This is a genomic window from Lactiplantibacillus fabifermentans DSM 21115 (assembly GCF_000498955.2).
Taxonomy (GTDB): Bacteria; Bacillota; Bacilli; order Lactobacillales; family Lactobacillaceae; genus Lactiplantibacillus; species Lactiplantibacillus fabifermentans.
In genome coordinates, this window is sequence record NZ_AYGX02000077.1 from 1 (window position 1) to 44934 (window position 44934).

Sequence of the window (44934 nt, forward strand, 5' to 3'; positions counted from 1 at the left end):
GAAGCTGATCTTTTTTGTCCGAACAGCGTTCGGATTAATTTTACAATCTACCAAAATCACTTTGTTTAAATGAAAATAAGAGAATCATCGACCACGCCACGATGGGAATATTGCGCATTAATGAAGCGCCCAACCGGACGATGACGCGAAAAATCGGTGCGGGGGCGGTGGGCTTCGCACCTAAAATCGCAAAGAGCAGCCCGAATAAGCTGGCACAAATCGTCGACGAAATCGCGACGAGCAAAGTGCGCCACAATTGAAATAAAATTGGTCCTAAATACGAGATTGACTGACTAGTCGGAATGAAATTTTTGAATAACCAAATCAAACCGGCTGGCACTTGAATGAGCGACGTCCAAGTTTGAAAATTGACGAACGCCATGGATAGCCAATAAATCGCCAGTAAAATAATTAAGACTAGCGTTAGTCGCCGTCGTCGTTTGAAAAAGAACTGTTGTGGTGTTTGAGGTTTAGTTGGCATTATCTGTCACCGCCGTTTCTGGCTGCCGATAAATGTTTTGGAGCGTGGCGGCATCAATATCTTGATTGGGTCCTTCAAAGACGATGGCGCCACTGTTAATGCCAACGATGTGGTCGGCGTATTCCCGGGCGACATCGATTTGATGCAGGTTGATTAAAATAATCAGTTGTTTTTCTTTAGCGAGCCGGCGTAAGATGTCCATTACGATGCGAGTGGATTTCGGGTCGAGGGAGGCAATTGGTTCGTCGCATAAAATCATTTTGGGATGTTGCATCAGTGCGCGGGCAATTCCGACGCGTTGTTGCTGACCACCACTGAGCTGGTCGCAACGTTGGTAGGCATAATCTTGCAGGCCCACTTCTTGGAGTAGCGTGAGGGCTTCACTTTTTTCATCCGTACTATATAGCCCCAACATTCCAGCCAACGTTGATTTGGCTCCCAAGCGGCCGTGCAAAACATTTTCAATCGCGGTGAGCGGACTAATTAAGTTGTAGTTTTGAAAGATCATCCCAATATGATGGCGAATTTGGCGCAACTGTTTTTTATTAGCTTGGCGAATGTCGACGTCATCTAGTAAAATTTGGCCCCCATCGTCACGAATCAGTTGATTGACACTCCGTAAGATGGTAGTTTTCCCGGCGCCAGATGGTCCGATAATTGCGGTGACCTCGCCAGGTTGCGCCGTGAAATTAACATCTTTGAGTGAATGTTTGTGATGACCGTAAGTTTTATCTAGTCCAGTTACTTTGAGCATAGGCGTCTCCTTTCTTGCTAATAACCAACGAGCTTGTGAGTCGGTTTGTACCAAGCATCAGTGACTTTAACCAACTTCGTTTTGTCAGAAGCTTTCTGGAATAGCTTGGCCACTTTGGCTTTCGGTGCCGAGAAGATATCGCTGTTATTCGCAAATGATTGTGAGGTGAATTCGGTGGCAATCTTCTTTTCGTCACTGGCACTCAAAGTCTTTGAGTTATAGACCCACGGGCCTTGTTGAACAGCCATCTTGGCAATATCGACCACTTGTTCACCTTTCAAACTCGTGAAGGGCGCGGCCGCGTTGTTCTTAACAGTAAAGGTTGAGCCAATCTTGGACCAGGAACCACTCGTCACTTGTAGATACGGCGTGAGGTCGACATCGTCAAAGGCTGCCACATCGACGTCACCTTTGAGTAAGTTCACGGCCGAACCTTGATGCGAACCGCCGTAGAGGACTTTGCTGAAGAATTGCCCGTTTTGTGTAAGTTCATCGTCATTTTTGACTTTGAATTCACGAGTGATTTCGGCTAACGGCACTAAGTAACCTGATGTGGAACTGTTGGAAACGTACGAAATCCGTTGGCCTTTAATATTTTTAATACTGTAATGGCCGTCATTTTCATATTTAGCGGCATTTTTCTTTTGGACCATCAAGTAGGAGTTGTAAGTGGCATCTTTCAGTTGGCCTTGCGGGTCAGAGAGGGTCGCAAATGGTTTGACGTTCTTACTAATGTGATTGGCCTGAATGTACCCGTTAGCGCCCATATAGGCTAGTTGGGCCTTGCCAGAGGCAATCGCTTGAATGGCGACATTGTAGTCGGTCGTTGTTTGCAAATTGACGGTTTTCCCCGTGACCTTTTCAATCGCTTTTTTCAATGCAGTCCGTGAACCAGCAAAACTTTTGGCCGATTCATTCGGATAGAAGACAACCGTAATCGTTTTTTTACTGCTAGTACTACCGACACTACTGTTACTACTGCTGCTACAACCGGCTAAGCCGATTCCTAGTACTCCGATGGCAGCGACGCCAACGAGTGACTTATTAAGTTTCCCCATAATCGTTATTACCTCCGTTAATATTTTGATACATACGTAGCATATCAGCGGATTGTAAATGGCAATGTCGTCGTAAGTAAAATATCTGTATAGCTTGTGTAAATTTATTGGAAATGGTCGAGTTGGCTAACTAGTTGCGGTATCAACAGATAGTGGGGATTAACGTTGATTGGTTTAGTAAGTGAATTGGCTTTACATTAGACTGACATGACAAAAAGACGCGCCATTCACGGTGATGTCGTGAATGGCGCGTCTTACTGAAATAGGGGGTTATTTAACGATTGAGTTGTTGATAGTCACCGATAATCGCGAGTAGGCGTTTAATATCAGCGGTATCGACATCGCCAATCGTCCCAATTCGGAAACTTGGAATCGCTGAAACTTTACCAGGGTAAATTACGAAGCCGCGTTCCTTAATGAATTGATAGAAATCATCGAAGTCAAAGTGTTGTGAAGGGTATTTGAATGATGTAATGATGGGGCCTTGATCAGCCGGATCAATTACCAAGTCAAATCCGAGTGCCTGCATGCCATCACTAAGTAAGATTTGATTAGCATGGTAGCGTTGATAGCGTGGCGTTACGCCACCTTCAGCGGTCAGTTCAATTAAGGCTTGTGCAAAGGCATGGACCACATGGGTTGGTGACGTAAAGCGCCACTTACCAGGTTGCTTGGTCATCGCTTGCCACTGCGCGTACAAGTCTAAGCATAGTGATCGGGCGTTGTCGGCGGTTTCCACTAACACGGCTTGCTTAGCGATAATAAAAGCAAAGCCGGGGACCCCTTGCACACATTTGTTGGCGCTGCTAACTAAGTAGTCGCAAGCTAACGTATCCATATCAAGTGGGACACCACCTAAACTCGACATGGCATCAATAATGGTAATAATGCCGCGTTCTTTTAGCATCGGAACAATCGCTTCAATCGGATTCAAGATACCGGTTGTCGTTTCACTGTGAATCATGGCAAAGTGGGTGATTTCCGGATGCGTCGCTAACGCTTCGGAAATCCGTGCGGGTGCGACCGCTTCATCTTCATTGAAGACGATGTCCACGTGGGGAATGCGATAGTATTCCGCAATTTCACTAATTCGTTGGCCGTAAGCCCCGTTAATGGCAATCAGTAACGTTGCGCCGTCGCGCGGAATTGCCGTACCAATGGTGGCTTCAACGCCGTAACTACCACTACCTTGTAATAAAACGGTCGTGTAAGTCGCGGGGTTCGCGTTAGCGAGTGCCAAGATTTGTTCGCGAATCGTTTCCGTAACGGTTCGATAATCACTATCCCAAGTACAGTAATCGATTTGCATGGCATCTTTGACCGAAGGCGTGGTACTTAGTGGCCCGGGGGTCAATAACAAATAAGGTTGTTTCATGTTGGACTCCTTTGTCACTATTGATTGTCAGAAACGGGTTGGTTAATTTGTTCAATCAAGGCGGGAAGCTCAGTCATTGATTGTAAAATGTAATCAGCCCCAACGGCAGTATATTCAGCGGTAACTTGTTCCCGTAAATGCGCCTGTTCAGCCGGGGTTAAAGCGTCAAATTCAGCTTCTGACAAGCCCATCAAGTTACTACCGTCAACAATTCCAATACTAATGGCATCCGCATTTTGACCTTCTAAAATGTCATTGACCGAATCGCCAATTTTAATGACTGTTGATGGATCATTAATTTCAAGTTGATCACAAGCCAGTTCTAACATCGCCGCGGCTGGGCGACCAATGCCGCCAGTTTGTGCTGAAGTGATGTTAACCGTTGGTCGGTAACCTTGGTTAGCAGCAATCGGTAACATAATACTTAACATTTCGGCATCGTAACCAGTCGTGGTGCCATAAGCGATGTGGTGTTCGTTTAAATAAGCAATGACGGCATCCATCCCAGGCTTTAATTGGGCAAAGTCGGTGAGAGAAGCGAGCAAAATTGCTTTAAAATCTTGAAAAATCCGGTCGCAATCATCATTGGTTGGTAAAACTTGGAACCGGGCTTGCCAGTCGTTTTGAACGGCTGGCAAACTGATGATTTTGTGGATGTGGGTGTATTTGTCTAAGCCCATATCTTGCCGAATCTCGGCTTCGGAAATCCGAATGCCGACGTTAGCGAAGGCTTGTTGAAAAGCGACAATGGGTGCGCGGCTACCGTAGTCAACCGTAGTACCGGCCCAGTCAAAAATTACTGCTTTGATCGTCATTTTAATACTCCTTTTGCATGTTAATGCTTAGTTTTTCTGCAAATAATGGCCACGTAAGCGCATGGAAACAAGTTCCAAGATAACCGCTACACCTAATAACAAGTAAACAATTAGGCCGACTTCATGGAAGTTTGAGTAGAAGCTTCCGGACATGAAGAGGTAGTAGCCAATATCATCCGCCCCAGCTGCTGCCCCGACGGCAACCGCATTGGCAAAGTTGATTTCAAAACGAATGAAAGTCCAACTTAACAAGGCCGGAATAATCGAAGGTAAAATGGCTTGGAAAACAATAGGCCAGAAACCGACGCCACTCGCTTTAAGCGCTTCGATTGTGTCTGAAGAGGTCTCTTCAATACTTTCGGAATAGGCTTTGACGAGGTAGGCGATACTGTGGAAAGTTAGCCCAACCACGGCAGCATTGGCCCCTAAGCCCATCGTAACGGAGTAAATCAAGACCCATAAAATGGTTGGAATGGAACGAATGAACGCCATGACGGCTTTAATCGTATTTGCCAACCAAGTTGGTGATAAGTTGCGCGCCGCCCCGACCGCAATGAAGAAGGCGAATAATGCACCTAATAAAGTAGTCAGCATCGCTAATGAAACACTGCGCGTTAAGGCGGTTAATAATAGATTCCATGAATCTTGGCCAACACTCGGTTGTAAAAACATTGAGTGCAAATTGGTCCCTAAACTCTTAAAAGCTTCCGATAGTTTTAAGTTGGCGGTGTTTAACGTCAGTAATGAATAGAGCGTTACGAGCGTTAAGCCCCCTAAAACCGTTCGTAAGATTAAGCGTGGCCGCGTCATCATTGAAATTCGTTTCGTCTTAGGATTAGGTTGTGGCAACGTTTTAGGCGTTGTTGAACTGTTTTCAATCATGCAATCGCCCTCCGAATCTGAGTTGAGCTTAATTCTAGTAAGATGACTAAGATGGCAATCAATAATACGATTAAGCCCGCCGCGTCATAACGGAAACTCTTAAAATAGTGATCGAACAAGAACCCAACGCCGGTCCCAGTCAAAATACCAACTAAGGTCGCATCACGTAAATTGTTTTCAATCATATATAAGACCCAACTCGTTAAAGTGCTCGCGACTTCTGGTAGCACCCCACAGAAAACACATTGGAAGTAGTTGGCGCCAACCGCTTGGAGTGCTTGCAGTTTTTCACCATCTAAATCTTCAATGGTTTCAGTGAATGCCCGGGTTAAATAGCCTAAAGTCATAAAGAACAAGGCGAGAAAACCGGTGAAGTCACTTTGCTTGAAAGAAAAGAGTAAAATCATTGACCAAGCCACGACCGGGATGTTCCGCAATAAGGAAGCTCCAAAGCGAATCACCACGCGTAATATTGGCGACGGTGTCGTGGTCTTGGCACCTAAAATCGCAAAGATTAAGCCGAAGAAGCTGGCACAAATCGTTGAAGAAACTGCTACTAGCAAGGTTCGCCATAATTGATAAAGAATCGGTCCTAAATATGAGATTGATCGTTGCGTCGGTACAAAGTTTTTAAACAGCCAAACTAAGCCGGCCGGCACCTTAACGATTGAAGGAATCGTTTGAAAACTAACGATGGCCATTGAAAGCCAGTAGATCGCAATCAAGATGATTAAAACGACCCAGAGTCGCAATTGGCGTTGCCGGAAAAATTGTTGTGGTGAGCGATAGTTAGTTTTCATTAGCCGTCACCGTTGCTGTTGAATCAGCTTGACGATAGATTTTCTGTAACACCGTATCGTCGACTGATTGACTAGGACCTTCAAAGACGATGGCGCCACTGTTAATGCCGACAATGTGGTCAGCATATTCGCGGGCGACGTCGATTTGATGCAGGTTGATCAAAATAATAAGTTGTTTTTCCTTAGCTAATCGACGCAGAATGTCCATGACCGTTCGCGTTGATTTAGGATCTAAGGACGCAATCGGTTCATCACATAAAATCATCTTCGGGTGTTGCATTAACGCCCGCGCAATCCCGACCCGTTGTTGTTGACCACCACTGAGTTGGTCACAACGTTGATACGCGTAGTCTTTCAGGCCAACTTCAGCTAAAAGTTCCAGCGCTTCGGCTTTTTCGGCGTTGCTGTATAATCCCAGCATGCCAGCCATGGTTGATTTGGCGCCAAGACGACCATGTAACACATTTTCTAGGGCCGTGAGGGGACTAATCAAGTTATAGTTCTGGAAAATCATGCCGATATGGTGCCGAATTTTGCGCAATTCTTTTTTATTCGCTTGGCGGATATCTTCATCATCAAGCAGAATTTGGCCGCCATTATCGCGAATCAATTGATTAACACTGCGCAAAATCGTTGTTTTACCAGCCCCAGAGGGTCCGATAATGGCCGTGACTTCGCCAGGTTGGGCGGTGAAGTTTACGGATTTTAACGAATGCTTGTCTTGACCGTAAGTTTTATCGAGTTCAATTACCTTGAGCATAGCAGTTCCTTTCATTAATACAGGATGGTGGCGCTTTTTAGTAGCCGACTAACTTATGAGTAGGTTCGTACCATTTGTCAGTAACTTTAATTAATTGTTGTTTGTCAGTCTTACGTTGGAAGAGTTTAGCCGCTTTTGAACCTGGTTGTGAGAAGATCTCTTTATTGCTAGCAAATTCTTTGGAAGTGAATTCTTTAGCGATCTTTTCTTGGTCATCTTTGCTGAGAGACTTCGTGTTGTAGACCCATGGCCCTTGTTGAACTGGCATCATGGCGATATTAACAACTTTTTTACCCTTCAAGTCAGTAAATGGTGCTTCGGCGTCATCTTTAACTTCGAAAGTTGAACCTAATTTGTCCCATGAACCTTCAGATGGCTTCAAGTATGGCATCAAATCACCATCATCAAAGGCAGCGACATCTGCGTCACCCTTCAACAAGTTAACTGCGGAACCTTGGTGTGAGCCACCGTAAAGGACTTTGCTAAAGAATTGACCGTTTTGCGTTAATTTATCTTCATCTTTAACGTTGAATTCACGTTTGATTTCAGCGGTTGGCACTAAGAAACCGGAAGTTGAGCTGTTTGAAACGTAAGACATCTTCTTGCCTTTAATGTTTTTGATGCTGTATTTATCCCCATCTTTGTATTTATCAGCATCTTTTTGTTGTACCATGATATATGAGTTGTAAGTAGCTTTCTTCAAGCTTCCTTCAGCATCTGATTGCGCAGCGAATGGTTGGACATCTTTGCTAATATGGTTAGCTTGGATATAACCGTTAGCCCCCATATAAGCAACTTGAGCTTTACCAGAAGCAATGGCTTGAATGGCCACGTTGTAGTCGGTTGTCGTTTGTAACTTAACCGTCTTGCCCGTTGCTTTTTCAATGGACTTCTTCAAGGCGTCCCGAGAGCCTGAGAAGCTTTTAGCAGATTCATTCGGATAGAAGACAACCGTGATAGCTTTGTCTTTATCCTTGCTAGCGCTACTGTCGCTTTTAGTGCCGGTAGCAGTCCCACTGGCACAACCAGCCAAACCTAAACCTAAAACAGAAATCAATGAAAGACCGACGAGAGATTTATTGAGCTTTAACATAATTTTTCATTACCTCCAAGTAATTTAGTTACTCACGTAGCATAACAATGGAATGTAAATGTGCTAAAAATAATAGGTGAAGTATCTGTATAGGTTATGTAAAGGTCACTTAACTAAAAAACGATAATTCAGTTTAAGCGGCAAAATCGGTGCGCGAAAATGGTTAGTTTCTCCTTAAAAAGGTTAGGTTTTCATTGGGACGGGCCTGGGATTAGCCGGATAGCTTTCAAAGTGTTTAAATTATGATAAGATATGTGAAGTAATTCAAAATGAGGAGTTTTTTATAATTATGAAGTTGTTGGCCATAGATACATCCAATCGTCCACTGAGTGTGGCGGTTTTAGATGACACCAAAGTTCTTGCCACGACGACCACGAATATGGGCCGAAATCACAGTAGTACCTTATTACCCATTATTGAGCAGTCGCTGGCACAAGCGCAGTTAGTTCCCGAAGCTATTGATCGCATCGTGGTTGCTGCCGGTCCAGGCTCGTATACCGGGTTGCGGATTGGAGTAACGACGGCCAAAACTTTTGCATTTTCTTTACATAAAGAATTAGTTGGTTTGTCAAGCTTGGCGGTTTTAGCGGGTAATATCGTCACGGCGGGGCAACTCGTCGTACCATTATTTGATGCGCGCCGCGACAACATCTTTACGGGGCTATATCGGATTGATGCGACTGGTCAACCCCAAAATGTGTTACCAGATCAACATGTGAGTGTCGCAACTTGGTGTGAGCAGTTAGCGGCTTACGATGAACCGATTGTCTTTGTTGGTAGTGATGTCGCTGCGTATGCTGAGGCCTTGCAAACGAATTTAGGGGCCCGTTTCGTGCGGGCGGCGGCCCAGCTTGATTTACCACAAGCGACGGTCCTCGGCTTATTAGGTCGGACGGCCACGCCAGTTGAAAACATCCATGCCTTTGTGCCGAATTACTTACGGCTGACGCAAGCTGAACGTGATTGGCAAGCCCAACACCCGAAAGAGGATCATGCGCCTTATGTTGAAAAAATTTAAGCAATATTTGCAGAAAATGACGACTAATCGTAGTCAACGCCGCCAAAAAGTGATGGAAATTGAACACCACATTGTGCAAGTTGGCGCGACTGGTTACTACTTATCACGGGCCTTAATTACGGATGTGCCCGAAATGTTGGCCATTGAACGCGCCGTTTATGCGGGGAAAACACCGTGGGATGAAAATGCCTTTAAAACGGAGTTACGCCGGCAAAGTGGCCGCTTTTATATCGTGATGCGCCATGAAGATCGACTGGTAGCCTTTTGTGGGTGTGCTTTTGATGACCGCCGCCAAGATGCCCACATTACTAATATTGCGGTGCATCCAGATTTTCAAAATCAAGGTTTGGGCCATTTTATGATGCAAACGATGATTGACCGCGCCACGGAATTAAAATATCGGACCGTGACTTTAGAAGTGCGGTACAGTAACGCGAATGCCCAACGGTTATATTTAAGCCTCGGCTTCGATAAAACGGGGATTAAAAAGCGCTATTATTTTGGCGACCATGAAGATGCGATTGATATGACGTATCACTTACCAACCCCGACTGATGACTGAGCGGGTCGGCCAGGTGCTGACAAGCACGCATTGGTCAGCAACGACTGCGGCCAAGCTTTGTTATGATTTAGCAGCGGCCGCGTATCCGCATGGGGCGCCTTGGCGGTTAGCAACTTTTATTGCCGATATGGAAATGCCGCAAGCTGATTATCGTGTTTTGATGGTCAATGACCGGCCCATTGGGTTTGTTAGTCTTACGGTTGTGTTGGATGAAGTCGAAATCACCAATGTGGCAATCCATCCAGATTTTCAACGGCAAGGCTGGGCGTATTACTTGTTACAACAAGTCTTGACGTCCTTACCAAGTGCGAATAAAGTCTTTTTAGAAGTGCGCGCTAGTAATAGCGCCGCGCAGCAGTTGTACCAGCGCTGTGGGTTTCAGACGATTTCGACGCGGTCAGCTTATTATCAAAATCCGCGTGAAGACGCGTTAATTATGCGAAAAATTATTAAATAAAAGGATGGTCACTCGTGGAGAAACAAAATTTAATCTTAGCATTTGAGTCCAGTTGTGATGAAACGAGTGTGGCCGTGATTGCGGATGGTCATACGATTTTATCGAATGTGATTGCGACGCAAATTAATAGTCACAAACGCTTTGGTGGCGTCGTGCCCGAAGTAGCGAGTCGCCATCATATTGAAGAAATTACGATTTGTATTGGAGATGCGCTCAAAGAGGCCCAAGTGACTTATGATGACTTGGATGCCGTGGCGGTAACGTATGGTCCTGGATTGGTCGGCGCCTTATTAGTCGGGGTCAATGCCGCTAAAGTGATTGCTTATACGCATCACTTGCCACTCATTCCCGTTAATCATATGGCCGGCCACATCTATGCGGCGCGTTTTGTGGAACCTTTCCAATTCCCATTGATGGCCTTACTAGTGTCTGGTGGGCATACGGAATTAGTTTATATGCAAGCCGATGGTCAATTTGAAATCATCGGTGAAACGCGCGACGATGCTGCCGGTGAAGCTTACGATAAGATTGGCCGGGTGCTCGGCGTGCCGTATCCAGCCGGGAAAGTTATCGACGAAATGGCACATCAAGGTCATGATACGTTTAAGTTTCCACGGGCGATGATTGATGAAGATAACTACGACTTCAGTTTTAGTGGGTTGAAGAGTGCCTTTATCAATACTGTGCATCATGCCGACCAAATTGGGGAAACGCTCGATAAAAACGACTTAGCGGCTAGCTTTCAAGCTAGTGTTGTGGACGTGTTGGTCAGCAAGACGGAACGAGTCTTACGCGAATATCCGGTTAAGCAGTTAGTCTTAGCGGGTGGGGTCGCAGCTAACCACGGTTTGCGCGAACGGTTAACGGCTGAATTACCAGCGAAGTTTCCAGATATGAAGTTAGTCTTAGCGCCGTTGAAGCTCTGCGGTGATAATGGCGCCATGATTGGGGCCGCCGCTTACGTGCAATATCAACATCAACAATTTGGCGATGCAACTTTGAATGCTGATCCAAGCTTAGAATTTGATTGGATGCCCAATATGGTGCATTAATTAATCATGATTTAAAAGATCCGCCAATAACTAATTACCGTGCTGGTAGTTAGTTATTGGCGGATCTTTATTTTCTGAATCGTTGTCCTTAGTCTAATTCTTCTAAGGCTTCAGCTTGTTCTGTCCAGTCTTCTTCAACGGTGGCCTGTTCAGTGGTGAGCGCGTCAAGTTGCTTTTGCAAATCTTGGAGCTGACCGACATCCGCTGAAACTTCCGGTTGGGCCATTTGTTCTTGAATCGCAGTCGCTTGCTCGTCTAAGGCTGTCATTTTAGCCTCTAAGGCGGCGACGGTGCGCTCAAGTTTACGTTTTTCACGTTGTTGTTGCTTGCTAGCTTGATAGTTTTGCTGCCCTTTAGAACGGGTATCAACGGGTGCCGCGACACTGCTATCTGGAGCGGCACTTGCGGCATTTTCCGCCGCTTCGCTGGCTGCGGCGGCTGCCAATTCAGCTTGTTCTTGTTTTTTATCGATATAATAATCGTAATCACCCAAGAACAGTTCAGTCCCAGTTGGGGAGACTTCCACGACGCTGGTGGCCACTTGGTTAATGAAATAACGGTCATGGGAAACGAAGAGTAGGGTGCCATCAAAATCATTTAAAGCCACTTCTAAGACTTCGCGGCTATCAATGTCCAAATGGTTAGTCGGTTCGTCTAAAATTAAGAAGTTATCGTTTTGCATGGCGAGCTTCGTTAATAACAAGCGGGCACGTTCGCCACCAGATAAAGCGTTGATTGGTTTGTCAACGTCTTCACCGGTGAATAAGAAACTCCCCAGAATCGTCCGAATATCTTTTTCGGGTGTCGTCGGATGTTCGTCCCATAATTCACTTAGGACAGTTTTCTTGTCGTGCAAGTTTTTTTGTTCCTGATCGTAATAACCCGTAACAACGTTTGTGCCGAAGACTGCTTGCCCTTTTATGAATGGAATCTGACCTAAAATACTCTTCAACAAGGTTGATTTACCGATCCCATTAGGACCAACGATGGCAATCGCTTCGTGTTTTTTAACATTTAACGTATCTGGTTCCGATAGCGTTCGCCCGTCGTAACCAACCGCGGCATCTTTGACTGTCAAGACAATGTTGCCACTTTGCTTAGCAGCGTGAAAACCAAAGTGGGCCGTCTTCTCGTCGCCATCGGGACGTTCTAAGCGGTCCATTTTTTCAAGTTGTTTCCGCCGTGATTGGGCCCGCTTGGTGGTCGAAGCCCGCACGATATTGCGATTGACGAAATCTTCTAGCTTACTGATTTCGGCTTGCTGTTTTTCGTAATGTTTCCACTCGGCTTGAATCCGCGCCGCTTTTTGTTGGACGTATTGATCGTAGTTACCAGTATAGTGCACCATTTCATGATGGGATAAATCGTAAACTTCATTAACCACGCGGTCTAAGAAATACCGGTCATGGCTGACGATTAACAGGGCGCCACTGTACGATTGCAAATAACTTTCCAACCACGTCAAGGTTTCTACGTCCAAATGGTTGGTCGGTTCATCCAAGATTAACAAGTCGCGTTTTTCAAGCAATAACTTGGCTAACGCTAATTGGGTCTTTTGGCCCCCAGAAAGCGCGGTGACGGACTTGTCATAGACGTCAGCGTCGAATTGAAAGCCGTGCAAGACCCCACGAATTTCGGCTTGATAGCCATAACCATTTTTTTGTTGAAAGTCCGTTTGAACTTGATCATAAGTTTTTAAAGTTTGTTGATAGGCCGTTTCATCGGCCATAATTTTAGGATCACTAAGTTGAGCTTCTAATTGGTGCATTTGCGCTTCTAACTTATGTAGTTCGGCAAAGACACTGCTCATTTCTTCCCAAATAGTATTATCGCTATTTAGGCCTTGGTCTTGGGCTAAGTAGCCAATGGTTAGCCCTTTGCGCATCGAGATTTGGCCTTCATCAGGGACGGTTTCACCAGCAATCATTTTAAGTAAAGTTGATTTACCGGCACCGTTGCGACCGACTAAGGCGACGCGGCCATGTTCTTGAATGTCCATTTGTACGTTTTCGAACAAGACATCGGCACCAAAACGCCGCATCACTTGCTGTACTTGTAATAAAATCACGTTTTTTAAGCTCCTTTCACATTTGATTCGTCAAACAATTGTAGCATATTGCCACGCTTGGCCCTAGTAATACGGAATAATAAGTAATTATTATTTCACAAAGTGACGCATTATGCTAGAATAGTGTCAGCAAATTCACAAACTTTTGAACAAGGAGGGTTCGTCAAATGGCAGAAACAAAAATTCCGCGCGCTACGGCTAAACGGTTGCCGATTTATTATCGGTATTTAAATATTTTGCTCGATGCGGATAAGAAACGCGTTTCGTCCACTGAATTATCTGAGGCGGTCAAGGTTGATTCAGCAACAATCCGCCGTGATTTTTCTTATTTTGGGGCGTTAGGTAAACGTGGCTATGGCTACGATGTCGAAAAGTTGTTGGCGTTCTTTAAGAAGATTTTAAATCAGGATACGCTGACGAACGTGGCATTAATTGGGGTTGGGAATTTAGGGCACGCGTTGCTCAACTTTAACTTCCACAAAAATAGTAATGTGCGGATTTCGGCGGCATTCGATGTCAACGAAGATATCGCTAACACGGTCCAAAGTGGGGTCCCCGTCTATCCAATGACGGAATTAAAGAAGCAATTGATCGAACAACAAATTGAAATTGCCATTTTAACGATTCCGACGTCGGTCGTGCAACACGTCACCGACGAATTAGTTGATGCGAACGTTAAGGGTATCATGAACTTTACGCCACTACGGATTTCAGTGCCAGAAACGGTGCGGGTCCAAAATGTTGATTTAACCAACGAATTACAAACGTTGATTTACTTCATCGAACACTATGGTGAACAACTGGGCGATAAAAAAGACGATTTTGATGAATAGCAAAAAGACGCAACCAACGAGGCTGCGTCTTTTTTTTACTCATTTAATGGATAATAGACTAAATAAAACGGCGACGATATTCATCAAAATATGCGCAATCATGGAAGTGGCAATGCGGCCCGTTTGCCGGTAGAGCCAGCAGAAGAGTAGGCCAATGAAGGCGTACAAGATGAGATGACCGTCCGCATGGGCTAGCGCGAAAAATAAGCTGGAAATGACCGCGGCCCCCACGGTTCCCGTCACGGGCGTCAAGCTACCGAAAATAACTTTACGGAAGACGATTTCTTCCATAATCGGGGCACCGACTAAAATCGCTAAGAAGAAGACCGGGTATTGGCGGCCGACCGTCATCAATTCGGTGGTATTGGCGGAAGCCGCCGATTGACCGAGTAATTGGGTGATTTGCAAGATGACCACTTGCCCCACGGTAACTAGAACGGCACCTAAGAGGCCCCAGTAAATCGTTTTGGTCCAAGACTGCGGTTCGGCTTCCAAGGTGTTGGGTTCATTGTGATAGTTGGCTAGTCCGACCAAAATAACGGCACCTAACAAATAGTCGATGGTTTCCACGACAAAAATTTGTGAGCCTAATTTGGGGAGGAGCGTTGTTAACAAGGTTGGGATTGTAAAGATAACAAAGTAGACAATTAGAATTGCCAGCGATTGGCGGCGATTAGCCATCAACTCACGTCCTTTAAAAGTAGAATAGTTGAACTTAGTAGTCCCATTATAGTCGATTTGACATTCTTTGACTAATTATTGACAAATCACTTGCAATCTGAAAACAAAATGATATAGTTGAACTTGTGATTAGCACTTGAGGTTCAGGAGTGCTAAAAAAGAATAAATGGAGGGATTCACGTGTTAAAACCATTAGGAGATCGTGTCATCTTACAACAACAAGCTGAAGAAGAACAAACAGTTGGTGGTATCGTTATTGCCAACAACGCTAAGGAAAAGCCCCAAAGCGGTAAAGTTGTTGCTGTATCCGATGGCCGTGTTTTAGATAACGGCACTAAAGTTGCGCCTAGCGTGAAAGTCGGCGATCAAGTATTGTTCGACAAGTACGCCGGTACTGAAGTTAAGTACGAAGGTACGACTTACCTTGTTTTACATGAAAAGGATATTGTCGCAGTCGAAGACTAATCCCTGGAAAACGAATCGAATTTAAACAAATACATTTATGAGGTGAAGATAGATTATGGCTAAAGAATTAAAATTCTCTGAAGACGCACGTTCAGCAATGCTTAAAGGTGTCGACCAATTAGCCGACACAGTTAAATCAACGTTAGGCCCTAAAGGTCGTAACGTCGTTTTGGAACAATCATATGGTTCGCCTACCATTACTAATGATGGGGTTACCATTGCCAAAGCCATCGAATTAGATGACCATTTTGAAAACATGGGTGCTAAGTTAGTTTCTGAAGTTGCTTCAAAAACTAATGATATCGCCGGTGATGGGACGACTACTGCGACGGTCTTAACGCAATCCATCGTTAACGAAGGGATGAAGAACGTTACGGCCGGTGCTAACCCCGTTGGCATTCGTCGTGGGATTGAAGAAGCTACCAAGACGGCGGTTGATTCATTACATGCCATGTCACACGAAGTTAAGTCACAAGACGACATTGCTCAAATCGCGTCAATTTCATCAGCTTCTAAAGAAACTGGTAAGTTAATTGCCGAAGCGATGGAAAAAGTTGGCCATGATGGTGTTATCACGATTGAAGAATCACGTGGGGTTGATACGAGCTTAGACGTTGTTGAAGGGATGCAATTCGACCGCGGCTACTTATCACAATACATGGTTACCGATAACGATAAGATGGAAGCGGACTTAGACAGTCCTTACATCTTAATCACCGACAAAAAGATTTCTAACATTCAAGACATCTTACCATTGTTACAATCAATCGTTGAACAAGGCAAGCCATTGTTGATCATCGCGGATGACATTTCTGGTGAAGCTTTACCAACATTAGTCTTGAACAAGATGCGTGGGACCTTCAACGTTGTGGCCGTTAAAGCACCCGGTTTTGGTGATCGGCGTAAGGAACAACTTCAAGATATTGCCATCTTAACTGGTGGGACGGTCATTACTGATGACTTAGGTCTTGAATTGAAGGACACGACTATTGATCAATTAGGTCAAGCTAACAAAGTTACGGTTACTAAGGATACGACCACTATCGTTGAAGGTGCGGGCGCCAAAGATGCCATCAGCGAACGGGTTGAATTTATCCGTAACCAAATCAGCGAAACCACTTCTGATTTCGATAAAGAAAAATTACAAGAACGTTTGGCTAAATTAGCCGGCGGGGTTGCGGTTGTTCGCGTTGGTGCGGCGACCGAAACTGAATTAAAAGAACGTAAATACCGCATTGAAGATGCTTTGAATGCGACCCGTGCGGCCGTTGAAGAAGGCTTCGTTCCTGGTGGTGGTACGGCTTTAATTGATGTTATCAAAGATGTTGCTGCGTTGAAAGAAACCGGCGACGTTCAAACTGGGATTAACATCGTTAAGCGGGCCTTGGAAGAACCAGTTCGTCAAATCGCCGAAAATGCTGGGCTAGAAGGCTCCGTAATCGTCGAAAAGATGAAGGACGAAAAGCCAGGTATCGGTTTTAATGCTGCTACCGACGAATGGGTTGATATGATCAAGGCTGGGATTGTTGACCCAACCAAGGTTACCCGTTCCGCTTTACAAAATGCGGCATCTGTTTCAGCCTTGTTATTAACGACTGAAGCCGTTGTTGCTGAAAAGCCAGCGCCAGAAGCACCGGCAGCACCAGCAGCGCCAAACCCAGGTATGGGCGGCATGATGTAAGCTTAAATTAAGCGCTAAAAACACCTACTATTTGTGAGTAGGTGTTTTTTTGTGCGGTCGGCATAATAGTAACGCTAAAATGTGAGTAATTGGTACCGGTTTATTTGCTCATATCTGGGACTTTTGATAATTTTTAGGGGTTGCGGCGGTCATAAAAAGTTGACGAGTTCCCGTGATTCATGTAGTATTTCGTAATTTAAAGTAGTAAAATCTATTTTGACTTAGCACTTACTTGGGAATAATTATTTTTGGAAATAAAGGAGTTATGATCATGTGGCGTTATTTAAAACGGTTGCTTATCGGGAAACCGTTAAAAACCATGGATGAAGGTGGGCAAGCGCTCACCAAGTTCAAGGCACTGGCGCTGCTGTCTTCAGATGCGCTATCTTCAGTGGCCTATGGTACTGAACAGATTACGACCGTCTTAATTACACTTTCAGCAGCTGCCTTAATGTATCAATTGTGGGTGGCAGCATTGGTGTTAGTGCTATTATTTGCCATTACGATGTCGTATCGACAAATTATTCGGGCTTACCCATCAGGTGGTGGGGCGTATGTCGTTGCCAGCACAAACTGGGGCCGGCCAGCCGGCCTAGTTGCCGGGGGATCACTGTTAGTTGATTACATGCTAACTGTAGCGGTTTCTGTCACGTCTGGGACTGAAGCGATTACTTCAGCGGTACCGGCGTTAGCAAATTATCAAGTCCTAATTGCTGTTTTGATTGTTTTAGCAATTATGGCGTTGAATTTACGGGGAATGCGGGAGTCCGCTTCGTTTTTAACGTTCCCAGTCTATTTCTTCATTATTATGATTGTTGGGATGATTATTTGGGGCATCATGAACATTGCTAGCGGTAACTTAACTTACCATGCGGCCGCCGCAGTTGGGGCACCGGTTCAAGGAATGACGTTAGTGTTATTCTTCCGGGCGTTCTCATCAGGGTCATCTTCCTTGACTGGGGTTGAAGCCATTAGTAATGCTGTGCCGAACTTCCGGCGGCCTAAGCGAAAAAATGCGGCGAACACTTTGGCAATTATGTCAATCGTCTTAGCCTTCTTCTTCGCTGGTATCACGTATTTGAGTTACTATTTGGGCATTAAACCGCAATCAGATAATACGGTCTTGTCACAAATTGCTACGGCAGTATTCGGCCATGGCTTGTTCTACTATTTATTACAACTTTCGACGGCCTTGATTTTAGCCGTGGCGGCCAACACTGGGTTTTCAGCCTTTCCAATCTTGGCGTACAACTTGGCTAAAGATAAGTTCTTGCCACATGCTTACATGGACCGTGGGGATCGCTTAGGCTATTCTAATGGGATTATCTCATTAGCCGTTGGGGCGATTGCCTTAATCTTTATTTTCCATGGTAAAACGACGCTCTTGATTCCGCTATATGCGGTCGGTGTGTTCGTCCCATTCACGTTGTCACAGTCTGGAATGATTGTGCATTGGTTCCGTGAACGTGGTCAATGGTGGTGGATGAAAGCGGCCGTTAACTTACTCGGCGCGTTAATTTCGCTCGTGTTAGTCGTCTTCTTATTCGGCTTACATTTTGCCAACGTTTGGCCTTACTTAATTGTTATGCCATTGCTGCTATACATGTTCTACCGCATCCATGTCCACTATATTCGGGTTGCCGCCCAATTACGAGTGGTGGCCAAAGAAAAAGCCGAATTGCACGATTACGATGGAGCGACGGTGATTGTGTTAGTTTCCAATGTCACGCGAGTAACGGCCCAAGCGGTCAACTATGCGCGTTCAATCGGGGATTATGTGATTGCAATGCATGTTTCGTTTGATGAAAATCCTGAAAAGGAACACAAGACGGCGGCCGAATTCAAGTCGACCTTCCCGGATGTGCGTTTCGTGGATATTCATTCATCGTATCGGTCAATCGCGACGCCAACCTTACGTTTCTGTGATGTCATTGCTAAACGAGCGGCGGAACGGAACTTCTCGACGACGGTCTTAGTGCCACAATTCGTACCGAAGAAGCCTTGGCAAAATATTTTGCATAACCAGACGAGTTTACGGTTACGAGCCGTCTTGAACTCACGGGAAAATATTATTGTTTCAACTTATAATTATCATTTAAAAGAATAGTTGTCTGATATAAAAATTTGGGCGTGGCACTGCTTAATCGCAGCCACGTCTTTTTTTAGGAATTGTGAACTAAGTGTGTACCTTTCCCTAAGTTTCGTTGAATCGAGTTGTCAACACTCTCAGAGATTTGTATAATTATCAGTAATAAACGAGAGAGGGGTTACGCGCAAATGATTAGATTTGAAATCTTAGTCTGCTTAGTGGCGACGATGATAATCTCCGCGATCTTAACGCCGTTTGTGCGAAAACTTGCGTTTAAAATTGGTGCGGTGGACAAACCAAATGTCCGGCGAGTAAATAAAGTACCAATGCCGACGATGGGTGGATTAGCAATCTTTATTGCTTATACCATTGGAACGACAGTGCTGTACTTAATGCATCAGTTTCCAACCCGAATATTTTTCGCCTTACTGGGTGGTGAGCTAATTATTTTAGCAACCGGGATTATTGATGATATTTACGAGTTAAAACCGCGTCAGAAGATGTTAGGAATAACGTTAGCTGCTTTAGAGGTTTACTTTATCGGTGGCATTCGCATGACGACCTTCACATTTCCATTTTTAGGTCTCGTGCATTTCCATTGGATGAGTTTACCAATTACGTTGCTATGGATTCTAGCGATTACGAATGCAATTAATTTGATTGATGGTTTAGATGGTCTGGCGACCGGAGTGTCAATTATTGCATTAAGTACCACTGGGATTATTGGGTTGTTTTTCTTAAATGCGAATACTTTCGTTTCACTATTAATTTTTACATTAGTAGCGGCGATGCTGGGCTTTTTACCGTACAATTTCTTTCCGGCCCGCATTTATTTAGGCGATACGGGTTCCTTATTCATCGGTTTTATGACGGCAGTTTTCTCACTATTCGGCTTAAAAAACGTTACGTTGATTTCTGTCGGCATTCCAGTGATGATTTTAGGCGTACCGATTACCGATACAGTTTATGCGATGATTCGCCGGATTTTAAATAAAAAACCAATTTCGCAAGCCGACAAACATCATTTGCATCATCGTTTGATGCAGCTCGGGTTAACGCACCGCCAAACGGTCATGGTCATTTATGGGATTGCCTTGATTTTCTCATTTATTTCCTTACTTTACCCAATTTCTTCATTGGGTGGGTCGATCTTATTAACGGTCGGACTGTTATTTGGTTTGGAGCTTTTCGTGGAAGCTATCGGGTTAGCTGGCGATAATCGTCAGCCACTGCTTGATTGGATTAAGCGCACGGTCGCGCGGTTTACTTCCAAGAGTAATCACTAATTGAATAAACTGTTACAGGTCTGCTTATCAGCAATGATGGGCAGACCTGTTTATTTTTTTAGTGGCTTTTATGTTAATTAAAGTTGCCTTTACGAAAACAATACAAGGGATTTACACAAACATCATTTTGAATTTACAATCGGCCAGTAATATTAAGAATGTTCCAACGGCAGTCAATGCATGGTCAGCCAAAAAGTGATCTTGCTCGCTCACGACATAGCACCGCCTACCCAGACTTGCTATTGTGGTTGACCAGTGTTGATTGTTCTAATTTTGATAGTAAATGGAGAAGGGGAGTTTCTATTATGAAGAAAACAGTGACATTAGGGGCGCTGGCCGTTACAATGACCATTTTATTAGCTGGTTGTGGTAGTAGTTCAGCCACTAGTACCAAGAATACTAGCAGCAGTAGTAGCAGTAATAGTTCCAAGACAACGAAGATTGTGGCCACCGGGTCAACCGCGTTACAACCATTAGTTGAACAAGCTGCTTCCGCTTTCCAAAACGATCACTCTAACGTTACCATTAACGTTCAAGGTGGGGGCTCAGGTGCTGGTTTAAGCCAAGTTGCCAAAGGCTCAGTCAATATCGGTAACTCTGATTTGTTTGCAGAAGAACAAAAAGGGTTAGACGCTAAAGGTTTAGTTGATCATAAAGTTGCGGTCGTTGGGATGACACCAGTAGTCAACAAAGACTCTGGGGTAACGAACGTGTCTAAAGAACAACTAGTTAAAATCTTCCAAGGCAAGATCACTAACTGGAAAGAAGTTGGCGGTAAGAGCGAAAAGATTACCGTTATCAACCGTGCCCAAGGTAGTGGGACGCGGGCCACATTTGAAAAATGGGGCTTAGATAACGCGAAGGTCGCGACGAGCCAAGAACAAGATTCTAATGGGACGGTTGAAAAAATCGTTTCAACGACGCCTGGGGCGATTAGTTACTTAGCCTTCTCATACGTTAAGAATGATTTACAAGCCTTATCCATCGACAATGTAAAACCAACTGAAGCGAACGTTGCGAATAACAAGTGGAAGATTTGGGCTTACGAACATATGTATACTAAGGGCCAACCAACTGGGGAATTGAAGACTTTCTTGACGTACATGACGTCTAAAGGTGTTCAAGATGGCTTAGTTAAGAAGTTAGGGTACATCCCGTTAACTTCAATGAAGGTTGATCGTGGTCAATCTGGTAACATTACAACTTTAAAATAATTAAATGAATTCAAAAAAATCGCTTACCGATAACTCGGTAGGCGATTTTTTTAATTGGTACTAACTGGAACTTCGTTAAATTGTTCACCTAAATCAGCAAAGCTGACTTGGCCGTTCAACAAATTAGTGATAGCGGTTTGGGTTGCCGCTAATTCAGGCGTGTTGACCGCAATGGTTTGGGTCACGGCGACGCCATAATCAGTCGACAAGGTGACCAGTGATTGTTGGGCTAAAAAGTAATTGAGTGGGTCAACTTGCCGGTAATCAATCGTGACCGCTAATTTAGTTTGGCGAAGTCGTTGGACTTTGCCAACTTGTTGAATCGCACCAACCGGGGTACTATTGTACGCGCGAATTAACCCCCCAGCACCGAGCTTAATGCCACCGAAGTAGCGGGTGACGACGGCTAAAACATCATGGACCTCATTTAATTTCAGTGCTTCTAAGATCGGCACGCCGGCGGTTCCGGATGGTTCACCATCGTCACTCATGCGTTGAATATGGTCGTCATCGCCAAGCAAGTAACCAAAGCAGTTATGGGTTGCTTTGTTGTGCGTGGCGCGAACGGTTGCTAATTTGGCTTGGGCGTCAGCTTCATCAGTAATGCGATATAGGCTGGCAATAAAACGTGATTTTTTAATCGTCTGTTCAAAGACGGTATCGGCGGTAATCGTGTAATAAGGTTGTGACAAAAAAATAACCTCCTAGCTAAGTTACGTATTTATTAAGTAAAGGGGGGCGACAAATGCAAGCAGAAGAATTATATGGTCGGCAATTATGTTTAACGCCGGCAGAAGCTCGTGAAATGCCAGCCACGACAGTTAAGTTGCCTAGTATGCAAGTGACTAAGACACTGATTCAATGTTGTCGTTGTGGCAGTGACTTGAATCGACAATTGGCCCAACTACCGGCCGCCCAATTTTATTGTTATCAGTGTTTAACATTGGGACGTGTGAGTACCCTCACTTCACTTTACCATATTCCGGAACCAAATAAATTCAAAGCTGATACAACTTTGACATGGACTGGTCAGCTTACAGCGGCGCAAGCAACTTGTGCCGCCGAACTACAACAACACTTTTCAAAACGTGAGCAGCATCTATTGTGGGCGGTGACGGGGGCTGGTAAAACTGAAATGTTATTTCCAGGAATTGCATGGGCCTTGGCACAAGGGTGGCGCGTCGCATTAGCGTCGCCAAGAGTCGATGTCTGTTTGGAATTATATCCGCGGCTGCAAGCAGCCTTTGCCCACTTACCCATTGCGCTGCTACACGGACACAATCCCGCCCCTTATCAATATTGTCAATTGACCATTTGTACGACCCACCAACTATTACGGTTTCGAGCGGCGTTCGATGTTTTAATTATTGATGAAGTTGATGCGTTTCCCTTTGCAGCCAATCCCCGCTTAGCGTATGCTGTCAAACAAGCCCGCAAGCCGGAGAGCGCGTTGCTCTATTTAACGGCGACACCTAGTCAGGCGTTGTTAAAACAAGTGCGTCACCGGACGTTGAGTATTAGTTATTTACCGTTGCGATTTCACCAACACTTGTTACCGCCAATTCGGGTAAGTTTGCAGCCGCGTTGGTGGGCCCAGTTCCAGCAAGGTCATTTGCCGACTAAATTGCGGCGATGGTTGCAGCAATATGTAACGGTGCACCAACGCTTTTTGATTTTTGTACCGCGCATAACGCAGTTAGCCGTGGTGCAACAAGTCATTGCGACGGCTTTTCCCACTTTGAAAGGCTTAACGGTGCATGCTGCCGATGCCCAACGATTAGAAAAAGTGCAAGCGATGCGGACTCAGCAAGTCCAATATTTAGTCACAACGACGATTTTGGAACGGGGGGTGACCTTTCCAGGGATTGATGTCATTGTGCTGGGGGCTGATGATGCGGTCTTTTCCACGGCGGCTTTAGTACAGATTGCTGGTCGCGCCGGACGCAGTGCCCAGCGACCGACGGGATTAGTTCGCATGGTCGTTAGCCACTATACGCGGCCATTAAAAGCCGCCCAGCGGCAGATTAAGCAAGTTAACCGAAAGGGGCGGCGCTTACGTGCAAAAATGTCTACTTTGTCAGCAACCACTGAGGTTTAAGTTGACCCTACCATGGCTCTTAAGCTGGCAAACGTGGCCGCATCCCGTCGTTTGTCCAACTTGTTGGCAGACTTTTGAGCGGATTACTCCTGCAACGGCTTGTATCAGTTGTGGCCGCCAACTTACCCGGCGACAAATGTGTTCCGATTGTCAACGGTGGCCGTCGCAGCCGCGCTTTTATAATCAAGCGCTGTTTTGTTACAATGCCGCCATGCATGACTATTTTCAACGGTACAAATTTCAAGGTGATTATCGCTTACGGGCCGTTTTTGCTGCGGCCATGCAACAGCGGTTAGCAACTTTAGCGGCCGACTGTGTCGTGGCGATTCCGGTGACCCCAGCAACGATGCAGTACCGCGGATTTAACCAAGTGACGGGGTGGCTCGGCACCGGTCTCAATGATCCGGTGGGACTGCAAACCATCGCGCAAACTAAGGCGCGGCCCCAGTCCCAAAAGACGCGAGCTGAACGGTTAACGACAAGCCAACCTTTTAGCTTATCGTCAACATTTACCGTTACTAATCAACGGGTCGTGATTGTTGATGACATTTATACGACTGGGCGAACGATTCGCCATGCGGCCGACTTGCTACTGGAAAGCGGTGCCAAGTCAGTGATTGGGCTAACCTTGGCACGATAAATAAAGCAATAAAGTGCCATATGGATTGTTAATTATAGCGCTTTCTATTATAATGAATTTAAGCAAAGTAATTAGAGAGTGGTCCTTTAATTACTTTGGGTACACAGTAATGTGTGTGAAGGGAGAGAAGATCTATGCTTAATTTTAATATTCGCGGTGAAAATATCGAAGTGACCCAAGCTATTCGTGACTACGTTCAAAAACGGGTGGGTAAATTACAAAAATTCTTTGACGAAAACGTTGATTCAACGGCCCACGTCAACTTGAAGATTCACCCAGACAAGACGGCTAAAGTCGAAGTAACGATTCCACTTCCCTATTTAGTTCTCCGGGCAGAAGAAACTTCTCCTGATATGTATGCGAGCGTTGATTTGGTAACCGACAAACTCGAACGCCAAATCCGTAAGTATAAGACCAAAGTTAACCGCAAATCCCGTGAAAAGGGTTATAAGTCGATTGACTTTGCAGCAACCGATGAAACAGTTGCCGCTGCTGATAACGATCAGGACGATAAGTTAGATGTTGTTCGTACAAAGCGTGTTAGTTTGAAACCAATGGATAATGAAGAAGCCATCCTGCAAATGGATATGCTTGGCCATGATTTCTTTATCTACGAGGATGCAGAAACGGACGCCATCAATATCGTTTATCGGCGTAACGATGGTCGCTATGGTTTGATTGAAACTGGCGACAATCAATAATATCAACGAGTAATCTAAGAACTGGCTAATTTTAGCCAGTTCTTTTCTTTTTTATAGCAGTTGATGATTGCCGCTGCCAGCTTGATTTTTGAATAATAATGGCGTCAGGCTTATCCAGTTTTGTGGTTGGAACCAGTCATGTTGGCGGTTATTTTTGTTCGGCATTGTGAAATGCGATTAACTCACTCTAATAATAACTAATTTCGAGAAAACGTCTTCAAAAATGTCGGTGCTGTAAGCCTGGCAACTGCCATTGCGGCCGACTCACAGCTGAATGGATTTTGCCATGCGAAAATGTGGCGCCGTTTCGAGGTCTCCGTCAAAATAGTGATTAATTGGTTGTATCAGGGACACTGGTTGTAAAACGTTTTTTCATACGGTGGTGCTCTTTGTACTATCCCGTAATCTAAAGCACGCCGTCAATAGCAACAAATGTCGACGGTTACCAAATACAGTTGTGAATGCTAGTCGGCGTTCACAATGTTTTGTTTGTGTAAATATCGCCACGGTATCGGTTTCATGAAGGTTGCGTTATTCCCATTCCGCTGAAATAATGTTAAAATGACAAATGGTACTTTATTTTGAGATTAGACTAACTAAAAATAATAACGATAATGATTTTTTGGAGAGGATACGTAAATGGCCAACATTTTAAAACGCTGGGTAGAAAGCGACAAGCGGATTATTCGGCGTCTCGACAAGACTGCTAATAAGGTTGAAGCTTATGCTGACGAATACGCCAAATTAAGCGATGCTGACTTACAAGCAAAAACGCCGGAATTCCGGGAACGATATAAAGAAGGCGAGTCGTTAGACGACTTATTGCCAGAAGCATTTGCCGTGGCACGTGAAGGTGCCAAACGGGTGCTTGGTTTATACCCGTTCCACGTCCAAATTTTAGGTGGGATCGTCTTACATCAAGGTGATATCGCTGAAATGAAGACTGGTGAAGGGAAAACTTTGACGGCCACGATGCCGGTTTACTTGAATGCCATTTCGGGTAAAGGGGTCCATGTCGTTACGGTTAACGAATACTTATCAGCGCGTGATGCGACTGAAATGGGTGAATTATATAATTGGTTAGGGATGAGTGTCGGGATTAACGGCGCTGAAAAATCTCCCGAAGAAAAACGGGCGGCTTATAATTCAGATATTACTTATTCAACCAATGGTGAAATTGGGTTCGACTATTTGCGTGATAACATGGTCGTTTACAAAGAAGATATGGTGCAACGCCCATTGAACTTTGCGATTATTGATGAAGTTGACTCGATTTTAATCGATGAAGCGCGGACGCCGTTAATTATTTCTGGGCAATCCGAAGGGACTTCCGGGATGTACAAACGGGCGGACCGCTTCGCTAAGACGTTGACTAAAGATACTGATTACAAAGTTGATTTGGAATCTAAGACGGTCGCCTTACTGGATGACGGGATTCGTAAAGCTGAAAAATACTTTGGCTTGGAAAACCTGTATGACACCGACAATACTGCTTTAAACCATTACTTGGATGAAGCTTTGCGGGCCAACTACATCATGTTGAAGGATAAAGATTACGTGATTTCTGATGGTCAAGCGATGATCGTTGATTCCTTTACTGGTCGGATCATGGAAGGCCGGCGCTTTTCAGATGGGTTGCATCAAGCCATCGAAGCTAAGGAACATGTTGAAATCCAAGAAGAAACTAAGACCATGGCCAATATCACTTACCAAAACTTATTCCGGATGTATAAGAAGTTATCTGGGATGACTGGGACGGCCAAGACGGAACAAGAAGAATTCCGTGAAATTTACAACATGGAAGTTATCACGGTACCAACCAACCGGCCAATGATTCGTGATGACCGTTCTGATTTGCTTTATCCAACGTTGCGCAGTAAGTTCAACGCCGTGGTTAAAGAAATTCAAGAATTACATGAAAAGGGCCAACCAATGTTAATTGGGACCGTGGCCGTTGAAACGTCCGAATACTTGTCACAACGGTTAGACGAAGTCGGGATTCCGCACGTGGTCTTGAATGCCAAGAATCATGCGAAGGAAGCTGATATCGTTGCGAACGCTGGTCAACGTGGGGCCGTAACGATTGCGACCAACATGGCCGGTCGTGGGACTGATATTAAATTGGGACCGGGTGTCAAAGAAGCGGGTGGCTTAGCCGTTATTGGGACCGAACGTCATGAATCACGACGGATCGATAACCAGTTACGTGGCCGGGCCGGCCGTCAAGGTGACCCTGGTATGTCACAATTCTACTTATCTTTGGAAGATGACTTGATGTTACGTTTCGGTTCGGAACGGATTAAGAACTTCTTGCAACGAATGAATGTGGAAGATGACGATGCCGTTATCCAATCACGGATGATTACCCGCCAAGTTGAATCCGCTCAAAAACGGGTTGAAGGTAACAACTACGATTCTCGTAAGAACGTCTTGCAATATGATGACGTGATGCGGGCTCAACGGGAAGTTATTTATGGCGAACGGCAACAAGTGATTGAAGAAGAAAAATCATTGAAGCCAGTTATTTTACCGATGATTAAGCGGACCGTTGAACGCACGGTGCAATTGCATACGCAAGGTGATAAGAAGTCTTGGGATTTAGCCGCGATTGTCGACTTTGCCCAAGCAGCAATGGTTAAGGAAGATTCAATCAGCGAAGCGGACTTAAAAGATATGTCCCAAGCAGATATTGAAAAAGACTTAATGGATCGCGTTGAAAAGATTTACGCCGACAAAGCTAAACAACTTTATGATGAAGGCCAAATGTTGGAATTCGAAAAAGTCGTTATTTTGCGCGTGGTCGATTCACATTGGACGGATCACATTGACGCGATGGATCAATTACGTCAATCCATCGGGTTACGTGGTTATGGTCAGTTGAACCCATTAGTTGAATACCAACGTGATGGTTACCGGATGTTTGAAGAAATGGTTGCCGATATCGATTACGATACGACCCGGCTCTTCATGAAGTCCGAAATTCGTCAAAATATCCAACGTTAATTGAACAAATTACTTTATGAAAACGTAGTTGGGTAAAAGTTACCTGACTGCGTTTTTTATCAAACTAAAATAAGTTGAAAGTAGGGGTCTTTGTGGAATTAAGTGAATATAAACATCTGATTGAAGAAATGCAAAGCGCCGTCACCGACTTTAGGGGGTCGCTTTGACTTAGATGCCTTGAATGAAAGCATCCAAGAAAATGAAGCCCGGATGGCCGAACCTGGTTTTTGGGACGACCAAGCGGCTGCCCAAAAAGTCATTGATGAAAATAACGTGTTAAAGGGTAAGTTTGATGCTTATCAGACGTTAGCCGATGAAGTCGGTGATTTGGCGGTGGCGTACGAATTGTTGAATGAAGAACCAGACGCCGACATGCAAGCGGAGTTTGAGACGGATTTCGAAAAAGCACAACATGATTTACAACAATATCGGTTGAACCTGTTATTAGATGGTCCGTATGATCGCAATAATGCGATTTTGGAAATTCATCCGGGTGCTGGTGGGACGGAATCTCAAGATTGGGGTGCCATGCTCTTACGAATGTATACGCGCTGGGCAGCCAGTCACAACTTTTCGGTTGAAACCGTGGACTATCAAGCTGGTGATGAAGCCGGCATTAAGAGTGTCACCTTGCTGATTAGCGGGCATAATGCGTACGGTTATTTACGCTCGGAAAAAGGCGTGCATCGCCTCGTGCGGATCTCGCCATTTGACGCGGCTGGGCGCCGGCATACGTCATTTGCCAGTGTGGATGTGATGCCAGAATTGGATGATACGGTTGATGTCGATATTCGGCCAGACGATTTGAAGGTCGATGTTTATCGGGCCAGCGGGGCTGGTGGTCAGCATGTTAACAAGACTTCATCAGCGGTACGCATCACGCATATTCCAACCGGTATCGTGGTCGCTAGTCAAGCGCAGCGGTCACAATTGCAAAACCGGCAAACGGCGTTAAATATGTTGCGGGCCAAATTATATGAACGTGAAGAAGAGAAAAAAGCGCAAGAACGGGCGGCTATTCAAGGTGAGCAAATGGACATTGGCTGGGGCTCACAAATTCGCTCCTATGTTTTCCATCCTTATACGATGGTTAAAGACCATCGGACGAATTTTGAAACTCATGATGGTCAGGCGGTCATGGACGGTAATTTAGATCCGTTTATTGATGCGTATTTGCAATGGCGATTAGCCCAAAAGAATCCACAATAAGTGGTTGAAATACTAAGTTGACTTAGCTATCGGTGAGTTAACTTAGTATTTTTTTGATTATCAGTCTTATAATAATTAAGTATAAAAACGTTGATAACAGGCACTTAGCGGGTGAAACGGCGTTGGTCTGAACCCACAAAAATGCTATACTAACTTCAGAGTTTAACGTTAGGAGTGCGCGCATGCAGGTTTTAAAAGTATTCGAATTGTTCTTATTACAACCACTACTTTGGTTAGGGTTGTTGCGGAGCTATTTAAACGCTCAACGACGAGTGAATTATGAACGGCATCATTTTCGCAGTGCGATTGAGCCGCAATTGCTCGAAGTTCGGCATTTTTTTAGTGACGGCTTAGGGTTAGGCGTCATCGCGACGATTATTAGTTTGGGTTTAGGAATCGTTGTGGCACCAGTTTGGGTCGTGATTTATGAACTATTAGCGATTGTCAGTTTAATCGTGATTCCATTCGGCTTAGTACCCATGACTGTTTTTGGGGTAAGTTGGCTGATTTATTGGATTTACAGTCCCAAACTCAGTGGTGTTAGTGACGTTTTGCAACGGCATGGCGTCTTAACGACTAGTATGAGTAGCGGCGTCTTAACGACTAGTATGAGTAGCGGCATCTTAGTCAACGGGTTGTGGCTCGCAGCGCTTGTTTTATTAGCGACTGCGGCGATTTTATGGCGCCATCATCGGCAAGTCGCCTCACCACAAATTCAACCTGACCAACGTGGAAAACGAATTGTCCGTTATCGGTGGCAACAATTGCTAGTCGTCCCAGTGGGGGTACTCGTTCCCGGTGACTGGCTACATGCTACGCTAAGTTGGTGGCCAGTCTTTAGCGTTGGCAATCGGTCGTTTGGCGTGTTACTATTGCCACTCCTAGTGGGCGCCAGCGTCCGCGTTTATAAACAGTTACCAAGCTTGGCTTGGCGACGATTGGCTAAAAACTATGCTTGGTTAGCTGCCATCAGTGTCGTCTTCGCACTAATTGCGTTTTTCACCACTTGGAGTCCGCAGTGGCTGGTCGGACTGATTGTATTGGTGACCGTGTTAACTTGGCTAATGTTAGCGCAGCATCGTTACCGCGATCAGCATCAGCAGTTCTGGTTTTCTGATACGGATCAAGGGGTGCGCGTAATTGGGCTACGGCCGCATACGCCGGCTGATAAATTAAACCTTAGTATCGGTGATATTATTTTGGAATGCAATCGGATACCGGTGCATACGGAAGCGCAATTTTACGCGGCAATTTTAAAAAGCCCAACCTACGTGCATTTAAAAGTTCGCAATGTTCAGCAAGAGTTAATTATTACCGAAACAGCAATTTATAATGGGGCTCCACACGAGTTAGGGATTGTGTTATTCAGTGATCAGGAGGATTAACGACCATGGATAAGATTTTAGTGGTAGATGATGAACCAGCGATTGTAACGTTGTTGTCTTACAATTTGAAACAAGCTGGCTATGAAGTGGTGACGGTCACTGATGGGGAAGCCGCCTTAAATTTAGGACTACAACAACCGTATACGTGTATTTTGTTAGATTTGATGTTACCAAAGCTTGATGGGATGGAAGTGACTAAACGCTTACGCCAAGAAAAGGTTCGGACGCCGATTATTATTGTAACGGCCAAGAGTGATGAGTTTGATAAAGTGTTTGGCTTGGAATTAGGCGCTGATGACTATATTACGAAACCTTTCTCACCGCGGGAAGTGTTAGCCCGGATCAAAGCGGTGATTCGACGCGTCACGCCGGTAGAAACTGAGCCGACTCCGAGTGTGGCGGCGCCCGCTAATCGGGCCATCATGACGGTTGGGGACTTACAAATTGATCAAAATAAGTATCGGGTTAGTCGCAATGGGGAAAATATTAGCTTAACGCCCAAAGAGTTTGAACTACTGGTTTACTTTATTGAACGTGAAGGCCGGGTCTTAAGTCGTGATGCCATTTTAAATCATGTTTGGGGTTATGATTACGCCAGTGAAACGCGCATCGTGGATATTCATATTTCCCATTTGCGTGAAAAAATTGAACTAGACCCGAAAAAGCCCCGTTTGATTAGAACGGTCCGCGGATTCGGTTATGAATTCGTAGGTGATGAACATGTCTAATCAATGGCAGCAGACGGTGCGCCTGCTGACGTTAGAAAATATTTTTGCCATTATGTTGGGCTTAGTCGTCTTACAACAGTTCTCCCCGATTCATTGGTCAGTGGCCTTGGTCGGGGCTTTGTTGTTAGCGGTGCTAGTCTTAGCCGTTTTTGAGGGGGCCTTTGTCTGGTACCAACAAAAAGAACGGCAAAAAACAATTGATCGCATGGAGTCCAAGCTACGCCAAATGAGCAGTCAACAATTTCCGCCGCATATTTTATTGCCACAAAGCGATCCGTTATATAGTTTGTCACAAGCGGTCAATCAGTTGGAAAGCTATCAGCGAAGTCAAACGCGGCGCGCTGAACTGCAAGAAAAAGAATTAATGATGATTATGCGGTATTTGCCGGTGGGCGTAATGGTCATTGACCACCATCGCCAAGTGCAATTATCTAACCCGGCGATGAGTGAATTGTTACATCAGTCGATTAATACGGTGGCGCATTTATATACGAAAGATATTCAATTGTATGCTTTGACCAAAGTGATTGAAGATACGATAGCCACGCAAAAAAATCAACGGGCAACCATCACGTTGACGCCAGCGCCAAATACGCAAGTGGTGGAAGCGACGACGGTATTTATTCAAAATAGTCGCTCTCATTTTCAAATTGTCTTAATGTTATATGATATTACGGAAGTTTATATGATTGAACAAATGCAAGATGATTTTGTCAGCAATGCTAGTCACGAATTGAAAACGCCAATTACGGCGATTGCGGGCTTTACTGAAACCTTACTCGGTGGGGCGAAGGACGATCCGGAAACCTTAGACCAATTTTTGAAAATCATTGCCGATGAGAGTCAACGCTTAATTGACTTGATTCAAGATGTCTTATCGTTATCCCGAATTCGGGCACAAAATACAACCAAATTAACGATGCAAAGTGTTAAGCTCAAACGGCTGGTGAGTCAAGAATTGTCGGTCCAGCAACAAGCAATCGAACAACGGCATTTGACCGTTGAGGCTAATATTGATGATGCGATTGCGGTCGTGGCCGATCAACAAAAGCTCGGGCAAATCGTTAAGAATTTAATTTCGAATGCAATTAAGTATAATCGTCCGGGCGGTACGGTGACAATTAGTGCCACAGCTAGTCCTGAGCAGTGGTATTTGACGGTTAAAGATACCGGGATTGGGATCAGTGCCGATGACCAGCAGCGAATCTTTGAACGCTTTTATCGCGCTAGTCCATCACGGTCACAGCAAGTGGTTAGTGGGACCGGACTAGGCCTAGCTATCGTCAAAGAACTGGTGACTGCGATGCATGGTCAGATTAGTGTAATGAGTCAACGCGGTGTTGGAACGACGATGACCGTGACCTTACCGTTAAAACCAACTGAATAATCATGATGAAGTGTCTGGTAGGTTATCAGGCACTTTTTTTGCGTAATTTTTACAAAATATGGGATTGGGACCGCTTTTTACCCAGCTTAAATAAATAATTTTATAAAAAATCGGTTGGTGATTGGGTGATTAATGATGGCGACAAAGTGCGTCAGGACAACGTTGAGCCGCCTAATGGTTTGTAATGTAAAGGTATTTGAAATATGTATTTACACAATCTTTACAAAACGCCTATCAAGTATTTACACAAACTTTGTATTATTGATATTGAGCAATGGGTAGGAGGTATTTTGTTATGAAAAAAAGTCGGGTCATCCAATTACTAGGACTGATCTTGATTGGCGTTTTAGTTGGTTTCGGTTATCATAACCGGACGCAAACTAACGCCGGCGAGTCAATCACCGCAGTTGGTTCCACCGCCTTACAGCCGTTAGTCGAGGCCGCGGGTGAGCAGTATAGTACTGAACATACCGGTGTTTTCATTAATGTGCAGGGGGGCGGTTCCGGTACCGGCCTTAGTCAAATTCAATCAGGAGCTGTTGCGATTGGTAATTCTGATATTTTTGCGGAAGAACAATCCGGGATCGATGCGAGCAAGCTAAAAGATCATCGGGTTGCCGTTGTCGGAATTGCCCCGATTATTAACAAAAAAACAGGCGTCACAAACTTAACGAAGGCTCAGTTAATTAAAATTTTCACGGGTAAGATTACTAACTGGAAAGCAGTTGGTGGGAAGAACTTGCCGATTGTTTTAATTAACCGGGCCCAAGGTTCCGGAACGCGGAAAACTTTTGAAAGTTATGCGTTAGATGGACGTAAGAGTGCTGACTCTCAAGAACAAGATTCTTCTGGGTTGGCCCGCTCCATCGTCGCGAGTACGCCGGGTGCCATTAGTTATGTGGCCTTTTCATACTTAGACAGTTCAGTCGCTACGGTGACCGTCGATGGCGTTAAGCCAACGGAAGCCAATGTCCGTAATAATCATTGGAAGATTTGGTCATATGAACATTTATATACCGGATTACACCCAAATCAATTAACAAATAAATTTATTAATTACATTTTATCAACCGCTGTTCAAAAGAAATTGGTCAAACAGTTAGGTTATATTTCGGTCCATGATATGCAAGTGCAGCGGAGTGCGACCGGTAAAATTTCAACCGTGAAATGAGGGGGATCGCATGGATAAAATTCGAGCGAGCTTATTAAAAAAATCTGTCGCTACTAAAATTGAGCGCCGTGGTAAAATCTTGAGTTTATCATGCTTGGCGTTGATTATTGTTGTTGTCTTTTTAATCTTTTACTTTGTCGCTTCACGTGGCTTAGCAACTTTCTTTGAAAATCATATTAATCTATGGCAGTTCTTGAGCGGGACGCAATGGAACCCCGGGACGACTGGTACGAACGGTCAACCCGCTGTTGGGGCCTTACCAATGATTGTCGGGTCATTTTTAATTACCATCTTATCAGCCTTGATTGCCACGCCATTTGCGATTGGGACGGCGGTCTTTATGACTGAAATCTCACCAAAACGTGGGGCGCAAATCTTGCGGCCGGTCACGGAATTATTAGTTGGGATTCCGTCAGTTGTTTATGGGTTTATCGGGTTACAAGTTGTCGTACCATTTGTCCGCAATACTTTTGGCGGTAGTGGTTACGGCATCTTATCCGGGACATTTGTGTTATTCGTCATGATCTTACCAACCGTGACCTCAATGAGTGCGGATGCCTTGAATGCGGTGCCGCGTTACTATCGGGAAGCTTCATTAGCCTTAGGGGCCACCCGCTGGCAAACAATTTACAAAGTCGTTTTACGGGCCGCCATTCCCGGAATGTTAACGGCGATTGTCTTCGGGATGGCGCGGGCTTTTGGGGAAGCGTTGGCCGTACAAATGGTTATCGGGAATGCGACCTTGTTACCACAAAACTTAGTTTCACCAGCTTCCACGTTAACGAGTATCTTGACGATGGGGATTGGGAATACGGTCATGGGTTCATTACAAAACAATGCGCTCTGGTCGTTAGCGATGATTCTGTTGTTGATGTCCTTAGTCTTCAACTTAGTGATTCGTTATATTGGACGAAAGGGGAAATTGAACAATGAACGCTAAACGAGCTGACAAACTGGCAACGGGAATTCTGTATTTCGTCGCGGGCCTAGTTGTCCTAATCTTAGTGGCCTTATTAGGCTATATCTTAGTTCAAGGGGTGCCCGAGATTTCTTGGCACTTCTTGACGTCACCAGCCCTAGCTTTTGAAGCTGGTGGTGGGATTGGCATTCAATTGTTCAATTCCTTCTACTTGTTATTCTTAGCGTTATTGATTTCACTGCCAATTTCGCTAGGGGCTGGGATCTATTTGAATGAATACGCGCCCCAAAATACCTTAACGGGTTTAGTACGGACGACGATTGAAATCTTGAGTTCATTACCTTCTGTCGTGGTTGGGTTGTTCGGTTACTTGTTCTTCGTCGTGCAATTCAAATTAGGCTTCTCGATTTTATCAGGGGCCTTTGCGTTAACCGTTTTTAACTTACCGATTTTGACGCGTAGTATTGAAGAAGCGTTAGCTAATATTGATGATAATCAACGTGAAGCCGGTTATGCGTTAGGCTTGTCACGTTGGGAAACGGTCACTAAAATCGTGGTGCCCGCGGCCTTACCAAGTATCATTACCGGGGTTGTCTTGAGTGCCGGACGGATTTTCGGGGAAGCTGCCGCGTTAATCTATACAGCGGGTCAAAGTGCCCCCGCATTAAACTTCAGCGACTGGAATCCGTTCAATATTAGTAGTCCATTGAGCCCGATGCGGCCCGCCGAAACGTTGGCAGTCCATATTTGGAAAATTAACTCTGAAGGGATTATGCCTGACGCCAAAGCTGTGTCAGCCGGGGCTTCGGCCGTGTTAATCATTGCCGTCTTACTCTTTAACTTCTTGGCACGTTGGCTCGGCAAGCGCTTGTACAAACATTTAACCGCTGAATAAAGGAGGCCTTTTCAATGGCAGATAACACGAGTATGACCACGGATCAACGTAATATTATGAAATTTGATCCGAAAGCCCATGAAATTGCGCTTTCGACGGAAGATTTACACGTCTTTTACGGTAAATCGGAAGCTATTTCAGAAGGTGACTTGCAATTCGAGCGTTACAAGATTAGTGCGTTAATTGGGCCTTCTGGTTCTGGTAAATCAACTTATTTACGTTCGCTCAATCGGATGAATGACCGGATTGCGACCGTTAACGGTAAGATTATGTATCGGGGCTTAGACATTAATAGTAATGATATTGACGTTTATGAAATGCGGCGTCATATCGGGATGGTTTTCCAACGCCCGAATCCGTTTGCTAAGTCCATCTATGAAAATATCGCGTTTGCGTTACGGCAACGTGGGATGAATAACAAACAAGAACTTGATGAAATCGTGGAACGGTCGTTACGGCAAGCCGCCATGTGGGACCAAGTCAAAGATGACTTGAATAAGAGTGCTTTAGCGCTATCTGGTGGGCAACAACAACGGTTATGTATTGCCCGCGCGATTGCGATTAAGCCTGACATCTTATTGCTTGATGAACCGGCGAGTGCCTTGGACCCGGTCTCAACGAGTCAAATTGAAGATACCTTATTGGAGTTGAAGCAAAATTACACGATTATCATCGTGACGCATAATATGCAACAAGCGTCACGGATTAGTGACTACACGGCGTTCTTTAACTTAGGGAAAGTCTTAGAATATGCTGAAACTGGTGATATTTTTACGAACCCTAAAGTTGATCTGACGAACGACTACATTTCGGGTAATTTTGGTTAGGAGGACCGCGGATGAGTACAATTTTAACGACTGAAAATTTAAGCCTGTTTTATGGCAAAAAAGAAGCCTTAAAAGGCGTTAATATGAGCTTTGAAAAAACTGGAATTACGGCCTTAATTGGCCCATCTGGTTGCGGGAAGTCCACCTTTTTACGTTGCTTGAATCGAATGAATGATTTGATTCCAGGCGTTACGATTACTGGTGATGTGAAGTTCAACGGTGAAAACATCTACGCACCGACGACTGATACCGTGCAACTGCGTAAAGAAATCGGGATGGTGTTCCAACAACCGAACCCGTTTCCATTTTCAATTTATGAAAATGTTGTCTATGGGTTACGGTTAGCCGGTGTCCGTGATAAAGAAACCTTGGATGCCGCCGTGGAAAAAAGTTTGAAACAAGCCGCTATTTGGGATGAAGTTAAAGACCGATTACACGTTAATGCCTTAGCTTTATCAGGTGGGCAACAACAACGGGTTTGTATTGCACGGGTCTTAGCAGTCGAACCCGATATTATCTTATTAGATGAAGCTACCAGTGCGTTAGACCCGGTTTCTAGCCATATGATTGAAATGACGCTATTGAATTTACGACACGATTACACTATCATAACTGTTACGCATAATATGCAGCAGGCTTCACGAATTTCTGATCGCACGGCGTTCTTCCTGAATGGCGAGTTGATTGAGGTGAATGACACCAAACAGATCTTTATGAATCCGGTTAAACAAGAAACCAATGACTATATTTCAGGACGATTTGGTTAGGAGGAAAAACCATGCGACGATTATTTGATGACGAGTTAAACGATATTGATGCTAACTTCACCGAAATGGGGATGATGGTCAGCGAAACGATTGAAAAGGCCGTGAAAGCCTTTATTGATCATGACCGGGAATTAGCCCAAGAGATTATTGATAATGATGCCCGAATCAATGAACGGGAAGTTGAATTAGAGCAAAAATCATTTGAAATGATTGCTTTGTACCAACCAGTTACGTCCGATTTACGGGAAATTGTGACGATTTTAAAGGCGGTTTCCGAATTGGAACGGATGGCCGACTATGCCCGCAATATTGCCCACGCGACAATTCGGGTCAAAGGGCACGTCCGGGTTCCAGAAATTGAAGCCCAATTATCTGAAATGGGTAATCGGGTCCGCAAGATGGTCGAAGAAATGCTCTCCGCTTATGTGAAGAGTGACGACGTGGCGGCCCGCAAAGTGGCCGCCAAAGATGCCAAAGTTGGTGAAATGTACGATAAAATCAACGAAAAAGGGATCTCGAAGATGGAACGCCATCCCGACACCGTCATTGGGGCCACTGACTACTTGAATGTTGCCAGTTACTTGATGCGCATCGGCGCGCTGGTCACCAATGTTGGGGAATGGATTGTTTATTTAAACACCGGTAAAATTATTGAACTTAATCCGGAAAGCTCGAATTTGGTTTAGTTAATCTTAAATAATCTCTAAAGCCGGTTCATCTCATTTGCAACCGGCTTTTAGTCTTAGTAAGATGTAGTTAGACCATTACTGACTAATAAACAATGAGGTGTCTAATTATGAAAACTAATACTAATAAAAAATTAACTAAATCTAATGATCGCATTATCGCCGGCGTCTTAGGTGGGATTGCCGAATATCTACAATGGAATGCCAATGTGTTACGGGTGTTATTCGTCTTGTTGACGATTGCGACCCATGGCTTTGGAATTTTGTTATACTTATTACTGATGACAATTATGCCAAGTAAACCAGAACGTGCTGGTTTCTTTGAACAAATGCGGCAAGCTGGTTCCGGTCAAAGTACCCAAGCCACTAAACAACCTCAAGGACGTAAAGAGATTCATAATGTCCATGAAGAGGATGATCCGCGCCACTAAGATAATGGAGTGATAGAGAAGTGGGCTTTTGGAAACGTATCTTAATTAATACCGTCCTGTTTATTGCGATTGCAGGATTTTTTCAAAATAATTTTCACGTCGCCAACATTTGGATTGCGCTGATAGCAAGTGTTGTGCTCGCATTCTTAAATGCCGCCGTCAAACCGTTTTTGGTATTACTATCGTTACCAATTACGTTAATAACGTTGGGATTATTTAGTATTGTGATCAATGGTTTTATGTTGCAATTGACGTCATATTTTGTCGGCAAGAGCAACTTTGGCTTTTCAAGTTTTGGAATGGCGGTCGTCGTTTCAATTTTGATGTCATTAGCCAATGTCATTGTGTCTAATTTTTTCTCAAAGAGTGGCGTAAATGGTGATTAAAGCGCTTTAAAGTGCTAAGATTAACAGATAGGAATGATCCGTTTTCAGTCAAAAAGTGTAGGGGCTTGAAAGAGTGTTGTAATAGCAACACTGGACTCGCCGCCTACACTTTTTTTAACTGAACGATTTGGGAGGGATTAACTTGGCAGGAAGCGTAACTGTTGCCGACTTAGTAAAGAATACGCGCTTGGATGTCTACCATGGCGCCAAGCTATTAGCTGATAAAGAAATTACAACTAGTGATATTTCACGTCCAGGACTCGCACTCACGGGCTACTTTAACTATTACCCGCGTGAACGGGTCCAATTATTGGGCAAAACTGAAACCGCTTATTCGAAAAATATGAGCCATGATGAACGCTTGATGATTTTTCGGAAAATGTGTCAATTGACGACCCCGGCGTTTGTGATTTCAACCGGGTTACCCGTGCCGGCAGAACTTGTTCAAGCCGGTGAAGAAAATGGGGTGCCAATTTTAGGCACTAAAATGACTTCATCACGGGTATTAAGTAATATGACCAACTACCTCGAAGGTAAGTTGGCAGAACGCCAATCAGTCCACGGCGTCTTAGTCGATATTTACGGTCTCGGGGTCTTGATTACGGGTGATTCTGGCGTTGGTAAGAGTGAAACGGCGTTAGAATTAGTCAAGCGTGGCCATCGTTTAATTGCAGATGATCGTGTCGATGTTTATCAACAAGATGAACAAACTTTGGTGGGGGAAGCCCCTAAAATTTTAAATCATTTGCTTGAAATTCGTGGGATTGGGATTATCGATGTCATGAATTTATTTGGGGCCGGTGCGGTTCGTCAAGATACCGATATCGATCTCATCGTTCACTTAGAGAATTGGACGCCTGACAAGCAATTTGATAGACTAGGAAACGGAGAACAGTCCCGGAAATTCTTTGATGTAGAAGTGCCACAAATTTCGATTCCCGTTAAGACTGGGCGGAACTTGGCCATCATTATTGAAGCAGCGGCGATGAACTTCCGTGCTGAAAGTATGGGGTATGACGCTACTAAAGTCTTTGATGATAATTTGAACTCCTTAATCAAAGAGAATTCGGCGCACGACGCTCACAAGTAATAAGGAGATGGCAAGCGCTTGAAAACCGTTTTAGGTGCCTTAAACCCAATTGCGTTGAAACTTGGCCCAATTGAGGTTCACTGGTATGGGGTGATTATTGCGACGGCAGTTGTCATTGCGGTCGCGTTAGCGGTTCGCGAAGGCGCTCGTCGCGGCATTCGACCCGATGATATTTATGACATGATTTTATGGGCATTACCGTTTACGTTAATTGCGGCCCGCCTGTATTATGTCGTTTTCCAGTGGTCGTATTACAGTCAAAATCCCGGTGAGATTGTTCGCATTTGGGATGGTGGGATTGCCATTTACGGGGGCCTGATTGGGGCCGCCATCGTCGTAGTCCTATTTTGTCGTTCGCGGTTTGTCCCAGTCTGGTTAATGCTTGATGTGGCCGCTCCGACCGTTATTATGGGTCAAGGTATTGGGCGGTGGGGTAACTTTATGAATCAAGAAGCTTTTGGTCGCGTGACCAGTTTGAGCTTTTTGCAAGGGTTACATTTACCACAATGGTTAATTAATCAGATGTACATTAATGGTGCATACCGGCAGCCCACGTTCTTATATGAATCCGTTTGGGATTTATTAGGCTTCGTTTTCTTAATGACGACGCGCCATAAGCACGGCTTATACAAGCAAGGCGAAGTCTTCTTGGCTTACGTTGCGTGGTATTCGTTTGGGCGGTTCTTTACCGAAGGCATGCGGACCGATTCGCTGATGTTATTTAATGTCATTCGAATTTCGCAAGCCTTATCAGTCGTCTTATTTATTGGTAGTATCGGCTTGATCATTTGGCGGCGCCGTCGCTTGACCGATAACCGCTGGTATTTGGATGGTTCGGGGCAAAAAGTAGACACAGAAAATTAGTAGATTAAGAGGGTTATTTGGATGACAGAAAAAATTGCCGTTTTAGGTGCTGGCTCGTGGGGCAGCATCTTGGCGAACTTATTGGATGAAAACGGAAATGAGGTCCGGCTTTGGTCGTATTCGCCTGCACAAGTGGCGGAATTAAACGATCACCACACCAATGAACGTTATGTCCATGATTTTCATTATTCCGAGTCACTGACCGCCTATTCCGACTTGGCAGCCGCCCTCGATGGGGTTGCAGCGATTTTGTTCGTTGTGCCAACTAAAGCAATTCGTAGCGTGGCCCAACAAGTGGCGGCCGTGTTAGCACAAACCGGTAACCGACCGATTATCGTGCATGCTAGTAAGGGGCTTGAATTAGGCACCCACAAACGCTTGTCACAAGTGTTGGCGGAAAAAATTCCCGCCGATTTGCGGCAAGCCATCGTGGTCTTATCGGGCCCAAGTCATGCCGAAGAAGTCGCAAAGCGTGATATCACGTTGATTACGGCAGCTAGTGAGGATGACGATGCGGCCAAACTCGTTCAAGATGCCTTTATGAACGACTATTTCCGCATTTACACGAATCATGATGTCATTGGCGTGGAATTAGGCGCGGCGCTTAAAAACATCATTGCTTTGGGTGCTGGGGCGTTGCATGGTTTAGGCTACGGTGACGATGCCAAGGCCGCATTAATGACGCGGGGACTCGCCGAAATTAGTCGTTTGGGCGTGGCGTTAGGTGCGGAACCCTTAACATTTATTGGTTTGTCCGGCGTCGGTGACTTGATCGTCACTGCGACTAGTGTGCATTCACGCAACTGGCGAGCAGGTAACGAATTAGGAGCCGGACAAGATTTACAAACGGTTATTGATACGATGGGCATGGTCATTGAAGGGATTCCTTCGACCAAAGCCGCGTATGAATTAGCACAGCAACAAAATATTGAAATGCCGATTACTGAGGCGATTTATGATGTATTATATAAGGGTGCGGATATTAAAGAAGTCATCCCACAATTAATGCGTCGTGAGGGTAAACCGGAAATTCAATAGTGTAAATATTTTATTTCACCATACTTAGGAGGATTATCACATGTCGAAAGTTAGAAAAGCGGTCATTCCGGCCGCCGGTTTAGGAACACGTTTTTTACCTGCCACTAAGGCAATGCCCAAAGAAATGTTACCAATCGTTGATAAGCCAACGATTCAATTCATCGTCGACGAAGCTCGCAAGTCGGGTATCGAAGACATTGTTATCGTAACGGGTAAGAGCAAGCGTAGTATTGAAGATTACTACGATTCCAATCCTGAATTGGAAGATAACTTGCGTGAAAAGCACAAGGAAGAAATGTTGAAGTTAGTTCAAGAAACTACTGACATTAACTTATACTTCATCCGTCAATCCCATCCGCGCGGTTTAGGAGACGCTGTTTTAACGGCGAAAGCTTTCGTAGGCGACGAACCGTTCGTCGTTATGTTAGGCGATGACTTGATGGAAGATAAAGTGCCATTGACGAAACAACTCATGAACAGCTATGACAAGACACATGCGTCGACGTTAGCTGTCATGAAGGTGCCTCACGAGGAAGTTTCTAAGTACGGCGTGATTAATCCTGAAAGCGAAAAAGAACCTGGTTTATACAATGTTAATAACTTTGTTGAAAAACCAAGCCCTGAAGATGCGCCAAGTGACTTGGCAATCATCGGTCGTTACTTATTAACACCAGAAATTTTTGATGTTTTGGAAAATCAAAAACCAGGTAAGGGCGACGAAATCCAATTAACGGATGCCATCGATACCTTGAACAAGACGCAACGCGTGTTTGCCCATGAATTTAAAGGGACCCGGCACGATGTTGGTTACAAGTTCGGTTATTTGAAGACTACCATTGAATATGGGTTGACCCATCCTGATGTTAAAGATGACTTACGCGCTTATATTAAAGATTTAGGCGTTAAGTTGACGAAGGAAGATACTAAACCAACGTCCAGTAAGAAATCAACTAAATAATTAATTCGTTCCAACGAGATGGTCAACGCGGTTTGTTGGCCATCTTTTTATATTGATATGCCCACAGTTATCAACGTTTTCAGTTGTGTACAAACAACTTAGTCGACAAATGTAATTTTTGGGGGTATATTAAGCCACATAGTATTTTAGTGAGAGGGGTCTTTAGAAATGGCAAAGAGTTACGACGTGATTATTATTGGTGCCGGTCCTGCTGGGATGACGGCGGCCTTATATGCTTCACGGGCCAACTTATCAGTGTTACTGTTAGATCGCGGTATCTACGGTGGCCAAATGAATAATACCGCCGCAATCGAAAATTACCCAGGTTTCAAATCGGTGCTTGGTCCAGATTTGGCGAAGGACATGTATGAATCCTCAACCCAATTTGGGGCCGAATACGCTTATGGTAGTGTGGAATCCGTTGAAAATCAAGGCGACATCAAGATCGTCAAGACCGATTCTGACACGTTTGAAACTAAAGCGATTATTATTGGGACTGGTTCTGAATACCGTAAATTAGGCGTACCTGGTGAAGATACGTATGGTGGCCGGGGTGTTTCGTACTGTGCCGTTTGTGATGGCGCGTTCTTCCGTAACAAGCATGTCGTGGTTGTTGGTGGTGGCGATTCCGCGATTGAAGAAGGTAGCTACTTAACTCAATTAGCTGACAAAGTGACCGTTATTCATCGTCGTGACCAATTACGCGCGCAACAAATCTTACAAGACCGCGCTTTTGCTAATGATAAGATGGAATTTGTTTGGAACAGCAACGTGACCGAAATTGTCGGTGATGGCAAGAAAGTTACTGGCGTAAAGGTCAACAACAATAAGACTGGCGAAGACAGTGAGATTGCCGTTGATGGGGTCTTCATTTACGTGGGGATTAACCCGATTACGAAGCCTTTCGGTGACTTAGGTATTACGGATGAAAATGGTTGGATTCCAACTAACGACCATATGGAAACGAGCGTCCCTGGTATTTTTGCCATTGGTGACGTACGTAAGAAAGATTTACGTCAAGTTGCTACCGCGGTTGGTGAAGGCGGGACGGCCGGCCAACAAGTCTATGCTTACATTACGGCGTTAGGCGATAAAGTAAATAATTAAATTTAACGAAATTGCGGCACTAAAAAACGACTAATCCTTGAGGTTAGTCGTTTTTTAGTCTGATGAAATTAATGCTGGTATGGAAAGACAATCAATTGCTTATTCGTATAAGTGGCTAAGTAAACGTCACTGATTTCATAATGTTGCGCGGCGAGTTGTTGATTGAGCCAGGCCAAATCGTGATTGGCAGTTTCTAAGGCATCCGTATTTAACTGACCGTCCACAATCAATGGATACTTAATCGAATCATCCCCCACTTCGGTAATCGTTAATTGCCCGTTTTGTTCGAGTACGGCGCGTTTGACGTAGCGAATATCGGTAATGCCCTCGGTTCGAAGGCGAAAGGCAAGGTCGTTAGCGCTCATGCCATTTTTTAAGGCGGTGGCGACCATTAATTCGCCATTTTTAATGAGTAGTTGCGGTTTGCCGTCGATTACCCCCTTTACGAAGCGATTGTGGTGCGTTAAGAAACGTAGGACTAACATTAAGGTCGACCAGATTAACAGCACTAAAACGAACTGCAGGATGGTAACGGTCGTGCTATAAATCATGCCCCCGACGATGCCCCCTAAAACGTAATTTTGCATTTGATCTAAGGCACTGATGGGCGCTAAGTTGCTTTTACCGGATAAATTAATCTGCAAGACGATAATTAACAAACCTAAGGCCAGTTTAATCGTGACATCCCAATATGAAAACATGTTAATCGGCCTCCTTGACATACTTAATCGTGCTACTAATCGGGGTGGCCTTGGTCAGCGTGTAACTGTTGCCGTCCGTATTAACCGTCACGTTGTAAATGTGGTCGTTGACCTTAATGAGCATGCCACTGCTGACCGTAGATGTGTTCGACCAAACTTGCGACCGCTTGACGCCTTTTTCTTGCGCCACTCGCTGCATGATTTGCGTCACTTGTGATTTTTGCGAAAAGCTGGATTTCAACGTTTGCCACTCGTTAAATTGAATCCCGGTCAAGAGTAATAATAATAAAATCATGATAATGAATAATTCCCGGTACTTCAAATCGGTGCGGTGACGATACCACCGCCAGCTAATAAAAGCGATGATTAAGATAATAATACTAATGACCGCGAGTTGAAATAAGTAATGGTTGCTATTTTGATGGGTCAAATAGCGGTATGAATAAAAAGTCATGATAACCTCCTTATAAGGTAGATTGTAAAATTAATCCGAACGCTGTTCGGACAAAAAAGATCAGC

General features: G+C 44.7%; 45 protein-coding genes. 31 read left to right on the plus strand and 14 right to left on the minus strand.

Annotation, left to right across the window (positions count from 1 at the left end; translation table 11 throughout):
* Positions 1 to 40 precede the first annotated feature (40 nt).
* The 9 genes from DY78_RS06660 to DY78_RS06700 form a co-directional block, all read right to left on the minus strand.
* Positions 41 to 481 carry a hypothetical protein gene (locus DY78_RS06660; protein ID WP_024625413.1) on the minus strand — a complete coding sequence of 147 codons (441 nt, stop codon included), beginning with the start codon at positions 479 to 481 and terminating at the stop codon, positions 41 to 43.
* Positions 471 to 1235, minus strand: coding sequence for a phosphonate ABC transporter ATP-binding protein (gene phnC / locus DY78_RS06665; protein ID WP_033613614.1), 765 nt, complete (start codon positions 1233 to 1235; stop codon positions 471 to 473). The genes DY78_RS06660 and phnC (DY78_RS06665) overlap by 11 nt, the downstream gene beginning before the upstream one ends.
* Positions 1236 to 1252: 17 nt before the next feature.
* Complete coding sequence (locus DY78_RS06670; protein WP_024625415.1) at positions 1253 to 2293, minus strand: phosphate/phosphite/phosphonate ABC transporter substrate-binding protein; 1041 nt, start codon at positions 2291 to 2293, stop codon at positions 1253 to 1255.
* 274 nt (positions 2294 to 2567) lie between these two features.
* Positions 2568 to 3668, minus strand: a complete 1101-nt coding sequence (gene phnW, locus DY78_RS06675; RefSeq protein WP_024625416.1) for a 2-aminoethylphosphonate--pyruvate transaminase — start codon at positions 3666 to 3668, stop codon at positions 2568 to 2570.
* Between the two features lie 17 nt (positions 3669 to 3685).
* Positions 3686 to 4483, minus strand: coding sequence for a phosphonoacetaldehyde hydrolase (gene phnX / locus DY78_RS06680; RefSeq protein ID WP_024625417.1), 798 nt, complete (start codon positions 4481 to 4483; stop codon positions 3686 to 3688).
* A gap of 27 nt (positions 4484 to 4510) precedes the next feature.
* Positions 4511 to 5365 carry a PhnE/PtxC family ABC transporter permease gene (locus DY78_RS06685; RefSeq protein WP_024625418.1) on the minus strand — a complete coding sequence of 285 codons (855 nt, stop codon included), beginning with the start codon at positions 5363 to 5365 and terminating at the stop codon, positions 4511 to 4513.
* Positions 5362 to 6165, minus strand: coding sequence for a phosphonate ABC transporter, permease protein PhnE (gene phnE, locus DY78_RS06690; RefSeq protein ID WP_024625419.1), 804 nt, complete (start codon positions 6163 to 6165; stop codon positions 5362 to 5364). Before phnE ends, DY78_RS06685 begins: the two co-directional genes overlap by 4 nt.
* Positions 6155 to 6925 carry a phosphonate ABC transporter ATP-binding protein gene (gene phnC / locus DY78_RS06695; RefSeq protein WP_033613616.1) on the minus strand — a complete coding sequence of 257 codons (771 nt, stop codon included), beginning with the start codon at positions 6923 to 6925 and terminating at the stop codon, positions 6155 to 6157. The genes phnE and phnC (DY78_RS06695) overlap by 11 nt, the downstream gene beginning before the upstream one ends.
* A gap of 37 nt (positions 6926 to 6962) precedes the next feature.
* A complete protein-coding gene (locus DY78_RS06700) occupies positions 6963 to 8018 on the minus strand; it encodes a phosphate/phosphite/phosphonate ABC transporter substrate-binding protein (protein WP_024625421.1) in 1056 nt (351 codons plus the stop codon).
* A 289-nt stretch (positions 8019 to 8307) separates the two neighbouring features.
* Between DY78_RS06700 and tsaB the strand changes: the two genes are divergently transcribed.
* The 4 genes from tsaB to tsaD are packed head-to-tail and all read left to right on the plus strand — an operon-like array spanning position 8308 to position 11107.
* Positions 8308 to 9036, plus strand: a complete 729-nt coding sequence (tsaB, locus tag DY78_RS06705; RefSeq protein WP_024625422.1) for a tRNA (adenosine(37)-N6)-threonylcarbamoyltransferase complex dimerization subunit type 1 TsaB — start codon at positions 8308 to 8310, stop codon at positions 9034 to 9036.
* A complete protein-coding gene (gene rimI / locus DY78_RS06710) occupies positions 9020 to 9598 on the plus strand; it encodes a ribosomal protein S18-alanine N-acetyltransferase (RefSeq protein ID WP_024625423.1) in 579 nt (192 codons plus the stop codon). The genes tsaB and rimI (DY78_RS06710) overlap by 17 nt, the downstream gene beginning before the upstream one ends.
* Before the next feature lie 13 nt (positions 9599 to 9611).
* Complete coding sequence (gene rimI, locus DY78_RS06715) at positions 9612 to 10055, plus strand: ribosomal protein S18-alanine N-acetyltransferase (RefSeq protein ID WP_235810645.1); 444 nt, start codon at positions 9612 to 9614, stop codon at positions 10053 to 10055.
* Positions 10056 to 10069: 14 nt separating this feature from the next.
* Positions 10070 to 11107 (plus strand): tRNA (adenosine(37)-N6)-threonylcarbamoyltransferase complex transferase subunit TsaD, encoded by a 1038-nt coding sequence (tsaD, locus tag DY78_RS06720; protein ID WP_024625425.1) that lies wholly within the window; start codon positions 10070 to 10072, stop codon positions 11105 to 11107.
* Positions 11108 to 11195: 88 nt separating this feature from the next.
* On the opposite strand, the gene DY78_RS06725 is transcribed toward tsaD, so the two are convergent.
* The gene (locus DY78_RS06725) at positions 11196 to 13175 is read right to left on the minus strand and encodes an ABC-F family ATP-binding cassette domain-containing protein (protein ID WP_024625426.1); all 1980 of its coding nucleotides are present in this window, start codon (positions 13173 to 13175) and stop codon (positions 11196 to 11198) included.
* Positions 13176 to 13342: 167 nt separating this feature from the next.
* On the opposite strand from DY78_RS06725, the gene DY78_RS06730 reads away from it, so the two are divergent.
* Positions 13343 to 14008: a redox-sensing transcriptional repressor Rex gene (locus tag DY78_RS06730; RefSeq protein ID WP_024625427.1), complete on the plus strand. Its 666-nt coding sequence runs from the start codon at positions 13343 to 13345 to the stop codon at positions 14006 to 14008.
* A gap of 39 nt (positions 14009 to 14047) precedes the next feature.
* Here the strand turns inward: DY78_RS06730 and DY78_RS06735 are convergent, their stop codons facing one another.
* A complete protein-coding gene (locus tag DY78_RS06735; protein WP_024625428.1) occupies positions 14048 to 14689 on the minus strand; it encodes a CPBP family intramembrane glutamic endopeptidase in 642 nt (213 codons plus the stop codon).
* Between the two features lie 180 nt (positions 14690 to 14869).
* Here DY78_RS06735 and groES point away from each other — a divergent pair, with 180 nt between their 5' ends.
* The 5 genes from groES (at position 14870) to DY78_RS06760 (ending at position 21424) form a co-directional block, all read left to right on the plus strand.
* Complete coding sequence (gene groES, locus DY78_RS06740) at positions 14870 to 15154, plus strand: co-chaperone GroES (RefSeq protein ID WP_024625429.1); 285 nt, start codon at positions 14870 to 14872, stop codon at positions 15152 to 15154.
* A 55-nt stretch (positions 15155 to 15209) separates the two neighbouring features.
* A complete protein-coding gene (gene groL, locus DY78_RS06745) occupies positions 15210 to 16835 on the plus strand; it encodes a chaperonin GroEL (protein WP_024625430.1) in 1626 nt (541 codons plus the stop codon).
* Between the two features lie 271 nt (positions 16836 to 17106).
* The gene (locus DY78_RS06750; RefSeq protein ID WP_024625431.1) at positions 17107 to 18942 is read left to right on the plus strand and encodes an APC family permease; all 1836 of its coding nucleotides are present in this window, start codon (positions 17107 to 17109) and stop codon (positions 18940 to 18942) included.
* Positions 18943 to 19112: 170 nt separating this feature from the next.
* Positions 19113 to 20210 (plus strand): glycosyltransferase family 4 protein, encoded by a 1098-nt coding sequence (locus DY78_RS06755; protein ID WP_029779071.1) that lies wholly within the window; start codon positions 19113 to 19115, stop codon positions 20208 to 20210.
* Between the two features lie 305 nt (positions 20211 to 20515).
* Entirely contained in the window at positions 20516 to 21424 is a 909-nt protein-coding gene (locus DY78_RS06760) for a phosphate ABC transporter substrate-binding protein (protein WP_024625433.1), read from the plus strand.
* 50 nt (positions 21425 to 21474) lie between these two features.
* On the opposite strand, the gene DY78_RS06765 is transcribed toward DY78_RS06760, so the two are convergent.
* Positions 21475 to 22116: a YigZ family protein gene (locus tag DY78_RS06765; protein WP_024625434.1), complete on the minus strand. Its 642-nt coding sequence runs from the start codon at positions 22114 to 22116 to the stop codon at positions 21475 to 21477.
* Between the two features lie 53 nt (positions 22117 to 22169).
* On the opposite strand from DY78_RS06765, the gene DY78_RS06770 reads away from it, so the two are divergent.
* From DY78_RS06770 to trxB, 21 genes are all read left to right on the plus strand, one after another.
* A complete protein-coding gene (locus tag DY78_RS06770) occupies positions 22170 to 23522 on the plus strand; it encodes an ATP-dependent helicase ComFA (RefSeq protein WP_024625435.1) in 1353 nt (450 codons plus the stop codon).
* A gap of 1 nt (position 23523) precedes the next feature.
* Entirely contained in the window at positions 23524 to 24162 is a 639-nt protein-coding gene (locus tag DY78_RS06775; RefSeq protein WP_235810646.1) for a ComF family protein, read from the plus strand.
* Between the two features lie 134 nt (positions 24163 to 24296).
* A complete protein-coding gene (gene hpf, locus DY78_RS06780; protein ID WP_024625437.1) occupies positions 24297 to 24863 on the plus strand; it encodes a ribosome hibernation-promoting factor, HPF/YfiA family in 567 nt (188 codons plus the stop codon).
* Positions 24864 to 25502: 639 nt separating this feature from the next.
* Entirely contained in the window at positions 25503 to 27866 is a 2364-nt protein-coding gene (secA, locus tag DY78_RS06785; RefSeq protein ID WP_024625438.1) for a preprotein translocase subunit SecA, read from the plus strand.
* Between the two features lie 92 nt (positions 27867 to 27958).
* Positions 27959 to 29075, plus strand: a protein-coding gene (prfB, locus tag DY78_RS06790; protein ID WP_156093396.1) for a peptide chain release factor 2 whose coding sequence is annotated in 2 segments (ribosomal slippage) — positions 27959 to 28030 and positions 28032 to 29075 — 1116 coding nt in all. Because the reading frame shifts where the segments join, the coding sequence is not laid out codon by codon here.
* Positions 29076 to 29257: 182 nt separating this feature from the next.
* Positions 29258 to 30460: a PDZ domain-containing protein gene (locus DY78_RS06795; RefSeq protein WP_033613618.1), complete on the plus strand. Its 1203-nt coding sequence runs from the start codon at positions 29258 to 29260 to the stop codon at positions 30458 to 30460.
* Positions 30461 to 30465: 5 nt separating this feature from the next.
* The gene (locus DY78_RS06800) at positions 30466 to 31188 is read left to right on the plus strand and encodes a response regulator transcription factor (protein WP_024625442.1); all 723 of its coding nucleotides are present in this window, start codon (positions 30466 to 30468) and stop codon (positions 31186 to 31188) included.
* Positions 31181 to 32575 (plus strand): two-component system histidine kinase PnpS, encoded by a 1395-nt coding sequence (gene pnpS, locus DY78_RS06805; protein WP_024625443.1) that lies wholly within the window; start codon positions 31181 to 31183, stop codon positions 32573 to 32575. Before DY78_RS06800 ends, pnpS begins: the two co-directional genes overlap by 8 nt.
* 295 nt (positions 32576 to 32870) lie before the next feature.
* Entirely contained in the window at positions 32871 to 33746 is an 876-nt protein-coding gene (locus DY78_RS06810; protein WP_024625444.1) for a phosphate ABC transporter substrate-binding protein PstS family protein, read from the plus strand.
* Between the two features lie 10 nt (positions 33747 to 33756).
* Positions 33757 to 34686: a phosphate ABC transporter permease subunit PstC gene (pstC, locus tag DY78_RS06815; protein WP_024625445.1), complete on the plus strand. Its 930-nt coding sequence runs from the start codon at positions 33757 to 33759 to the stop codon at positions 34684 to 34686.
* The gene (gene pstA / locus DY78_RS06820) at positions 34676 to 35560 is read left to right on the plus strand and encodes a phosphate ABC transporter permease PstA (protein ID WP_024625446.1); all 885 of its coding nucleotides are present in this window, start codon (positions 34676 to 34678) and stop codon (positions 35558 to 35560) included. Before pstC ends, pstA begins: the two co-directional genes overlap by 11 nt.
* 14 nt (positions 35561 to 35574) lie before the next feature.
* Complete coding sequence (pstB, locus tag DY78_RS06825) at positions 35575 to 36387, plus strand: phosphate ABC transporter ATP-binding protein PstB (RefSeq protein ID WP_024625447.1); 813 nt, start codon at positions 35575 to 35577, stop codon at positions 36385 to 36387.
* Positions 36388 to 36398: 11 nt separating this feature from the next.
* Positions 36399 to 37154, plus strand: a complete 756-nt coding sequence (gene pstB, locus DY78_RS06830) for a phosphate ABC transporter ATP-binding protein PstB (protein ID WP_024625448.1) — start codon at positions 36399 to 36401, stop codon at positions 37152 to 37154.
* Between the two features lie 11 nt (positions 37155 to 37165).
* Positions 37166 to 37840: a phosphate signaling complex protein PhoU gene (phoU, locus tag DY78_RS06835; protein ID WP_024625449.1), complete on the plus strand. Its 675-nt coding sequence runs from the start codon at positions 37166 to 37168 to the stop codon at positions 37838 to 37840.
* A 110-nt stretch (positions 37841 to 37950) separates the two neighbouring features.
* On the plus strand, positions 37951 to 38271 hold the full coding sequence (locus DY78_RS06840) for a PspC domain-containing protein (RefSeq protein ID WP_024625450.1): 321 nt from the start codon (positions 37951 to 37953) through the stop codon (positions 38269 to 38271).
* A gap of 20 nt (positions 38272 to 38291) precedes the next feature.
* On the plus strand, positions 38292 to 38657 hold the full coding sequence (locus DY78_RS06845; RefSeq protein WP_024625451.1) for a phage holin family protein: 366 nt from the start codon (positions 38292 to 38294) through the stop codon (positions 38655 to 38657).
* Positions 38658 to 38799: 142 nt separating this feature from the next.
* Positions 38800 to 39747: an HPr(Ser) kinase/phosphatase gene (gene hprK, locus DY78_RS06850; protein ID WP_024625452.1), complete on the plus strand. Its 948-nt coding sequence runs from the start codon at positions 38800 to 38802 to the stop codon at positions 39745 to 39747.
* Positions 39748 to 39765: 18 nt separating this feature from the next.
* Positions 39766 to 40611: a prolipoprotein diacylglyceryl transferase gene (lgt, locus tag DY78_RS06855; protein WP_024625453.1), complete on the plus strand. Its 846-nt coding sequence runs from the start codon at positions 39766 to 39768 to the stop codon at positions 40609 to 40611.
* Between the two features lie 21 nt (positions 40612 to 40632).
* Complete coding sequence (locus tag DY78_RS06860) at positions 40633 to 41649, plus strand: NAD(P)H-dependent glycerol-3-phosphate dehydrogenase (protein WP_024625454.1); 1017 nt, start codon at positions 40633 to 40635, stop codon at positions 41647 to 41649.
* Positions 41650 to 41689: 40 nt separating this feature from the next.
* On the plus strand, positions 41690 to 42607 hold the full coding sequence (gene galU / locus DY78_RS06865; protein WP_024625455.1) for a UTP--glucose-1-phosphate uridylyltransferase GalU: 918 nt from the start codon (positions 41690 to 41692) through the stop codon (positions 42605 to 42607).
* 168 nt (positions 42608 to 42775) lie between these two features.
* The gene (trxB, locus tag DY78_RS06870; RefSeq protein WP_024625456.1) at positions 42776 to 43714 is read left to right on the plus strand and encodes a thioredoxin-disulfide reductase; all 939 of its coding nucleotides are present in this window, start codon (positions 42776 to 42778) and stop codon (positions 43712 to 43714) included.
* A 68-nt stretch (positions 43715 to 43782) separates the two neighbouring features.
* Here trxB and DY78_RS06875 read toward each other — a convergent pair whose 3' ends face one another.
* Together DY78_RS06875 and DY78_RS06880 are read right to left on the minus strand one after the other, a co-directional pair.
* Positions 43783 to 44415 (minus strand): DUF421 domain-containing protein, encoded by a 633-nt coding sequence (locus tag DY78_RS06875; RefSeq protein WP_024625457.1) that lies wholly within the window; start codon positions 44413 to 44415, stop codon positions 43783 to 43785.
* A 1-nt stretch (position 44416) separates the two neighbouring features.
* Positions 44417 to 44869 carry a DUF3290 family protein gene (locus DY78_RS06880; protein ID WP_024625458.1) on the minus strand — a complete coding sequence of 151 codons (453 nt, stop codon included), beginning with the start codon at positions 44867 to 44869 and terminating at the stop codon, positions 44417 to 44419.
* Positions 44870 to 44934: the final 65 nt, after the last annotated feature.

Bases quoted from the DNA above. Each gene is read 5' to 3' on its own strand.
- DY78_RS06660 (WP_024625413.1), bottom strand. From the start codon at position 481: ATGCCAACTAAACCTCAAACACCACAACAGTTCTTTTTCAAACGACGA.
- phnC (WP_033613614.1), bottom strand. From the start codon at position 1,235: ATGCTCAAAGTAACTGGACTAGATAAAACTTACGGTCATCACAAACAT.
- DY78_RS06670 (WP_024625415.1), bottom strand. From the start codon at position 2,293: ATGGGGAAACTTAATAAGTCACTCGTTGGCGTCGCTGCCATCGGAGTA.
- phnW (WP_024625416.1), bottom strand. From the start codon at position 3,668: ATGAAACAACCTTATTTGTTATTGACCCCCGGGCCACTAAGTACCACG.
- phnX (WP_024625417.1), bottom strand. From the start codon at position 4,483: ATGACGATCAAAGCAGTAATTTTTGACTGGGCCGGTACTACGGTTGAC.
- DY78_RS06685 (WP_024625418.1), bottom strand. From the start codon at position 5,365: ATGATTGAAAACAGTTCAACAACGCCTAAAACGTTGCCACAACCTAAT.
- phnE (WP_024625419.1), bottom strand. From the start codon at position 6,165: ATGAAAACTAACTATCGCTCACCACAACAATTTTTCCGGCAACGCCAA.
- phnC (WP_033613616.1), bottom strand. From the start codon at position 6,925: ATGCTCAAGGTAATTGAACTCGATAAAACTTACGGTCAAGACAAGCAT.
- DY78_RS06700 (WP_024625421.1), bottom strand. From the start codon at position 8,018: ATGTTAAAGCTCAATAAATCTCTCGTCGGTCTTTCATTGATTTCTGTT.
- tsaB (WP_024625422.1), top strand. From the start codon at position 8,308: ATGAAGTTGTTGGCCATAGATACATCCAATCGTCCACTGAGTGTGGCG.
- rimI (WP_024625423.1), top strand. From the start codon at position 9,020: ATGTTGAAAAAATTTAAGCAATATTTGCAGAAAATGACGACTAATCGT.
- DY78_RS06730 (WP_024625427.1), top strand. From the start codon at position 13,343: ATGGCAGAAACAAAAATTCCGCGCGCTACGGCTAAACGGTTGCCGATT.
- DY78_RS06735 (WP_024625428.1), bottom strand. From the start codon at position 14,689: ATGGCTAATCGCCGCCAATCGCTGGCAATTCTAATTGTCTACTTTGTT.
- groL (WP_024625430.1), top strand. From the start codon at position 15,210: ATGGCTAAAGAATTAAAATTCTCTGAAGACGCACGTTCAGCAATGCTT.
- DY78_RS06750 (WP_024625431.1), top strand. From the start codon at position 17,107: ATGTGGCGTTATTTAAAACGGTTGCTTATCGGGAAACCGTTAAAAACC.
- DY78_RS06755 (WP_029779071.1), top strand. From the start codon at position 19,113: ATGATTAGATTTGAAATCTTAGTCTGCTTAGTGGCGACGATGATAATC.
- DY78_RS06760 (WP_024625433.1), top strand. From the start codon at position 20,516: ATGAAGAAAACAGTGACATTAGGGGCGCTGGCCGTTACAATGACCATT.
- DY78_RS06770 (WP_024625435.1), top strand. From the start codon at position 22,170: ATGCAAGCAGAAGAATTATATGGTCGGCAATTATGTTTAACGCCGGCA.
- hpf (WP_024625437.1), top strand. From the start codon at position 24,297: ATGCTTAATTTTAATATTCGCGGTGAAAATATCGAAGTGACCCAAGCT.
- secA (WP_024625438.1), top strand. From the start codon at position 25,503: ATGGCCAACATTTTAAAACGCTGGGTAGAAAGCGACAAGCGGATTATT.
- DY78_RS06795 (WP_033613618.1), top strand. From the start codon at position 29,258: ATGCAGGTTTTAAAAGTATTCGAATTGTTCTTATTACAACCACTACTT.
- DY78_RS06800 (WP_024625442.1), top strand. From the start codon at position 30,466: ATGGATAAGATTTTAGTGGTAGATGATGAACCAGCGATTGTAACGTTG.
- pnpS (WP_024625443.1), top strand. From the start codon at position 31,181: ATGTCTAATCAATGGCAGCAGACGGTGCGCCTGCTGACGTTAGAAAAT.
- DY78_RS06810 (WP_024625444.1), top strand. From the start codon at position 32,871: ATGAAAAAAAGTCGGGTCATCCAATTACTAGGACTGATCTTGATTGGC.
- pstC (WP_024625445.1), top strand. From the start codon at position 33,757: ATGGATAAAATTCGAGCGAGCTTATTAAAAAAATCTGTCGCTACTAAA.
- pstA (WP_024625446.1), top strand. From the start codon at position 34,676: ATGAACGCTAAACGAGCTGACAAACTGGCAACGGGAATTCTGTATTTC.
- pstB (WP_024625447.1), top strand. From the start codon at position 35,575: ATGGCAGATAACACGAGTATGACCACGGATCAACGTAATATTATGAAA.
- pstB (WP_024625448.1), top strand. From the start codon at position 36,399: ATGAGTACAATTTTAACGACTGAAAATTTAAGCCTGTTTTATGGCAAA.
- phoU (WP_024625449.1), top strand. From the start codon at position 37,166: ATGCGACGATTATTTGATGACGAGTTAAACGATATTGATGCTAACTTC.
- DY78_RS06840 (WP_024625450.1), top strand. From the start codon at position 37,951: ATGAAAACTAATACTAATAAAAAATTAACTAAATCTAATGATCGCATT.
- DY78_RS06860 (WP_024625454.1), top strand. From the start codon at position 40,633: ATGACAGAAAAAATTGCCGTTTTAGGTGCTGGCTCGTGGGGCAGCATC.
- galU (WP_024625455.1), top strand. From the start codon at position 41,690: ATGTCGAAAGTTAGAAAAGCGGTCATTCCGGCCGCCGGTTTAGGAACA.
- trxB (WP_024625456.1), top strand. From the start codon at position 42,776: ATGGCAAAGAGTTACGACGTGATTATTATTGGTGCCGGTCCTGCTGGG.
- DY78_RS06875 (WP_024625457.1), bottom strand. From the start codon at position 44,415: ATGTTTTCATATTGGGATGTCACGATTAAACTGGCCTTAGGTTTGTTA.
- DY78_RS06880 (WP_024625458.1), bottom strand. From the start codon at position 44,869: ATGACTTTTTATTCATACCGCTATTTGACCCATCAAAATAGCAACCAT.